This window comes from Zooshikella ganghwensis DSM 15267 (assembly GCF_000428585.1).
GTDB classification, from domain to species: Bacteria; Pseudomonadota; Gammaproteobacteria; order Pseudomonadales; family Zooshikellaceae; genus Zooshikella; species Zooshikella ganghwensis.
In genome coordinates this window covers 1-57,671 of sequence record NZ_AUAF01000011.1, presented here as the reverse complement: position 1 = coordinate 57,671, position 57,671 = coordinate 1, and the positions used below count along the sequence as shown (strand labels likewise).

Here is a 57,671-nt window from a genome sequence, read left to right as displayed (position 1 = left end):
AATGCAAATTTTTATATACTGGTGTGGGAACATAAGCCAATAACTCTTTACCTCCGTTAACAGAATCATCTGCTTGTATGATATGCAACATACCGTCATTTGCACCAAATGCGAGCATTTTAGTTCTTTTCTTATGGCTTGTGGAAAAACTGACATATGAAGTACTTCCACTATTCTCAGGATTTTCTTTAGTGGGATAAAGCTTATCCTTCCAAAATGAAGGGTAAACTCCTTTAGGTTTATCAATATACACTGGGTTAGAGTTAACAATATCACCTAAAAGCTTACTATTTCTATCTCTAAAGCCATCAACCTTATTACCACGAATATAATTAATTAGCTTTCTCACCCAAGCATCTTTATCAACCGATTTAATTTCACTACCTGGAATTTCACTTAGTAGCCTATTGACTATCTTATCTTCATTTAAAAAGAATAGACCTTTATCACCAATAATAGCATCTGGATCATAAGTTAGTATTTTTCTTCCAACCAGGTTAATTTTTTTTGCAGCTTCCCACTCAGGTTCTTTTTTTATCTTCCCATCATTGTCGAACTTAAACGCATTTATTTCACCTGTCCAATCTTTAGAATCATAAAGGCCTTGAAAAATTAATGTATTAGTAGATACATATCCTGAATTTACCGCAGCAGTACTTGATGCACCTTCAATTTTAGTAATATTATCTAATGCATTTTCCAGTTTATCTTTTAGTTCACCTGGATTAGTTACAAGTAGGTAATTTTCATCACTTTTTTTAGGATTACCATAACGTGCAGCTAGTTTAAGCGGTGTCTCAAGTTGACCTACAGATGTAGCATTAGGTTTAACTGTAAAAATACGCTTAGCTTCTAATGGCAAGTCCGTACTATGGCATCTATCATAATTTTTATAATTGTTGAACTCTCTCCTATTTGCTCCTTCAGGAGGTAACTTATCTCTCCACTGTTTATTATTTGTACAACCATATCCAATTGCATTATTTACTTTTTCTTCTTTATACCCACCTTTACCATCAGCCCACTTAATGGGTGGAGTATTATAAGTATAGTTATTCAGACTAAATACCTCACCGCCATGAGTAGTACTTGGTCCTCGACGAGATGTATCAAAGTCTCTAACTTCTAAATAAATACCATCATTTTCGGTACCGCTAATTATGTAGCCAATATGCTGATTAGCTCCACCACTAGCATACTGCGAACGTAAAGTAATTGTTAATTTATTACCTGCCAATTTATATTCATATTGAACAATTGCATCCATATCGTGGTCATTGCCTTGCTCAATATCTTCAAAGTTAATTCTAAACTTTCCACTTTTTCTATCAGCTGAAATTTCCTCAACATAAAAGTCAACAATTTGGTTTGTGGGTTTAAAACTACCAAATGTACCAAAAACTGTTTTTGCAAAAGGTACTATTTGTACTAAACCATTACCTGTTGGTATCTCTATTTTAGGCAATGGAGATGCTAGACCCACAGCATAAGTATGCATTTTTTTTCCATAAGCTTTCTTACTACCACCTTGTAACCACTCACCCGATGTAATTTCATGTAAACTTCCATAGTAAGAAACAGCTGCTGAGTAAAAGCTTCCTTGTCTAGTGGGGTCTTCAGGTGCAAGTCCAGTTGCGGTAGATAATGAGTTTATTACTTTGGCCGACGGAGCACCATCAAAATTATTTTCTGCTTCACCAATATAATATTTTTGACCTATTTTAAATAATGACTTTTTATCATCAAAAGTATTTTCAAAGTTTGAAACGCGATTAAGATAATCCTTACCGTTAAACCCTTTTAAATCATTTTTTCCAGATAGCGCATTTTTCTCGAATTCTGAACCAGGAATACCATCTGCGTCATAAGACGGATTAATATCACTTAAAACTAATTGAACAGGTACTGAGCAACGCTCAAACTCTCCTCCTTCCTGATCTTTGTATAAAGGAGGCCAAATAGTTTTTTCACCCTCTTTTATTGTATCACGAGGCAACCCAACCATATCATCAATTATATTATTGGTATTATAGTTAGGAGAAGGCTCTCTGGCTCCAGAGAAGTAACGCAATGATTCATACATAATTTCCGCGATTGGATTTCCCCAATCAGAACAATAGCCATCTATTAAAGCTTTTTTTTCTAATTTATTTTTCTTCAAGCTTGTATTACTAAAATCACTTTCTCTACATAATAGATTACCAGAATTCCTTGTGTAATCATGTGCACCACCAAACCCAATCACTTTAAAATTATCAATTGTATAAACAATTCCCTTCTTATAGTCTTTATCAATATTTTTTTTAAAACGCCCCCCACTAACAATTTCTTTACTAAAATTTTCCATAGCTTGTCTTAAAATACCGCCACTTGTATTTTGATCATAAGAACCAGTCATTAATCCAAAATACATATCTCCTTTTTCACCTTTCTCGTGCAATAAACCAACTGGTTTAAAAGAGTTACTTCCATCATCATTTGTATACTGTTTACAGTTTGACTCTTTCTGCGAGTAATCATCAGTACATGTAACTACTCTAACCGCAAAGTCATAAACATGATTTTTCACTAAGCTACTTAAATCTACAGAATCACTTTTAGTTAGTTTATAGTCTTTTTTCTCATTCCTTTTTGTTATTTTTTCTTTATCTACCCACTCACCTGCTACTGGTCTTTCTTTTGAAACCCAGTTCCAAATTCTACTTGGACTATTGGGTGCAACTCGTAACAGAGGCATACTGATTGAATAGTTTACTAAAAGTGAATTTCTTACCTTTCCTCTTCCAGAAAGCAATGTAGTACTTGCAAATAAATGCCTACCTTCTATCGGCTTTTTTAATGGAGAAACAAGTTCAATATCATACTTATTTTCATTTATGCTTTTATATTCTTTACCCCAGCTATGGGCATCTTGTGGAAGATAACTTCGTTCTAACACCGTTATATTTTTGCCATCAACTGCTCTATAGCCTCCATATAGCACCTTTCGAACAGCATCCATTCGTGATGTTGTTAAATAGTTGAGAAAGTCACCACTCCATTGATTTGCACCACCACACGTAAACTGGTGATGAATTTCATGAGATGTTTTTTCTTCTGTTTCTCCAACAGGTACAAAAAGTTCACTTTGTCCAGAGTCTCTCTTTTTATATTCATAACATAATTTTGAGCTAAAATACCCGTAATAACCTATTTGTTTCTTTTCACCATTTTCTATAATTAAGTTTGGATTATAACTTGTATCAAGAGCACCATCATTATTTAAATCACTTGCATCATTATAAGCTTCATAGTAAAGCTTATGATCTCGCCCCATCACCATCATTACCATAGGAGGTTGAGATTTTGCAAGATCGAATGGCTGACTTGCTATGCTTAAGTCTTCAGCACTGGTGAATCCACTAGATGCACACATCCCTATTAACAAAGGGCTAATTAATTTAACGTTATTCATTATTTACCCAATTAAAATCTCTTCATTACAACACTTTGTAAAATCACTTCACTATTACCAGGCCCTAACCCTCTACTTGTAATACGATAATAGGCCCTTTTTATAGCTTGATTTTCATCGCTTGTTTCAACTGTATCACCTTGCCTAGCTAAAAACTCTATAGCAAATTGCGGCTGTATGTTTCTACCTTCACCATAATTATAAAAACCATTTTCTAAACTATAGGTATTTTCCCAATGGTCATCTGATTTCCATACAGATTTATCGTTAATCTGTGGCCAAACTATAATTTTATCTTTTTCATAAGCAGTATCTATTGTAGATAAGGTTGGACTTTCATTACTGCTACTTAACCATTCTTCCGCATATCTTAAAGCAGCTTCTGCAGCTTCTAGAGCAATCTGTTTATCCCGTTGATTGGTGGTTATTTTAGTTGTAGTATTTAGTGAAGAAGTCATTCCTATACCTACAACTGAAAGTGCTAACATAATAATCAAGCAGTAAAGAAGTGATACCCCTTTTTCGTTTCTTATTAATCTATTCATTTATGATCTACCATTACGTAAAGAAACGGTTGTTGAAAATACTTGTCCATATAATCGTGAGTTACTAATACTTACATTGTTAACATCAAGTATTTTATACTTTTTATTTGTCCCATCTGCATTTTTATTATTTGCATTATGGGTAAAAATGCCAGAAGTTACTAGAATACCTATCTGCACAGAAGCAATATTACTCCATTTATTCACTGCACTTGCATTAACATACTTCTCAGCGTACCCTCTATTTTTATCATCTTCACCAATCAAAATTTGTAAATTTTCAACACCTTTAATTAATGGTATTTTTTTAGGATTAGCACCATCAGAAACAATTACACAAATTAATTCATTTTTTTCATTAACATAATATAACTCCGTAACTACATCATTATCACTTCGTGCTGTTCCACGACAATCAGTCATAGTTTGATCTGCTGGATTTCCGCTTCCTTGAAACCTGATAATAAGTAAGTCACTATTAGGCTTATTCCCTAGTTTTTTGTGTTTTTTTGAATTGTTTACCACTTTTAACAATGCATATCTATCCCAACTTACTTTATCTAAACTATTAATTTCCCCACCTTTTCTAAAAGGATTATCAGCGGCATGTGTGGGTTCTACCTTCCAGCCTGATTTCCAGACTGCTTTAGTCAAAAAAGACATAGCATAGCGTGCATTTTCTTGCATTCTACTATTGTCAGATACATTACTATAAGTATTTTTATTTGCTAAATATATCATGACAGCTGCACCACTTAATAATAACCCTAATGTTAAAGCTATCATTAACTCTATTAATGTAACACCTAGCTGCTTGTGTATTTTATTTTTCACCAAACATCCCCATCAAAAACAGTTAGTCTTTACATTACCTTTATTACGGCAAAAATTAACTGTTGTGCTATATTTTACTTCCTCTTCACAATCATTTTTATAACATCTTTTATTTTCTTTCCAAGATATTTCTATTTTATATATTCCTTTATTATCTTTTCTTTGCTTAATTTCTGCTTCTATTGGTGGCATAGGCGCTGTTGCATTTTCACCGTCAACCATTCCAACTTTTTTAGCCCACTCATACAAATCCGCTTTTGCTCGTTGCTCTTCATCACAATCTATTCTTGCTTCATTACAGTTGACTATTTTTTTATCTTTTATATTTTCTTCTAATGTATAGTGACCTTTCCAAACACCCTCAGGGTTTGCTCGCATTCGACCAATCAAGTCTTGAGTTAAAAACATTGCTTGCGTACTAAAATAATTACTATTACTGGTTTTAATACTAAACAACATCAACCCTGCAATACCTAAAAGCCCAATTCCCATAATCAACATGGTAATGAGCACTTCTATCATACTTATACCTGATTGTTTTTTTATCATTTTTATTCCCTTAAACACAGTCTGCCACTTTTTTCTTTATTAATGGATTTCCAATCATTTTCAAAATAAGTGCAGCTTTACTTTCATTTTTACAAAATGACATAATTGCTTCATTTTCAATTAAATTCACATTCCCATCCTTTTTTATATGCATCATTCCTTCTGAATTTATTACTAGCGCTTGAATATTTCTATTATCTTGGTAACTTATGTTAGGTACGCCATAAAACTCATTACTACTGACTTTCTTTAGTAACGTATCATCAGCACTGTTGTATACTTGGTTACTATTTTTATCTACAAAAACAAGAACCCCATTATTAAAACTTAAAGATCCACTACATCCATTACTTGCTGCGTTTAATCCACACATAACAACGTTCTTATTACGATTAACTGCTTCTGATCGTGCCATATTAATCGTGCTTATCAATACATCACGCGAACTATTAACCCTATTTTGATTTATAAACGACGTGAGTGATGGAACCGCAATGGTTGCAAGAATGCTTATCACGGCCACTGTCACCATCAACTCTATTAACGTAAACCCTTTAATTTTGCTCATTATTTAACCACTGCAGTACAATAACTGATGATGCTTTATACAACAGGTTTTGGCTACGTGTGACGAATTCGTGACAGGTGGGAGGTTTATATTGATAAAACGGGATACAACACTTCAATTGTAAAAATAAACAGGACTAATCAATCTACAACCCTATAAAGATTAATTTCTGTAGGTCGAAATGGAGAGAACAACGGCTGGGTAATGCTCGTCGAACTGTTCGCCGCAAGGAAGCGGCAACCAAGCCTCCAGGGATGGATTCACGGCGTGTTCGAGGGGCATTATGTAGACTTTGGATAAAGGTAAGCTCAGAATTTACTTTTAAAATATTCGATTACCCTGATATCTCAGGCGAGCACCTAGAGATAAATTTACAACGAGATTTGTATAATTTTTCTGGTTTTAGTGGACATATATTTGTATCTACCAGAGTGTATACCTTAAAAATAATTATTAAACGATAAGCTGTTTATTTTTTTAGATAAACTGTTGTTGTTGTTTGTTTATCCTTTGAAAGAATGTTTCCTACAATCGCAGCTTGCGGATAATCAACTTGTAACGCATTGAGACATTCATGCGCTACATCCTCACTTATTGCAATTAACAATCCCCCTGATGTTTGTGGGTCAAACAACAAAGGATAATAAGCCTCTTTTAGCCATTGATTAACTTCATACAAATAATGTCGGTTATTTTCATTTGCTGTTTGAAGTGTACTTTGCCAACCATAACGAAGTAAGTCTGTAACCCACGCTAAGACAGGTAACTGTGCCATATCCAGTTCAACACTGAGTTGCTCGGGTTTTAGCATTTCTAACAAATGCCCTAGAAACCCAAAGCCAGTGATATCAGTTACAGCATGAGGTTGAAATTTTTTAACTATAGGTACAGCTGCTTGATTACTGAGGAGCATCATTTCTAACATGTGTTCAACCCTGTCACCCTTGGCTTGAGCTACTTTGTTAGCCGCGAGTATCACTCCGGTACCGAGGGGTTTGGTAAGGATTAATACATCACCTGGCTTGGCTCCTGTTTTTTGCCATAATTTACCCAGCCCTCGTCGTCCATTTACGGTGACTGCTACACTTAACTCTGTCCCTTCTGCTGTATGCCCTCCAACCAACACGCACTCAGCTTGGTTTAACTCAGATTGAATGCCACTCATCAATAACAGCAACTCTCGTTTCAAACTGCTCGGCTGTTGATAAGGTAAGGTAATCGCAACCTGTACACTGTGGGGCTTACCACCCATGGCATAAATATCACTTAAAGCATGTATTACTGCTATCCGTCCAAATAACCAGGGATCATCAATAAAAGCTCTTAACTGATCTACCGTTTGTAGTAAATAGTTTGCTTCCCTCCAGGGAATAACTACAGCATCCTCTGCCTGATCATTAACGCCTATTGTTTGTAGTGTTTCAGCTAGGATATCCTGACTAATTTTTGCCCCACAACCATCACAACGCATCACTGGAGTTGTGTTTTCATGAAGATACCGATTGATCAGGCTTGGCATTTCATTAAAAGACAACTGCTGAAATTTTTTCATAAACTGGCGATCTAAGAAATCCTTCCATCGCCATACCCAAGTCCCAGAGAAAGAAAATGGTACTCGTTCACCAATAGCGTCTTTCTCTCCACAGGCTAACAGGCTTAAGAAATGCTTTTGGGGTTTAAATGGCTTTAGTGGTCTATCCACCAATAATGCACGGATATTATGAAATAATATTGGAGCCATACGTACTGCATATACGCCCGCTTTTGGGTTTGCCTCAGGCGTTAAGTGTGCAATATCTCCTGCGGCAAAAATGTTTTCAAACTTCAGCGTCTGCAATGTATTTTTCACAAGAACAAAGCCTTGTTCTGACAAATCAAGTGACGTGTTTTTTAACCAACTCACCCCTTTGCCATGGGTGCACCAAAAAATCTTATCTAGGTTTACTTCATTATTATTCTGATCATAAATCGAACTACTACAGACATTACTCACTTTAAAATTTTCATGGATACAGACCTGTTCCAGAAATAACTTATGCTTAACGTGTTGTCTCGTTTTAGGCAAATAGTTTGATAAAATATATGGACTTGCGGTAAAAAGATGTATCGTGAAGTGAGTAGTTACATACTTTAAACTATATGAAGTTGCAAAAGCCAGTTCTATACTTCCAGCGCCTCCACCCACAATACCTATTGTGTAGTGTGATTGTTGTCCAGCTTTTACTGTTTGTTTTAAAGACTGCCATTGTCTAAAAAAATCACCTATGGGCTTGACGGGTATTGCATACTCAGCGGCCCCAGGAATGCTCAAATCGGGTGTTAAGCCAATATCTAATGAGAGGATATCGTAATTGAGCTGAGGATAGCGCTCTAAAGATAAGTGCTGAGTATTAGGCTCTATATCTACCACTCGGTCCACAATAAAGCGCACACCAGCCCACTGGCACAATCTACGCAAATCTATATGTGTTTGCTCAAAGATATAATGTTCAGCAATAAGGCCTGGTAACATGCCTGAATAAGGGGTATAGACCTGTGGTGATATTAAGGTCAAACTGGTATTTGGTAGAGGTTTCATTTTCCAACGGCGGATAAACAACACATGACTGTGTCCTCCACCTACCAATACAATATCTTTTGCATAAACGGTTTGAGGTATATTCAAACTAATCGCAATTCCTTTCCTAAACGACTCAACGTTTTTGATTCCTTTTGTGAATGAGACATCAGCCAATCCCTAACTTCTCCAGCACTCCCTTGAAACAAAGGCTTTCTTTTATATTTTTGCTGATGGTAATAATACATAGGATCATAATATTCGGTTAGCATCATTTTTATGACACAACAAAGTAAAGACCCATCATTCATACGCTGATACTTTGCCATCCCCTCTTGAACCATTTGACTTAACGTTGAATAACGCACTCCACCCAAACGGCGTTTTATTTTAGTTAAAGCAGACTTTAAATGCTGTACGACTAATTCAAATGGATAAGTGCTGTTTTCAATATAGTCTCGAAAAGCATTTTCGATGCGCTCTTCGACTGGTGCTGTTAACTCAATATAAGGTGACTGACGCATAATACATTGCAATGTTTTAGGCAAAGCACAGCGACCAATTAAATGACTTTCATCTTCAACTAATATTGGATAGCGATACTTTTCTTTAAGCTGCATTAGCTTGATTGCCAGTGCATTCTCAAAGCAGGTCTGGGAAGGTTGTTCTACATTTAAAGCCCCAAAGGCAGAACCTTTGTGCTTTGCCAAATCCTCTAAATCCAGATGAGCTGAAAATTGTTGTAAAAGTGATGTTTTACCCACACAGCTCAAACCTGAGAGAACAATAAAAGATGGGTAACAGCTTTCTCTTTCCAAGCGCGTTAACAAATAGCTTCTAATCGCTTTGTAACCACCGACAATCCGAGGATAATCAACACCTGTCTCAGCTAACCACTGCTGAGTTATCTTAGAACGCAATCCACCCCGAGCACAATACAAAGCACCATGTGGATTTTGCTGAATAAACTGCAACCAGCTGTTTATTCTAGTTTGTTTAATGGCCGGCGTTGCGAGTTGATGACCTAAGGTAATGGCTGTATTTTGACCTTTCTCTTTATAACAGGTACCCACCAGCTTGCGCTGCTCATTATCCAGCAAGGGTAGATTGACTGAAGAGGGAAAGCTTCCTTTTCGAAACTCAATTGGAGCACGCACATCAAGTAGGGGAAAATCTTTTAATAACAGTGTTCGCCACTGTGCTTCATCCAGTAAAAACAAAATAGCCACTCCATGCTAATGAAGTGGCTATTGTATTGGTTAGGTTTTAGATTGTCTTGTATCTTACAACTGACTCATTATGGAGTAGTAGTTGGAGTACCTCCAGTACTTGAACTTGAACTTGAACTTGAACTTGAACTTGTGCCAGCGTCTTCCAGATTTTCACGCCAAAACACCTTTTGTAAAGGATTTTCACTTGGAGGTGTTAAACACTCACCAGGTCCACCACAAACCCGCTTAACAATACCACCTGATGAACCACCACTTGTACCACCAGGCTGTTGAAGAACTGCAGGACGTCCAGGAATACCCGTCGTCGAAAGTACTATATGCCTTTTAGACCTTTGGGTGGGATCACTAATCAAACTAGCAGGCGTTGCCGCATCTTTTATACTTATCGCATACATTCGAGCTTTACCTGTAGTTGGTTCACATGGGTTGGACGGAACAACTACATTTGGCTGATAAGTCGTGAAAAAGATAACCCCTGAAGTTATTGAAGCTTTTGCCAAAACTTTTTCGCCCTTAACATCAGCAGTATCATTTAAATCATGAACATTTATATACCATCCATACTTACTTAACGAATTATACTTCTGAACAGTTGTATTACTCGAATCTGCTTTATCAGAATCAGATAGCCCTTCATAACTAGAAACTAATGCAGCTACATTATTTGCTGTGGCATCATATAAGTTACTTTCTTTAATAACCTCAGAACCAACATATGAATAGTCAGGACTTGTTGAGGTACCAGAACTGCTCGCAGGAGGAGAAGAGTACACATTATAGTCTTTTATTAAAAAAAACTTATCTTGAATTACTTCATTCAAAGGATTTGATCTAACACCAGAACCAACAGCTATTGCCAAATACTCCTTTTGTCCTCTTTCTCTCATTAAAGCGACACTAGGCGCATTGAAAAAATGCCGTGAATTTGGAGAATCATCTCCTGAAAATTTAGCAATAATTCCACCTGTAGCAAAATCACTCACGCCCGAGTTTTCATGATTAAGATCAAAGCGCCATAGCTGACCTGCAATATCAACAACAAAAATCCGATCTGCAAGCTGATCACCATCAATATCAAAAGCGGTTAAATCAGCAGGTATACTATATTTCATTTCTGACAGTTGAAGTCCATTTGTAGCCGTTGCTGTACTTGACGCCCACCATAAACGATCTCCTGTTTTAGCGTCAACCATATAAATAGCTCTTCCCATTGAGCTTTTTGATGTCGAAGCCCCAGCTGAATCAACATTATTTAGCTTATGAGTGGCAGGATCTCCAACATCGTTTGCAGGGTCATATCCGCCAGCAAAAAATAGAACATCCTTGACGACTCCATTTAATTTAACTTTTGCTAAGCTTGGTTTTGACCAAGTTTGACCAAGCTCAGAAAAATCCCCTGTTGTTCCACCACCACTGATAGTCCATTTTAATGTTGGTGCCGAACGGTTTGTAACATCTAAAGCATAGTAGCTTCTTCCACCACGTCGTTCTCCCACATACAAATAAGCAAAGTCAGTGGTTGCAGGAGAAGTTGAAGAGTCAGTATCAGCAGTATTTCCATTAATAGTTGTAACAATTTTTCCATTTCCATTTCCATCATTAACCCATGGGGTAATTGGCCCATCTAAACCATATACTTTTCCTGACGTTGCATTTTTATAAGCTACAATATTTTTCAAGTGCTTACTTGGAATAAATGCAAACTTTTCGATACCTGTTTTCGTATCAACTGCATGTAAAAAGCCTTGATTTGTTCCAAAGAAAACAGTCGAGTCATAGTTTTTTATCGTTGTAGAGCCAGTTGTAGTTTCTTCCGTAAAATAAGTAATCACGGTTGGACTTGTATGTAGTGGGTCACCTATTTTCTTACTTGTATTTAACCAATTAACAACTTCATTAACTTGATCAATAGTGTCAATTCCTGGACCAAACTGACTCACCAAATTTGAGTTATCGGCAACTATTTTATTTGCACTTACATTTATTTCTGCAGTAGTGACATTGGTGTATAGTGTTCGGCTAGTTGGCAGTACACTAATCATCCCTCCTTTTGTTACATCATTTCCATCAGGATCACCACTTGTACTAGTCCAAAAGCTACGTGCTGTATCCTTTATTTTTCCATCTACAAGAATGGAGTTTGCTGCTGTGACACTTGACTCATCCCCAGTAAAAGTTTGATCTGTTAAAATACCATTTACTAGTTTGTATTTTTTTAAATTACCTCCCCAATCAGCATTTTTACTTGCTTTAAACATAACATAATACTGCTCATTATTATGTTGCAGAGGATTAAAATAATCTAAAGATACTGAGGGTGTTACAAATGTGGAAGTTTCTTCTTTAATAGAGACTAATGCCGAACTAAAAGCTGCTTCTATTTCGGATGTAGAACTCGCTAAAGCAAATGTTCCTTCAGAGTACTCTGCAGTACTTTTTAATAATCTTCCTTCAGTAGAAGTCTCTGTTATACCAAATGCAGCTATAGTATGTACAGGGATCTTTTGGACACCTTCAACAGAGGCGCTATTGTCTTGACGACCAAGGTACCAACCTAGCTCATCAAGGCACGATTTCTTACTACATTTTTTGGCTAATTTATTAAGCCCTGTCTTTTTAGCAGGGTAATCTGAATTAGGAATAGGTTTTATAAGCTTCTCAATCTCATCATTTGCTTCAGTATCCTGGGTTGGAGCACCATCAGTGAATAGTATAATACTGTTGGATACTCCACAAACACCTTTATGTTTGATTGGGCTGACATAGTTACCACTACTATTTAGTACGCCAGAAACACCCGTATAACTTCCACCAAACTCAGGTTTTTTTCCATTATAATATAAATATGCTTCGTATAAAGTTTCAGATAATGGTGTCCAAGTAGTAGCTCTTAACGCATTAACTGCATTCACTAGCTCAGTTTTATAACTAGCTGTTAATTCTTTTACTGGTTTATAAATTTTACCACCACTATCAGTATTAAAAATCATTAAACCAACATTTACACTACCATCTTTCTGCTTATTAATAATATTTGTAGTAGCCGTTTTAAGCTGAGTTAACCTACTACCTCTCATACTTCCAGAATTATCTAGCATAAATAGTACATTTGACTTACTTTCATCATCTGGAGTTTCAGCAGTATACGTAAATATTTCCGTATCATCAGCTATCACAAACAATGATAAAAAAAGTAAAGGGGTACATAATAACTTCTTCATAGTTAAAATCCTTTATGACTACTATCCACCAGTTCTAATTTCATACTGAAAACCCAGTGTTTGGTCAGTTTGTACATTTGCATTGATTACTTCAACTTCTGTATCAAGATGATAACGATAGGCTCTTGTTTCAGGTAAATCCTCTCCATCAGGAATACTTGCATCAGATATATAAGTTAATTCTGTATCAACCTCAGAAACTTTTTTATCTGTAGCACCCACTGTTACTTTATCCTCAACTTTTGCTGTTTGAGTTTGAGGGGTACCTTTACTCTTAATCGCTTTTACTAACTCACTAGGATCAGAGCGCATTCCTACAAATTGAGCATTAAGCTCAGAAATACCAAGCTGATAAACCTTAAGTTTGTTTTGTGAGTTTGAAGCCATTCTCTCTTCTAAAACTGTTGTTCTTGAAGCAGAAAACCCAATAACTGTTAAAATAATTAATATAATCAGACTAACAATTAATGCCGAGCCTTTTTGTTTTTCCATCACTTTATTACTCCTAAAGAAAGTCTGATGAAGAGTTATTAATCACCACCGTCGTTGTATAAATGTAACGAGGAATATTATCATTAATATCAATTTTTCCACTGTCTAATACTGTATAGCTTCTACTTTTCGATTCTATTGATCCTCGTAAAGCACCCGTGCTGACTAACAAACCGACACGCACTGCTCTTACTTTGGTCCAATCAGTGACATCATTTCTATTAACATATTGCTGAATAGCATTGCCTGCTGTATTAGTTACACCATAAAGAACTTGCATTCGTTCAATACCATCCACAAGTGGCTGAGGTGTACTGACCCATGCACTATCTGTTCTATTCCAACCTCGACAATATAGGCTCGCAATTCCATCTTCTTCATCAATATAATAGAGGTTAATAATTACATCATCGGCATCAACACCATTTCCTATACAATCTGCGTTATTGATTGGATCAAACACTACTGCTAGACGATCTGAGTTATTTACATCATCGGCATTCGTTGAGCAGTTATTATCGTCATTTTCAGGACAATCCGCTGAATCTACTGCAAAAAAAGGTAAAATTTCACCTTTATCCGGGTCACTGTAACCTGCCATGCGAATATCTCTCGCCAAAATATCTAATGCGAATCTGGCATTTTCTTGTACACGTGCAATATCACCCGTTAAGCGATAGGTTTGGGAGGTACCTAAAAATATCTGAATGACTCCTGCCACTAATAAAAGACCTAATACTAAAGCGATCATTAACTCGATTAGCGATAATCCTTTCTGTTTATTCGCAAACATATTAGAGTCTCACTTTTAAATTAACATTATTATCATCTTGCACAGGTGCATCAGCATCGGTTCCAAGACGCTGAGTAGAAAACCAACGAAGATTAATATTAATATCAGAACCAGCCGAACAAGGAAGAGTATCCCCAGTATCTGCATCAGCACATGTAATTGTCGCTGTTAACTCGGGTAACGTATCAATGACAGAAGAATTCACTGTTTTCTCAGTATAGGATTGACCACACATTAGTTCCCACGCATCGTAGCTTGCCATTTCTTCAGCAGAACAATCTGTTGCAGCAGCTGTCGTAGCAAAACCCGCTCCATTGTTAGAGTATGCGCTACACATTTTGGTTGGTTTTGTTCCACACTTTGTGGAGTTATTAGGTGTTCTAGCACCAAACTTATTTGTAGTGCCCGTAGTACTATAAAATCCAGCTTCTTTCCCTGCTGGATTTGCACGCATTCTTTCTGCTATTTCTTGCGCTAACCACATAGCCTGTGAACGTTGAGAAGCTTGATAAGTATTTTTCATGGATACAGACTGCAATCCTGCCAACCCGAGCAAACCAATGCCAATCACTAAAATAGTGATTAACACTTCTATTAGCGAAATTCCTCTAACGTTTATTTTCATGTTAATAATCCAATAACACTTGGTAACTTTTATCAGTCCAAATTAACTATTTAACGTACTCGCGTTTGCCCTGATAAATTCACATTTACAGTACGGTTTTCTGTGCCAACAGTTACTGTAAACGCAGCACCAGTATTCGGTGCACTTAATCTACCATTTCCTGCAAATGCTATTTCAGTAATATTTGTTGTAGTGGTTGAAGGTGTTCCAGATGTACCTGAAGTTGATGTCGTAGTTGTGGTTGCATTTACCGTAGCACCCGCAACCTCTTCGAAAACACGAACTTCCTCTGTGCCTCTACTTATTACCCAACCATTATTCCAGCTTTGATCGGTTCCAGTTCCTGAAGCCTCAATTGTTATTACTTGATTGCTACTAAGCGCAGTATTTCTGGCTAAATTAATGCTGTCGACTAGCTGACTCGTCGCACTTTGCAGTCTGTAATTCCTAATCATTGCATCAAAAGAAGGAACAGCAATAGCAAGGATGATACCTAGTACAGTGACAGTAACTAGCAACTCAATTAAGGTAAATCCATTATTTTTTTTGAACATATATTCTTACTTCTTTGCAGAACATCATCATTCACACAGTATAGATTGAAGCAGGAAATATGTTATAGAAAGGCTATCGATCGATAATCAATCAATTTTCAGGACTGAACTAACAATAAATAAAAGCAGAATCTAAGCAATTAATAATTTATATCAAAAAGAAATAATCACATTATCTATACAAATCATAAAGTTAATCAAAAATCATAGATAAAAGGCACAAAATAATTACCAAAAGGTTCCTCTTTATAAAATCTTATCTGAAGATAAGCGGCATTTTTTTTAACATTAACGGAAAACCAGTTTCATAAACTTAAAAGAAAGCTATTTTTTATTTAGTACAAATCTTATTTTTGAGAAATAGAGCAACAATCTAAATCCGATAGATCTTCTTCCACTATAAATGAAATGTTTTCTTAAACTTTTTTCTGTGCGAATGGCTTTTTGGCAGGGTAATCTAGCGATAAATGACCTTTTTCCATAGTATTTATAGTTCCCGTTTAATACGCGGTAAATTTTTCCTTGGGGACTTGGTTACCGTACCTTGGTAGCAAACAGTTTAACGCAGGTTATCCCTGCCTTTGACTTGTAATTGGGTAATTGCAAAAAGTGGGTTTGCTGTACTTGAGTGAGGTTGTAAAGGAAGTGTTGAGAAAACCATATGCAGCAGAGACCAAGGATGGTCTTCTGCAGCAAAAGTCATTAGGTATTTTCTATCGTTTTTACTCTAAGCTCTCTAGGCATTGAAAAAACTACATTTTCCTCTCTGCCTTTTAATTCATTGGGGGCTTCTTTTGCGCCAAGAGCTTGCAGTCGCTCAATAACATTTTTTACCAGTATTTCAGGGGCTGATGCCCCCGCAGTAATACCCACTGATGACTTACCCTTCAGCCAGTGCTCACTAATTTCATCTGCGGTATCAATAAGGTAGGCCTGAGCTCCCATTCGTTCTGCAAGTTCTCGTAGCCGATTAGAATTAGAGCTATTAGGTGAACCTACTACCAAAACTAAGTCGCAATCACTAGCAAGGCTTTTTACTGCATCTTGGCGATTTTGGGTGGCATAGCAAATATCATCTTTACGGGGACCTTTAATTGATGGGAACCGGTCTCGTAATGCATCAATAACCTTAGCAGTATCATCCATCGAAAGCGTTGTTTGGGTTACATAAGCTAGCTTTCCTGGATTATCAATCTGTAACTTTTCAACGTCTTTTTCGTTTTCAACTAAGTAAATACGGCCACCAAAACTGTGATCAAACTGGCCCATTGTCCCTTCAACTTCAGGATGCCCATTGTGTCCTATCAATACACACTCATAACCATCCCGACTATAACGAGCTACTTCCATGTGGACTTTTGTGACTAATGGACAAGTAGCATCAAAAACTTTTAAGCCTCTATCTTTTGCTTGTTGCTGAACAGCTTTGGATACACCGTGTGCACTAAAAATAACAATCATGCTATCAGGAACTTCATCCAGTTCATCAACAAAAACTGCTCCCCGGTTACGTAAATCATCTACCACAAACTTATTGTGTACAACTTCATGACGTACATAGATTGGTGGCTCAAACAACTCTAAGGCTCTGTTAACAATAGCTATAGCACGATCAACACCTGCACAAAAGCCGCGAGGATTGGCTAATTTCACTGAAAAAGTCATGGCTAGTCACTCACTTTGTCTGCTGGGTGCACAGCAATGATCTGCACATCAAAAGTAAGGGTTTTACCTGCTAACGGGTGATTAAAATCAACCCACACCCACTGCTCATCAAATGTCTTAATTACCCCAGGTAATTCAGCTTTATTGGCATCTGCAAATGACACCATCAGCCCTTCAGTTAATTCCATGTCTTGTGCAAACTGTTCTTTCTTTATTTTTTGCACATTATTAGGGTTAGGCATACCAAAACCTTGCTCAGGCTTTATGAGCAGCTCTTGTCGAACCCCTTCAGGCAAACCTAATAATGCCTGCTCAAACCCTGGTAGTAAGTTACCATCTCCCATTGTAAATTTGGCAGGTTGCTTTTCAAATGTGGAATCCACTACTGAGCCATCTTCTAGCTTAAGGGCAAAGTGCAGCTCAACAACGCTATGGCTACCGATTCGGTTTACCACACCACTGATAGCCGAGACCTCTTCATTTATTTCACGACCAGATGTTGTCATCTACACTTTTCCTTTCTTAGCGTGAGGGCTTACGAAATAAGTCAATAATCAACATAAATGCGCCAATAGTAATAGCACTATCTGCAATATTAAACGCAGGAAACATATGGTTTTCCCAATGCACAAGCAAAAAATCAACTACATGCCCTAGCACCAAACGATCATATAAATTCCCAAGCGCACCGCCTAACAAAAGCGCGAAAGCAACCGCTTGCCAACGATCATTTTTAGGTAACTGCTTAAGCCAAAAAACCAGAATTGCACTAACCCCCACAGCAATTAGACTAAAAAACCAACGCTGCCAGCCAGAAGCTTCACTCAAAAAGCTAAAGGCTGCACCTGTGTTATAGGCTAAGGTAAACCCAAATACAGGTAACACTGGGACAAACTCATGCATTTCCAGCTGACTCTGTACAAATACTTTTGATGCTTGGTCCAAAATGATGACCAAGACAGATAGCCACAACCAGTGCAGCATACCTTTTTCTACCTGTTCTGCTTTTTCTGGATTCAATGCTTGCTCCATTATTCGTCTAGTCCTAAGTCATCGTACTTAAGTAAAAAAGGGGCTCTCCTTTAGGAGAAAGCCCCATTTTATGCGTAAACAACTTATACAAAAAACCACGTCTCAATGCTGAGATCAACAGTACTGTCTATGTTCACCTCTGCCTGTGACATTGTCTACACATCGACCACAAAGCTCAGGGTGTTCATGATGATGGCCCACATCTTCTCGCTGATGCCAGCAGCGAACACACTTATTATGTGCTGAAGACTTAACAACAACAGATAAGCCATCAAACTCAGTGGCAACTGCATCTGCGGGAGCACTATCAATGTCTAGCAGTGTGGCTGATGATGTAATCAAGGCAAAGCGTAGCTCATCACCTAGTTTGCTCAATTCAGCCTTAAGGTCAGGTGAGCAGTAAAGCTCAACTTCAGCGGCTAAGCTTCCACCAATTAAGCCTTCGACACGCGCATTTTCCAGTGCTTTGTTAACAACTTGCTTAACGTCCTGAATGGTACGCCAATAGCTAGCACCCATTTCGCTACTTTCTGGTAAAGGTTGTAGCCCCTGATACCAGGTTGAAAACAATACTGACTCAGTATGTTCACCGGGTAAGGCTTCCCAAATCTCCTCTGCAGTGAAGCTCAGGATTGGTGCAACCCAACGCACAAAGGCTTCAGCAATATGGTACATCGCAGACTGGCAACTACGCCGAGGCAAACTATCCGCTTGCGTGGTGTATTGACGATCTTTGATAACATCCAGATAAAAGCTACCTAAGTCTAGGCTGCAAAAATGGTGAATCGCCTGATAAACCGCAATGAACTGATAGTTATCATAGGCCGCTTTGACTTCTTCCTGTAACTGCCAAGCACGATCAACAGCCCAACGGTCGAGGGCTAATAGCTCATCAACAGGCAGTAAATCTTTAGCAGGATCAAAGCCATTAAGGTTAGCCAATAAGAAACGTGCTGTATTTCGAATACGACGATAAGCATCAGCGGTACGCTTTAAGATTTCATCAGAAACTGTCATTTCGCCACTATAATCCGTCGCAGCTACCCATAGACGGAGAATATCTGCACCTAACGTATTCATCACTTGTTGAGGCGCGACCACATTGCCCAATGACTTAGACATCTTGCGGCCATGCGCATCAACCGTAAAACCATGGGTCAGTACTGCACGATAAGGTGGCTCATTACGAGTAGCGATAGCCGTCTTCAGTGATGATTGAAACCAGCCACGATGTTGATCTGAGCCTTCTAAATAAAGGTCCGCAGGAAAGCGAAGCTCATCTCTATGCTCTAACACAGCCGCATGAGTAACGCCAGAGTCGAACCAGACATCCAACGTATCCGTCACTTTGGTATATTGCTCTGCCTCAGCGCCCAAAAGTTCCTTAGGATCCAAGTCAAACCAAGCATCCATTCCTTGCTGCTCAACTTTCAGAGCAACTTGCTCAATGAGGGCTTCAGTATTTGGGTGCAATTCCTGTGTTTCTTTATGTACAAATAAAGTGATAGGCACGCCCCAAGTCCGTTGCCGAGAAATACACCAGTCGGGACTACTTTCCAGCATGACTTCCATGCGATTTTGTCCCCAGGCTGGGGTCCACTTCACCTGTTTTACTGCAGCTTTAGCTTTATCTAACAAGCCATTCTTATTCATACTGACAAACCACTGAGGTGTCGTACGATAAATCAATGGCGTTTTAGTTCGCCAGCAGTGGGGATAACTATGCTGCAACTTACTTTGACGCAGCAATGCGCCACGCACTTCAAGTTCAGCAACAATTTTTTCATCTACTTTATAAACGTGCTCACCTGCAAATTGCCCAGCCTTTTCGCTGAATACACCGTGATCATCCACCAGTTTAAGTGTGCCTAAACCATAACGCTGTCCCACTACGAAGTCATCAGGGCCATGATCTGGCGCAGTATGAACAGCACCTGTACCACTATCCGTAGTGACGTGATCAGCCATCATCAGCATAGAAACTCGATCGTAGAAAGGATGCTCAACCCTCAACTTATCGAGTTTGCCACCTTCAGCAGTACCAATGATTTGATAATCACTGACGTCATAACGTGCCATCACCGACTCAACCATTGGCTCAGCCAGCATGATCACTTCCTGCCCCAGACCAAAGTCGGCTTGAACCAAGGCATAGGTTAAGTCCGGATGAAGTGAAATACCTTGGTTAGAAGGTAATGTCCAAGGGGTTGTTGTCCAGATTACCGTTGACACCTTGCCTACTGGTGCTTGCTTGAGGTCAAAGGCAGACAAAAATGCTTCAATATCCTCTGGCGTAAAGCGCACATCGATTGAAAACGAAGTTTTATCCTGATATTCAACCTCTGCTTCAGCCAATGCCGAACCACCCACTACACTCCAGTAAACGGGCTTTTCACCTTTATGTAAGTGACCATTTTTAGCTACACGCCCCAGAGCACGAATAATATTCGCCTCAAACGTGTAATCCATTGTTAAGTAAGGGTTATCCCAGTCGCCCAAAACACCTAAGCGCTTGAAATCCTTACGCTGTCCTTCCACCTGTTTCATGGCATATTCACGACACTTTTGGCGAAATGCCTTGTGGTCTATCTTAGTACCGGCACGACCGACTTTACCTTCTACCTTGTGCTCAATAGGTAAGCCATGGCAGTCCCAACCAGGTATATAAGGTGCATCATAACCAGATAGGGTTTTTGACTTGATAATAATATCTTTGAGTATCTTGTTGACTGAGTGACCAATGTGAATATCACCGTTGGCGTAAGGTGGGCCATCATGCAAAATAAATTTATCTCGACCTTTGCTGACCTCACGAATTTTTTGATACAACCCTGTTTGGTACCAGCGCTTGAGCATTTGAGGCTCGCGTTGCGCCAGGTTCGCCTTCATAGGGAAGCTCGTTTTAGGTAGGTTCAGCGTCGATTTATAGTCAGTCATGATTGTTTATACCAAGTACTCAAGTTTGCTTTTACCTATTGATGATCATCGGTGGAACAATTGTTGAGCCATCACAATGTCCTTTTCGATTGCCTCGCGTAAGGCATTGATAGACGAGAACTTTTGTTCATCTCTCAGTTTGCTGACAAATTCTACCGCAAGCCGCTTACGATACAAGTCACCAGAAAAATCTAATAAATGTGTTTCCAGCATGGGCTGTTTACTGACAACAGTTGGTCGCCAACCGATATTCGCGACACCGTTTAAGGGGTGCCAGCTATACCCATGAACTTTTACCGCATACACGCCCTGAAGTGGTAACTGGCAACGCTTTAACGCAATATTGGCAGTAGGCACACCAAGCGTCCGCCCTAACTGTTGCCCTCGAATAACACGGCCTTGAATGGCATAGGGTCGCCCTAAAAGCTGTGCTGCAAGCTCAAAGTCCGCTTCCTGCAAAGCTTGCCTAACCCAGGTACTACTAATCCGTTTGCCCTGAAACAGCACACTACAGTTGCTTGCTACGCTAACACCATGCTGTTCACCATACTCTTTCAGGAGCTGGAAGTTACCTCTCCGATCACAGCCAAAACGGAAATCATCACCCACTACAAGGTGCTTCATCGCCAGCCCGCTCAATAAAATACGCTGGATAAACTCATCTGCAGTGAAGGCTCGGAGTTGACGATTAAAATGCAGGCAAAGCACTTTATCGACATCGTATCGCTTAAGGAGGTCAAGCTTTTCGGTTAAGGAGGTCAGTCGAGCGGGAGCATTTTGACCATCAAAAAACTCTCTAGGCTGTGGCTCAAACAATACGACAACAGATGGAAGTCCAAGCTGCTCAGCCTGATCTTTCAATTGATTTAGAATAGCCTGATGCCCTCGATGCACACCATCAAAGTTACCAATGGTGACAACACTGCCATACTGTTGTTTGAGGTTATGTAAACCACGGATGAGTTCCATTGTTTTACTCACTTACACTCCAGGGCCAGCCATTATATAGCAGGGTCCTAGTGCTGAACACCTGGAATTCAAAAGCACAACCATTGGAACTATCAATGCAAGCTTCAGTGGGCTAAATGTCGGGGTTTAAATCCGCTGAGAAACAATGCGGCAGCATACGCCAATACTCCAGCAGATACTAGCAAGGCAATCTGTAAAGCACGGTCAATCCACCCCCAGCTCAACCAAAGAGATACATCAGCCATTAACTTATAAACCACTAATACCATCAGGCTGTTTGCCATAAGCATACGCAAACTCAGTAGCCGCCAACCAGGCTGAAGCTTAAACACGCCTATACGATGCAATCCCCAATAGAGCATGCCAGCATTCAGCAGTGAAGAAAGCGAGGTTGCTAGCGCCAAACCTGCATGTTTAAGCGGAATAACCAAAATGACATTTAAAATCATACTGGCAAACATTGCTTTAATAGCTATACGAACAGGGGTTTTGGTGTCATGCCTCGAAAAGTAGCCAGTCGCCAGTACTTTAATCAACATAAAGGCAACTAACCCCAGAGTATAAGCACGAAGGCTTTTCGCGGCATTAAAGACATCACTGTCTTGCATTGCTCCATAGTGAAATAAGGTAGCAATGAGTGGCTCTGCCAAAATAAATAGCGCCAGGGCCGATGGAATTCCCACTAAACAGACTAGTTTCAAAGCCCAGTCAATGGTTCGTGAAAAGCTCTCTGAAGATTGCTCCGCATGTTTACGCGATAAGCTAGGCAGGATAACCGTGGCAATGGCAATACCAAAAATACCTTGAGGAAGCTGAGTCAAACGCTCAGAGTAATACAACCAAGAAATACTGCCCGTCTCCAGCAATGATGCTAAGACCGTATCAAACAGCACACTTATCTGATAAACCGATGCACCAAACAAAGCTGGAACCATCAGCTTCATAATCCGCTGAACGCCCTCATGGTGCCACCCCCAACGCGGCCATGAGAAGAGTTGCAGCCGTACTAAAAATGGTAGCTGAAAGCACAGTTGCGCAATACCAGCCAACATCACCCCATAAGCCAGCGCCATAACTGGCTCATCAAACCAGGGTGTCATAAACAATGTGGCCAAAATTAATGCTACATTAAGAAGAACAGGCGTAAACGCAGGAATAGCAAAACGGTTAAAGCTATTCAATACACTGCCACATAAAGCCGTTAGCGATATCAGCATCAAATAGGGAAAAGTGATTTGAAGCATTTCTGCTGTCAATGAGAGTTTCTCTGGCATTTGCCGAAACCCTGGTGCAAAAATGGTAATAATCAACGGAGCAGCCAAGACACCAATACTGGTTAGTATTAATAATGCTCCACCTAATGTCCCCATGGTCCGCCTTACAAGCTCTTGCACCTCACTAAATGAGCGCTTTGTGTGGTACTCAGTTAGCACAGGAACAAAGGCTTGGGAAAATGCACCTTCTGCAAATAGACGCCGAAAAAAATTAGGGATTTTAAAAGCTACAAAAAAAGCATCTGCTTCTGTTTTCGAGCCAAAATAGCTGGCAATTGCAATATCTCGTGCTAGCCCCATGACTCTTGATAACAAAGTCATCACGCCCACTATGGCACTGGAACGCAGCAGACCAAATGACTTAGTAGGCTTAGCAGGTTTTTCTTGACGTGAAGGTTCAGTTTCACTCATTGCATGGTATCCAAACAGGTAGTATCTATACCCTCTGCGAAGGGTATAAGCTAAAAAAGGGACTTATTATAACTTTTTCTTACATCACAAAAGTGACTTAGCCATCAACCCATAGCACTTTGTAAAAAAGGAGGGCTCTCACAAATGCACTGTATTTTATAAAAATCGTCTTTCTAAAACCCTATTGCCCAAAGTCTGCCCAGCTATGCTCAAGCACACAACAAACTCGCCAACTTTGTATTCAATAGACGCACATTGAAATACAGCAGCTGTTCTTTTAGCAAGACTTGACTGATGAGCTTGGGTAAATAGCGTGAGTCTCGTTTGTAGCAAGCCAAGGTTCTCAACCTTAAGCTCAGTGATAAAAGCGCGCGTTTTACTGGACAAATATTGACAATGACAGACCAAATGGGCATAGTTGCGCGTCTAATTTTATATGGTGATAGCATTCAAGGAGCAAGACGGTGGCAAATACCCCCTCTGCTAAAAAACGTGCACGTCAGAATGAGAAGCGCCGTCAGCATAACGCCAGCCTGCGCTCTCATGTACGTACAGTAATCAAGAAAGTCATTGCTGCAGTTGAAGCCAAAGATATCGAACAAGCTAAGGCTTCATTCACTGCTGCAGTACCTGTGATTGACCGAATGGCCGATAAAGGCATCATTCACAAAAACAAAGCAGCGCGTCATAAGAGTCGCTTGTCTGCTAAGGTCAAGGCTTTAGCTGAAGCTTAAGGCTAACTAGCCTGATAAAGCCGGCTGTCGCCGGTTTTTTTTTGCCTGCCAAATTTCACTCAGCTAAACAAACCTTGATCCTAACCACCTCACCTTACCCATCCGTTAGTAATACAAGGTTATCCCGATGAATCAACTCTGGCTCATCCACATACCCTAAAATCCCTTCTATCTGATGACTCGGCTTGCCAATAATCTGCCTTGCTTCATCTGCACTGTAGTTCACCAGGCCATTTGCAATAGGCACACCTTGCAAATCTACACAGGTCACCATCTCCCCTCGCTGAAAGCCTCCCTCTATAGCAGAGACGCCAACTGGTAGTAAGCTCCGCCCTTCTTCTAGCAATACTCTTACAGCACCAGCATCAATGACCAAACGTCCTCGAGTTTGCAGGTGTCCTGCCAGCCATTGCTTACGAGCAGCTAATCGTTCTTGCTCAGGTGTAAGCAGTGTGCCAATGTCTTCACCAGCCGCTACTCGCGTTAAAACATCGGACTGAGCACCACCCACTATAACGGTATGCGCCCCTGACCGGGCAGCTAGCCTTGCAGCACGCACCTTCGTCATCATGCCACCACGACCTAATGCACCGGCACTTCCAGCAGCCATATTATCCAGTGTTTTACTGGCAGCCGGTGCTGTACTTACTAGCTTGGCATCCTTATTAGTTCTGGGGTCTGCATCATAAAGACCTTGCTGATCTGTCAAAATGACTAAAAGATCTGCCTCAACTAGGTTAGCTACCAGTGCTCCTAAGGTGTCATTGTCGCCAAAGCGTATTTCATCTGTAGCAACCGTATCATTTTCGTTGATGATTGGAATAACACCTAGCTCCAACATAGTACGTAAAGCACTTCTGGCATTTAAATAACGCTGCCGATTAGATAGATCAGCATGGGTGAGAAGCACTTGTGCGGGAGAGATATTATGCTGCCGGAAAAAGCTTTCATAAGCCTGAATCAACCCCATCTGCCCTACTGCCGCAGCCACTTGTAGCTCATGAATGGCTCTCGGTCGAGAAGCCCAGCCCAGTCTAACCATTCCTTGAGCTACTGACCCAGAAGAAACCAGCACAACTTCTATGCCTTGCTTACGCAATGTAGCTATTTGCTCTACCCACTGCTGCATTGCTTCAGTGGCTAAGCCTTTACCATTTGCGGTGAGCAGGGCACTGCCTATCTTGACAACCCAGCGTTTCGCTTTAGTCAGTTTTTCTCTTTGATTATCTTGCTGCATGAAAGTTAACTACATGAGAACGTTAGCCTGAACTTGACAAATAAATCATTGCCTGACAGCCATTTAATTAGCCAAAAAAATTGTTAATTCGTGAAAGGCAGACAAACACGAAAACAGCCTTTATTGTTTAGGGTACATATAAAACTTCTACATCATCGTCATCATTATCATCATCGTCTTGCTGTTTAGCCGCTTGCTTACGCGCTCGCCGCTGCTCAACCAGAATGCGCATTTGCTCTCGAGCTTCAGCTTCCATTTGCGCTTTAAAGTCTGCTTCTTCAGCAGCTGCATCAGGGTTAGATGCTTCTTCTTCAGCTTTGGCTTCAATGTAATTCATAATGTCCTGACAAAGCTGCTCAGTACCTTTTCTAGCCAAAGCTGAGACAGTATAAACAGGCCCCTGCCAGCCCAGTGCATCCACAATATTTTGCTTTATTACAGCCAAATCTTCTGCAGACACAACATCAACCTTATTCAGCACCAACCATCGCTCACGCGCCGCTAAAGCTGGGCTAAATTTTTCCAGCTCCTGAATAATTGCACTGGCTACCTGCACAGGATCACTACCATCCATAGGTGCAATATCAACCAAGTGCAGCAAAATACGGCAACGCGCCAAATGCTTCAAAAAGCGTATACCAAGGCCAGCTCCCTCAGATGCACCTTCTATTAATCCTGGAATATCAGCAATCACAAAACCTCGGTGCTGCTCGATTTTTACCACTCCGAGGTTAGGCACCAGCGTTGTAAAAGGATAATCTGCAACCTTGGGCTTCGCATGAGATACTGAACGAATAAAAGTAGACTTGCCTGCATTAGGCATCCCAAGTAGGCCAACGTCAGCTATAACCTTTAGCTCTAAACGTAAATTACGCTTCTCGCCTGGCGTCCCTTTTGTTGTCCGCCGAGGAGCACGGTTAGTACTGGACTTAAAATGAGTATTACCTAAGCCATGATGACCACCTTTGGCGACTAACAGTTTGTCACCCACACTAGTCAGGTCACCAATAACCTCTCGCGTATCTTCATCAATAATTGTGGTCCCAACTGGAACTTTCAGGACAATATCACTGCCTTTTTTGCCAGAGCAGTTGCGACCACGGCCATTTTCTCCACGCTCAGCACGATATTTAGGCTGATAGCGATAATCTACAAGCGTGTTGAGGTCATTATCAGCTATTAAATAAACACTCCCCCCATTACCGCCATCTCCTCCATCTGGGCCACCTCTCTCGACAAACTTTTCACGCCGAAAACTCAAGCATCCATCACCACCGTTTCCAGCCTCAACATAAATGGAAGCTTCATCGACAAACTTCATGTTTTAACCACCTTTCACAGATCGCACCCAAATAGGAGACAGTCATCCTACTCGCGCCAAAAAATATTGCCACCATCTTTTCTATACCTAAAGCGAAGGATTTTTAGGGGCAGCCGTCAAGTGATGAAGCCCCAGAAGCTTATATAAATAAGTGACTGAGGTAAAAAACGAAGGCAACAAACCCTAAAGTTGATTCGCGAAGGGTATACTTGAGTTTAGGTGTTGAAATTAAAAAGCCCCGACAGAGCGGGGCTTTTCTTAAAAACTGGAAGGCGATTTTATGCCGCTTCAATCCGTACATATTTACGGTTTTTAGGGCCTTTAACCTCGAAAACCACTCGGCCTTCAGCTTTAGCAAACAAGGTGTGGTCTGTACCCATACCTACGTTTTCACCAGCATGAAAACGTGTGCCACGTTGACGCACGATAATGCTGCCTGCTGGTACCAGCTGTCCACCAAAGCGCTTAACACCTAAGCGTTTACTCTGGGAATCGCGTCCGTTACGGGTACTACCCCCGGCCTTCTTGTGAGCCATGCTTCAGTCTCCTATCGTAGATTACGCACTAATGCCAGTAATTTTAACTTGGGTGTACCACTGACGGTGACCCATTTGCTTGCGATGGTGCTTACGACGTCTGAACTTGACGATTTGCACTTTTTTACCGCGACCATGCGCAACCACTTCAGCAGAAACCTTGGCCCCTTCAACTTGAGGTGCACCGATTTTGATTTCTTCACCGTTAGCAACCAACAGCACTTTATCAAACTCGACAGCCTCACCTGTGGCTACTTCCAGCTTTTCTAACTTTAGGGTATCCCCTTCAGCGACTTTATACTGTTTGCCGCCACTTACGATTACCGCATACATGTATCTATCTCCGAAAATCCACAGCCGCCTTTTTGTTAAAGGCATCCAGTTAGATCTGGAATTTATAAAATCGAAAATACCTATGCGTAACACACACTGAAACAAGCGTAACGCATACTAAGATTACTTCCCATAAACAGCTACAACAGCACATTAGCAGTGGCATATATCTGCCTAAGCTTGATGTTTATAGCGTTTATAACAAAAAGAAGAAATCTAGGATTTTCGCGCGTGAGCGCGCAATTCTACGGAAATCACTTGAGTCAAGCAAGTATTACCTGCTTTCATTTTAGCCTATAACTTTAACTCGCCACTGCGTCTAACGAGCGCACTGTTAAGTCAGGCTAGAATAGAAAGCAGTTAGCAAACTATGTAAGATAAAGCGTACTGTAAGTAAAAATCATTCCCAGCGGGTATATCTCACAGGGTATCCGCGTTATCATTCTTGACAGAATGTTTATACCCCCCTAGCATGCGGGCGGTTTTCTTTAATCGTGCACATAAAATCTCATGCCTGAATCCAAGCTTGTTCAAGATATCTACGCAGTCGTCGCTGATGACTTTACTGCTGTTGATAAGTGCATCAACATCCAGCTCACATCACAAGTTCCTCTGGTCACTAAAATAGCTGAATATATTGTTCAAGCTGGTGGTAAACGACTCAGACCTTTGCTCGTCCTTCTTGCAGCCCGTGCATGTGGCTACCAGGGGGAGCAGCAAATCTCTTTGGCCGCTATTATAGAGTTTCTCCACACTGCCACACTTTTACATGATGATGTGGTAGACACTTCGGATCTAAGACGAGGCAAATCCACCGCAAATGCTAAGTGGGGTAATGCCCCCAGCGTCCTCGTTGGCGACTTTCTCTATTCCCGCGCTTTCCAGATGATGGTGCAGTTAGGGCATATGGGCATTATGGATACTTTATCTTCAGCGACCAATGTCATTGCTGAAGGTGAAGTCATGCAGCTAATGCGTATCAGAGATGCGAATACGTCAGAAACAGACTATATGCAAGTCATTCATGGCAAAACCGCCATGTTGTTTGAAGCGTCTACTCATACAGCTGCGCAATTAGCAGGAAGTGATCCCGAGGTATGTGAGTCACTACGTCGTTTTGGCTGCCACTTGGGTATGGCATTTCAGCTGGTTGATGATGTGCTGGATTATCAAGGTGATACCAAAGCCATGGGTAAAAACATTGGTGATGATTTGGCTGAAGGCAAACCCACACTGCCCTTGATTTATACTATTCAAACTGGCTCTCCTGAAGCAGCCCTGCGCGTTAGACAAGCTATCCAAAAACCTGCGCAAGTAAACATTGAAGAAATCATTGCAATCATCACTCAAAGTGGCGCGCTTGATTACACTCTCGAAAAAGCCTCTGAGCAGCAAAAGCTAGCAACAGATGCCTTAGCTATCCTTCCTCCTTCCCTTTATAAAACAGCCCTGCTTAACCTAGCTACGTTTGCCATTAAGCGGAGCTATTAAAGTCTGCAGCATAATACTATTGCCGCCTATTTTTTAAGGCGGCTACAGCCAGCATATTGCTGCTCATCACTAGGCAGAAAAATGATAAAGTTACACCATACAGAATGCCTTTTACCTTGCAGCCATACTGATTAATATACGTACTACCCTTATTAAGCCTTCATTAGAGCTAGTGATCTATTTTTGTGATCAGCGAGCGTGACAGAACAACAGTTTTCGTATAATTATTCCAATCCTTTTGCTTTTTATCACTTTTTTTCAAAAGAGCAGTGTCAACCCCTACCAACATAAAACTTCCTCTGTATAATTTCGCTCTTTTTTTGGGGTCTATTCAGTAACGAAGGTGTCACCTTGTTAATCTTCACGGTAACAAACAAGATCACTGGTCAGGTTTATGTTGGTACAACACGTAACCAACTTGAGGTGCAATGGGCAAAAATTATTGCCGCGGCCGAAATGGATCTTGATTTTCCTCTATACAAAGAGATTCTTCGCTACGGCACTGATGAGTTTAGTGTTGAAGAATGGGATTACGCGGAAAACAGAGATGAGCTTGCTGAGCTAGAGCAAGAAGCCATCAACACGTACAGCGCATTGAGCTTGAAAGGTTACAAACTTGGCTCATCCAGTACGATTTCTCGCCCTATACGGAGAAAAGCACCCGCAAAAGCTAAACCCACCACGAGTGAGCAAGCAGTAACAGCAAAGCAACAGCCAGCACCTGCTGCGCCAGCTCAACCGCCATCGCCCTCAGCCGAGACATTGGCTAAAATAGAAGCTCATGAAGGACCTTCTATTTTACAACGGCTAACAGCTATGGCTAAGTCTTATGATGCTTACACACATCATAACGGTCGCAATACCGCAGAAACGGCTGTACCGCCAAGTAAAGAGAACACTGCTACATGCAGTCTCGCGCCATCTTTTGAAGAAGCGCCTGCAACACCAAAGAAAGCGAAAGAAAAAACTGCTTCAGCACGGACACAAACAACTCCAGCTGAAGATAATGAAAGCACATCTACGGTGGGATCAATCCTTAAGCAGCTAACAGAGCACGCGAAAGCTTATAATAGTAGTGCAAAAGCAAAGGATGATAATCAAGTAACTCAGTCACTATCAGAGATAGAGCAATCTTATGACCCAGTGGCAGCAGTTACACCTCCTGAACCTGAGCCAAAACCATTAACAGAAAAAGAGTTACGTATGGTTGCTGCAATTGAGGCTCAACGTGAATTGACCAAGCAACGTACACCCACTGAAATTGAAAGCGAAAAGCAGTCTCAGTTAGCAATAATCGAAAACCTAAATGAGATGGCTGAACAACTTAAAGCTCAGTATTTACGTCCTCAGAACTGCTGGCAGCCTTTAAAGCAGACCGCTTAATTTGAGCGCATTTAGCCTGTTTTTTTTAATTTGGCTACTGACTATCACTTCAAGCATATCACTAGACGTTAACAATCCCCCCAGAGCAGGATTTACCTGCTTCTGGGGGACACTAATTTCTATCTTTTCATCAAACGAACTATTCAGCTGGTCTTCTAGTCAAAGCTCTTATAGAGCCAAGAGTAGGCAAGCAATGTCCATTCTCACAGACTCATCATTGAAGCAACTGCAACAGGCTGTCGCTGAGATGCAGCAGATGGAAGCAGCATTAGCCCTCAGCCACTACCAGTGCAGTGAGGTCATCAAGCAAATGCAGCAGGTTCGAAAAGCCTTTACCTTTAGAGTTCCCTTCACCGCGGCGTCTTATCTTGCTCCTCCTGCCCCTTCAATCTTCGATACAGCATTACTAAAGAGTGATTGCAGCCACCCATCCAAAAACAAGTAGTGGCAAGTTATAGTGAAGAAAAGTCGGTACTACAGTATCCCAAATATGATTGTGCTGCCCGTCTGCATTCAAACCTGCTGTTGGACCCAGTGTTGAGTCAGAAGTAGGCGAACCTGCATCACCAAGGGCTGCAGCTGTACCAACTAACGCTACAATAGCCAATGGCGAAAATCCTAACTGCATGGCAAGTGGCACATAAATGGCGCTGATAATTGGAATTGTTGAAAATGATGAACCTATCCCCATGGTAATCAGTAGCCCTACCGCTAACATGACCAATGCCGCTAGACTTTTGTTACTACCAATCAATGCCGCGGAATTATTCACCAGGTTAGCTATGTCCCCTGTCTGCCTAAGAACTTCTGCAAAGCCTGCGGCAGCGATCATAATAAAGCCCACCATTGACATCATTTTCATACCATCAACAAAAACCCCATCAGAGGCTTTCCAGTTAATGACACCACTCAACGAAAAGACAAGAAAACCAATCATCGCACCAAGAATCATTGAGTCAGTTAGTAGCTGAACAACAAATGCAGCAGCAATGGCAACAACAGACATACCTAAGCTTTTTGGTGAATATGAAACAGAAATACTCTCAGCTTCCTGAAGTTTTTCAATATCGTACTCACGTTTACCACGATACGTGACAAAAACAGCAACCAATAATCCAGCCAACATTCCCAGAGCCGGAATCAGCATAGCTTGTGTGGCATTAATTCCTTCAATGGCTAACCCATTATCAGCCAAATTTGCCAGTAGTATTTCATTAAGAAAAATACCGCCAAAGCCTACAGGTAAAAACATATAAGGGGTAATCAAACCAAATGCCAGCACACAGGCAATTAAACGGCGATCAAGATGCAGCTTCGCCATAACCATAAGCAGTGGAGGAATTAGCAAAGGGATAAATGCAATGTGGATAGGAATAATATTTTGAGAGCTGATGGCAACCAGTACCAAAACACCAATCAACCCATACTTCAAGTGTTTTACTTTTTGTGGATGGTCTCCATTATTCCCTAACGTAGCTACGGCTTTATCAGCAATCAAATGAGGTAAGCCTGATTTGGCAATTGCCACCGCAAAAGCACCTAACAGCGCATAACTAAGTGCAACCTGGGCTCCTCCTCCTAATCCTTTACTAAATGCATTAATTGTCTCTTCTAGTCCTAGCCCCCCTAGTAGCCCTCCGGCAATAGCCCCAACAATAAGTGAAATTACCACATTAGTGCGCAGTAAACTGAGCACTAACATAACCAACACTGCAACCACCACTGAATTCATAGTTCGTTAACCACTTCATTAAGTCTGTTGTTTGTCAAAAGAGCAAGATCATAACCGATCAGCATTTGATCACCAAGACTGAAAACCCGCTAAAATACAGACTATTGATCTCTGAACAGAAAATGAAATGTGTATACAAAGTTTCTTTCTAAACGTTAAATACAGGCTATGTATAGCCTCCAACCAAAGAAAGACAGAAAAAGCTAAGCCGTCTGCGATTAACTTATAACAATAATTTTTTGAAATAATTTCATTTTGCCGGGAAACTTTTTATCACTACCCCTGTCTTACTAATTACCATGATGCAACCAGATAGGGAGTTATCTGGTTTTCATTGAGTCTCCCCGGATACAGGCAGCTTGCATGAAAATGCAACTGTCTGTTTTTTTATGGCAAGAAATGAGTTGAAACGACTGAACCAGCATCACTATACAGTTTCAGTAGGCGTATTTGCACAAGTGTGCTCACGCACCTCATCCACAAGCTGTTGGAAGTCAACCAGTTTTACAGGTTTCGTTAAATAGTGATCCATTCCCGCTTGCAAGCACTTCTCGCGCTCTCCTTCCAAAGCATTAGCGGTTAAAGCCACAATATAGATATGTTGTTGACCAGACTCTTGCATTCGAATTTGTCGAGTAGCTTCATAACCATCCATCACGGGCATATTGCAATCCATAACAATAAGATCAAAGTCCTGACTCTGCCAGGTATTGACTGCTTCGTGCCCATTATTTGCCACACTTACCTCACACTGTAACTTACTCAGCATTCTTGCAGCCACTTTTTGGTTAACGGGATTATCTTCAACCACTAATACTTTGAGCTGACCAACGCTTGCATTTGTTATTTGGCTATTGCCAAGTCCCTCGGGCAAGTCTATATCAGACTGAATGTGACGGGTAATAAACCCATGAGACTTACTCATTAAGGCATGCCGGAGCGTTATAAAGTCTTTATACTTAGTTGGGTGTGATAAATACCCCCTAAAACCCGCCACTTTAAACTGGCTCGCTTCGCCACAACGTGGAAACAGGCTGTACCAAATAGTTATTAACTGACGTATAGCAGGATGAACCGCGTGAATATTCTGCAGTAGTTTAGGATAACTCTCACTCATCAGCTCACTACTGACAAGCAAACACTGATACTCCTGTACATTATTTTTACCGACCCAATTCGCTAGCTCTGTTAATGAAGCTAAGTGGACTAAATACAAATTTACCTTTTTAGCTAAGCACGCAATATAATTATAAATAATAGGGCTTTCACCCAACCAAATACCTCTAAATACGGTTTGCAAACTTTGCTCTGGCTTATTAATAACAGCCCCAGTAGCACATACGGTGGGTAAAGATAGCGTTAATGTAAATCGGGCAGGATTATCAACGGTTGCGTTTTCCAGTTTCCCCCACATTAATTCCGCTAACTGTCGTGCTATAGCAACGCCTGTTGAGTCTGTACTTTCATTTTTTTGAGTCACTGACGTATAGCGCTCATCAAAAAGATCCCAAGTGATTAATTGCCCACTATCATGAATAATAAATTTAACCACGGCTTCATCAACACTGGTGTGACCTTTTATATCTAGCGCAATATAACCTTGATCTGTGTGCTGAATAGTATGACTGATTAAGTTAAGTAATACCTGACGAATTCTAGCAACATCCCCATCTAACTGTTCAGGTAAATAATTCGCAACATCATAAAGTAGAACTATCTGCTTTTGTGCCGCTCGAAAAGCACTTAAAAAAATGACTTCTTCAACAAGCGAGTGCAAACTAAAGGGTTTCCGCTGAATAGATATACGCCCTGTTTCAAGGGTCGTGTAATCCAGCATATTATGAATCATTGCTAAGGTGGCATCTCCTGACTTAAACGCGTAGTCAATATATTCTTTCTGTTCAAGTGTTAATCGTGTTGCGTCCAGTAGGCTTAACATGCCTAAAATACCGCTTATGGGTGTTTTGAGTTCATGTGCGACATTAGTAACAAACAAACTTTTTTGATAGTTTGCTAGCTCAGCAGCTTCTCTGGCTTTTACCAAGTCATACTCTACTTGCTGTCTTTGCTCTATTTCTCGCGTTAGTGCTTTATTGGTTGCTTCCTGCTCAGCTACTAATCGTTTTGTGTTTTCCAATAACGTGACTGTTTGTTTACTTTTTTCAATTAGAACATTTGCAGCAAACGCTAAATCTCCTATTTCATCTGTACGATGCTTACCCGGAATATCTATATCAAGCTCACCAGCAGTTAATTGCTTAAAAGCATGAGTTATTTTTTTGAGCGGAATAACAATAGTCAAAATAAGTAAAGTCGCTATTAATACACTGAGTAAGCTGACTACAATGACCACAAGCCATTTACTCATTATGACTTCACGAAATTTATTGTCATACGTTAAATTTAACTGTTCAATCTGAAGTAACGATTGTCTCAATTGATCTCGATAGTTGCTTTCAATAAGGTATAAATCATTTGTTAATTGCTGCCAAGTTGACTGTACCTTAAGCTGTACTTGGATTAATGTATCTATATCATTTGCTAAACCAATTACAGGTAATTGATCCGACTTATTTTGCAGTCTAAATCGCTCTAATTCCTGTATATATTTACCAGCATTTACTAACCACAAGTTACTCACACTATTGGACTGGTAAACTACAGTTTCAGATATGAGCCATTGTTTTAAAGCTAAGAGGGTTTGTTTTTCTTCAGCACTTGATAACGGCAGTAAAGGTCGGCTCATTAAGCTATTAACATCAATGAGTAGTTCTGAGCGAAGTTGCTGAAAGCGCTCATTTATAGTTTGTAATTTATAAACATGCTGAAGGATTGAGTTAAATAACGCAGCTTGTTTAGTCAGACTATTGGCTATAAAGGGAGGATTTACTAACTCTATATTTTCACGGCTTATGTACTTATTACGAATGTCCAAAACAATTTTTCTTAGCTGCTCCAAAGTGACCTGATGAGTATAATTTTCTGTTTGCAAAAGAGCTCGAAGATTACGAACTTCTTCATCAACACTCTGTAACATTTTTATACTAGCTTGACTCTTTCTAACCTCATGCAATAACTCACTCACGCCATTCACACTTTTTAAGCCATTTGTAACCAACAAGCCTACAGATAGCAACAAACATAAAAAGAGTGCATATATTTTCCCTTTAATCGTTAAACCATTTCGCATAAGGTCCATTTGCTGTGTGTGCACCCCCAACAATAGGTATTCCTTGCTTTATTATCTTTTATATTTCTCTATGATTATCGGTTTTCAAAAAACTTTAAAGTCATTGATAACGTTTATATACCCAAAACAAAGGTTTTTTAGGAGCGGCCGTTAAATGCTCCTCGGCAATAGCTCCTGCATTGCTCTTGACTATATGACATCCATGTCATTATGCATAAACTGCATTCCCACCATCCTTGGAGCGCTGACAACAAGCCCTAAAAATGATTCGTGAAGGGTATATTAAGCCGGGAGTTTATGTCCTTTATACTATAGTAGTCTACTTCAATGACACTGAGTTCTATATGTAATATAAAATTAATACAATATAAACTCCGCTTAATCATTATTAGACCATTTCAACTATCTCAAAACACTTTATAGCATTGTTAGGGTCTGTTATTTTGCTCCTATAATTTAGCTTTCAACTACAGGTTCACGCATGGTGACAAACTCTTCTGCTGCAGTTGGGTGTATGCCTATTGTTCTATCAAAAACTGCTTTTGTCGCACCAGCTTGGATTGCGACAGCCAGTCCTTGCATTATTTCTCCAGCTTCCGCACCCACCATATGACAACCAATGACTTTATCAGTCACTTTATCCACAATAAGCTTCATCAGCGTTTTTTCATCGCTACCGCTAAGTGTATGCTTTAAATGACGAAAACTGGTTCGATAGATATCCAGCTTACTGTAACGATCCCTTGCTTGCGCTTCTGTTAGCCCGACGGAGGCAATATTAGGGTGAGAAAACACAGCAGAAGGTACCAATGAGTAATCTAACGGCTCATAGCTGCCTTGGTACCAGTGACGAACCAAGCTCATGGCTTCAGCCAGTGCCACAGGCGTTAGCTGCACTCGATTAATAACATCCCCCAACGCATATATTGAAGGAACAGAGGTTTGAAAGTGCTCGTTAACAACAATTGCACCTTGTTGGTCAGTTTCAACGCCTACCTGCGCTAAATTCAAGCCCAATGTATTTGGTACACGACCTGTAGCGTATAGCACCAAATCAGTGTTAATTTCACCACCTGTTTTTAAATGACACTGGAGAGTGCCATCCTGCTGTTTATCTAAACGAGAAATATCTTCACTAAAGCGTAACTGAATACCTTTTTTCTCAATTTCATCACGCATGAAATGACGTACATCGTCATCAAATCCCCGCAAAAAAAGCTCTCTTCTATAAATTAGTGTGGTTTCAACACCCAATCCGTTAAATATACTCGCAAACTCCAGTGCTATATAACCGCCTCCAACAACGACTGCACGCTTTGGTAACGAGTCTAAATAAAAGGCTTCATTTGACGTAATCGCATGCTCATGCCCAGGAAACTCAGGAACAAAAGGCTGCCCACCTGTCGCAATTAAAATTCGCTCAGCAGAGTAATGACCATCACCCACTTCAACAGTATGTTCATCGATAAAACGTGCTTGACCATTAATGATGGTAACACCAGCATTTTCCAGTAAGCGCTGATATATGCCATTCAGCCGTTGAATTTCCTTATCTTTATTCTGCCTTAACACTGACCAGTCAAAGTCTTTTTCACCAATAGACCAGCCGAATCCCCTGGCATCATGAAAGTCTTCAGCAAAATGTGCTGCATAAGAAAACAGCTTTTTGGGTACACAGCCTACGTTGACACAGGTTCCTCCCAAAAAAGTTGACTCAACAACTGCTACTTTTGCACCCTGCGATGCAGCCATACGACTGGCTCGAACCCCACCAGATCCTGCACCAATAACCAGTAAGTCATAATCATAATTCGAGTTCGCCATAAATAGCATCTCTTTTAATTGCGCAGATAAAAACAAACTTCAGTATAATGCCGCCATTATAGGTCAGCCACCAAATGCAGCAACTCCCTATATGCATGAGCTGAATCTGTTCAAATATATTTATTGACCGGCAACATGATGAAAACATTTAGTAATGCCATAACTAACTTACAGCTTACCCGCTACCCAATAAGCTCCCAAGATACTTTGCAAGCTTGGGATGCTGCCGATGAATACTTGATTGAATTTATTGCACAGTCAGCTAAAAGCTGGCAAAACCCCATCATCCTTAATGATCAGTGGGGCGCACTTTCACTCACGCTTCACCAGAAACATCCGACGGTTATCAGCGATTCTTTTCTCAGTCATCAAGGCATCATTCACAATGCTCAAGTCAACCAGATTGCCAGTGCAGATGTCTCAGTGCTCACACCATTATCAGAACTATCTGAAAGTTATGACCTTGTCATACTTAAAGTCCCTAAAAATAATTCATTGCTCATTGAACAGCTAACACGTTTATATTCCTATCTTTCTCCTAATACCACATTTGTTTCAGGAGGAATGATAAAGCATCTCCCCCCAACGCTTATCGAAACATTAGAGCAGTTTATAGGTCCAACCCAGGCATCGTTAGCACAAAAAAAAGCACGCCTTTTCCACACTGAAGTCAATACTGGCTCAGCTATAAAAAAGTCTGCCCTAAGTTCTTACAAGTTTACTTTTCTTAATCAAACACTCACCGCTTATGGTCATGCCAATGTCTTTGCTCGACAGAAGTTAGATATCGGTACTCGATTACTTTTACAGCACTTACCGTCTTTAGCCCTAGAAAAAGCCCAACACATTGTTGACCTAGGCTGTGGTAATGGTGTGCTTGGTGTCTGTGCAGGCATCATAAATACTGACGCCAGTATCAGTTTTACTGATGAATCATTTATGGCCGTTGATTCAGCTAAACGGACGTGGCAGAACAGGTTTGCTAATAGGCAAAATGTGCAGTTTATTGTCAATGACTGTTTACAAGGTATAACAACGAAAGCTGACGAAATTCTGTGTAATCCACCCTTTCACCAACAGCATACGGTCGGAGACCAAATTGCCTGGCGCATGTTTAAACAAGCAAAACAGAAGTTAGTAGCAGGTGGTGCTTTGACAGTCATAGGTAATAGGCATTTGAATTACCATATGAAGCTAAAACGGCTTTTTGGAAATTGTACATTGATCGCCAACGATAGAAAATTTGTAATTCTTCGCGCTACAAAATCACTTTAACTAAAAAGGACCTGCGCCAAGGTCCTTTTTTGTAAAAGCAAGTATAGCTCATGTGCAGGGTATCATTTTGTTATCGACTTGCCACTTTCATTGTCTTGGCTTCAGCTAATACTTCTTGTAATTGTTTTGGTAATTGCTCTTGAAAATACCTTTTCATGCTTGATGTTAAAGCAGGCAAGTTATGACTGGCTACCACTTGTGGCAATGGATCAATGCCTAAGGAATTTACTACAAGACCAAATTGTGTTTGCATCTGAGCATACTGAAAGTGCTGATCTAACGATGCTAGCAGCATATCCGCTTTTGCCTGAGTAAGCTCTAACCGAGCAGCCATACCAGTATCTCCTTGCGCTCGGTATTGGCGATAACGCTGGTTTTCAATATCTGTAGCCGCTAAAGATAACTCATAATCTTTTTTTGCAATTAAATAACTACGCACAGCCAGCTCCATTTGAGCTAAAATAGCAGAACTTAATGCCCTACGTTGTAAATTAACTAATTTATTACGTGAGTTTTGTAGTGCATTAACATCGGGTATCGTTGCTAGCTTAACTAAATCATAGGAAACCTGTATACCCGCCTCTGCCCAACTTTGATTTAATAAGAAACTGTTGTCATCATAGTAGCCGCCCAGGGTAAATGATAAACCAGGCAGTAATTCCAGCTTAGCAATCGTACCCTCTTTCTCAACTATACGGGCATTATAATCCATTTCTCTTAGTTCAGGCCGGTAACGTAATGCGGCTAACTGCAACGATGCCAATTGCTGTACATTAAACGCAAAAGGGCTTTCATTTTTAGGCATCGACATAACCCGGTAATATGTACCTGGGGGCAAGTTCATCAGTCGTGCCAAGTCAGCCTTAGCCAAAGCTAATTCATCGGTTTTCTTCAACAAGCCGCGATAAGTTTTTAATAAATCACGCCGGAACTCAAGGGTTTTTATTGGCCGCTGTAATCCATCAGCCTTCATTCGCCTGGCTGTATTAAGTGAGTTTTCAATGTCACGAATGGCTGTATGTAGATTTTGTTCAATCGCTTGTGCAGCAACCACCCGCCAATAGGCTTGCCGAACCTCTTGCACAATATTCTGCACAACTTTGCGACGTTGCTCTTCAGCTATAAGTACTTTATCTGCATGCTGTTGCTGTCGGAGGTAACTAACACCAAAATCCAGAACGTTCCAAACAACCTGAGCTTGAGCTGTCCAGAGTTCTTTATCCTGTGATGTTGAAGTTTCCAACGACTCCACGCCTCTACTCACGGAAAAGCTATTTGAGGCATTTTCATTATCCCGATGTTTATAGCCTGCGGAAGCCGCTAATCTTGGAAGCAAGTCGTACTTAGATAGATCAAGCTCTCTATTTTTGACTACTTGAGAAAGCATTTTCAGTCGATGATCAATATTATATTTTACTGCTCGGGCCATTGCTTCATAAAGGCTAATTTCCCCCGACACAGGTATCTGCTCTCTAAACATCTGATCAATGTCGTTCATTACTCGTTGTGCTGTTTTTTCTGGGTTTATAGGTTCTGGTGTCACTACGCACCCCCCCAATGTTAATAACCCCAAAAAAAGCATCCATCCGTGGATAATTTTCATGGCGCAACTGTCCCCGCGAATATAACCAATTAAATGTTATTCAATTTATACCCTGCATTATGAGTATTATTACAGAAAAACTAGCATTGGCATCGTCCACCCCAAATCATTTCAGATACCAAAATGCAGGTAATAAGAACATTTTTGTCTTATTACCTACATATAACAACTATAGCTAACTCACTGTTTTTTTTAGATAGAAATATAATTTATTTTTGTAACGATTTACTAACTCACTTTTTTATGATCATTTTTTAAATCGATAACTTGCTCACTTTCTTGTGCCTTTTCATTTAATGGTGTACCAAGCAGTGCTGCCAACAATGCTTGTTTTTGATTTGCATTATTCGCAAGTTGTAACTGCTCAGTAAAGTTAGGTCTAAATGTCGTATCATTTGCAGAAGCATCATCACGGCTGCTATCAGGGGTATCACTATCACCAGGGGTTCCACTATTTGCAGGCTCTTCATCTCCCTGATTATTAACATCATTACTGTCAGTATCTGCTGGCCCATTATCTTGATTAAAACCAGGCGGAGTGCCAAAGTCAGTTGGTGAAACAAATGGTGTTGAACTACTCACTCCAAACCCACGACCGATAGCAGTATAAAAATTATAGGTCGGTGAAAATGTTAAAGGAGGTGCTACCTGTGTACTGGTTACAATATGGCTCAGCGTTGTATTATAGGTACGCTGATTTGCATCGATAACATTATTTACCGCAATCGCTTCCCTTGGTAAAACCACATTGACTGTCGGTGGTTCTGGCAGTAGAGGGTTATCTGGCTCAAAAGCCGGTTCACCAGCTCCAATAGGCTCATTATTTACCCTCGGTCTATCAGCGCCAATGTTATTACCATTTTGCTGGGTATAGTTTAAGGATGCATCATCAGTAACCGTTATGGTAAAGGATCGTTCGTAGGTTCCTCCTGCACGATCAATCGCTTGCACTCGAATGGTATACACACCACCAGACAAATTAGCAGTATTTGCCGCTTTAATTACATTATTTTCAACCACAAATAAGCCATTATGGTCACCACCTACACCACTGACTAATGCATAAGTATGTATATCGCCAATATCAGCATCTGTCGCTGATAATGAACCCACAATGCCTGTTGTTGAGGACAAGTTTAAATCTGCATTCGATAAACTCATGGCAGTCGGTACATCATTTACTGATGTAATACTTACCGTAGAAACAACCGAAATATTCTTCGTATCACTACCACCATCTGCAGTACCTCCATCATCAGTAATTTGTTTCAAAGTCACTACACGAGATGTTGTGTTGGGGGATTGACTATTATTTTGATAGGTTATGCCATCAACCAACGTCTGAGTTTGTGCAGTTGTTAAACTGCCTCCAGTTAATACAACTGTTGCGGTAGAACCAGAAAAAGTCACTGCATAACTTAGTCCATTAATAGTAGTGGAACCGGAAGCACCATTAACCAGTAAAATCGAAGCACCATCAATATTGATTATTTCTTGAGAAATATTCGTGATGTTGGTGATTGTTAGGGTTAAGCCTGTGATATTTTGGCCAGCTTCGACTGTGCTAACTGTTGTGCCATTAAATACATTAACCGCACTGCCATCTTCAACAAAGTTGGGATTATTCGCATTAGCGCTTAATGTGGGGGCATCATTATTACTAACAACAGTTACTGTAGATGCAATAGCCAATGATGCCGTATTATCACCACCATTTGCAGTACCACCACTGTCTTGAATACTGGTTAACGTCACCACCCGATTGCTGGTACTGGGGGAGTTACTGTTGTTCTGGTAACTCATGTTGTCGATCATGGTTTCTGCCGCCGCGACCGATAGATTACCCCCGGTCATGGTCACGGTGGCGGTGGTGCCGATCACCATCACACTGTAATTCAGACTATTGCCGGCCGTACTGCCGTTAGTGCCGTGGGTGAGGACAATGGTGGTACCATCGATATTAATGCGTTCATTACTGCCATTGGTCACGTTGGTGATGGTAAAGCTCAGCCCAGTAATATTCTGCCCCGATTCCACGGTATTGATATTGGTACCGGTAAACAGGCTGGCGGCGGCCCCCCCTTCGGTAAAGGTCGGGTTGCTGGCATTGGCGGTTAAGGTAGGCTCATCATTGACGCCCACCATGGTCACCGTCAAGGCCACGGAAATAGACGCCGTATCATCCCCACCATTGGCAGTGCCACCGCTGTCTTGAATACTGGTTAAGGTCACCACCCGGTTGCTGGTGCTAGGGGTATTGCTGTTGTTCTGATAACTCATGTTATCAATCAGGGTTTGCGTGGTGGCGGTGGACATCGTGCCACCGGTCAATGCCACGGTGGCCGTCGTACCCACCACGGTCACGCTATAACTCAAGCTATTGCCCGCCGTGCTGCCGCTGGTGCCGTGGGTCAGCACGATGGCCGTGCCGTCAATATTGATCACTTCATTAATACCATTCGCTACATTGGAAATGGTAAAGGTAAAGCCTTTGATGGTTTGCCCTGCTTCCACGGTACTGATATTAGTGCCACTGAACAGACTAGCGGCGGCGCCACCCTCGGTAAAGGTCGGGTTGCTACCATTAGCGGTTAAGGTGGGCTCATCATTGTTTTGTACGACAGTGACAGTAGATGCCACCGCTAGTGAGCCGGTGTTATCCCCACCATTAGCCGTACCGCCACTGTCCTGAATACTGGTTAAGGTCACTACCCGGTTGCTAGTGCTGGGCGAGTTACTGTTGTTCTGGTAACTCATGTTATCGATCATGGTTTCGGCTGCGGCTACTGACAGGTTACCCCCGGTCATGGTCACTGTCGCCGTAGTACCGATCACCATTACGCTGTAATTCAAACTATTCCCCGCGGTGCTGCCATTGATGCCATGGGTCAGCACAATGGTGGTGCCATCAATATTGATCCGCTCATTGCTGCCATTGGTGACATTGGTGATGGTAAAGCTCAGCCCCGTGATATTTTGCCCCGATTCCACCGTATTGATATTGGTACCGGTAAACAGGCTGGCTACCGCGCCCCCTTCGGTAAAGGTCGGGTTACTGGCATTGGCGGTTAAGGTCGGCTCATCATTTACCCCCACCACCGTCACAGTCGAGGCCACGGAAATAGACGCGGTATCATCCCCACCATTGGCTGTACCACCACTGTCTTGAATACTGGTTAAGGTCACCACCCGGTTGCTGGTGCTGGGGGTATTACTGTTGTTCTGATAACTCATGTTATCGATCAAGGTTTGCGTGGTGGCGGTGGACATCGTGCCCCCGGTCAATGCCACGGTGGCCGTCGTACCCACCACGGTCACGCTATAACTCAAGCTATTGCCCGCCGTGCTGCCTCTGGTGCCATGAGTCAGCACAATCGCCGTGCCGTCTATATTGATCACTTCATTAATGCCGTTGGCCACATTGGACACCGTAAAAGTAAAGCCCTTGATGGTTTGCCCTGCTTCGACGGTACTGATATTAGTGCCACTGAACAGACTGGCAGCAGCCCCCCCCTCGGTAAAGGTCGGGTTGCTACCATTAGCGGTTAAGGTGGGCTCATCGTTGTTCTGTACCACGGTCACGGTGGAAGCCACTGCCAGAGAGCCCGTATTATCTCCACCATTGGCGGTGCCGCCACTGTCTTGAATACTGGTTAAGGTCACCACCCGATTGCTGGTACTGGGGGAGTTACTGTTGTTCTGGTAACTCATGTTATCGATCATAGTCTGTGCTGCTGCGGTAGACATATTGCCACCCGTCATGGTGACTGTGGCAGTGGTGCCGATCACCATTACACTGTAATTCAAGCTATTGCCCGCGGTACTACCGTTAGTGCCATAGGTCAGCACAATAGTCGTGCCATCGATATTGATCCGTTCATTACTACCATTGGTGACATTGGTAATGGTAAAGCTCAGCCCCGTGATATTTTGCCCCGATTCCACCGTATTGATATTGGTACCGGTAAACAGGCTGGCGGCTGCACCACCTTCAGTAAAGGTCGGGTTACTGGCATTGGCCGTTAAGGTCGGTTCATCATTAACCCCAACCACCGTTACCGTCGAAGCAATAGCCACAGAAGCCGTATCATCTCCACCATTCGCGGTACCACCACTGTCTTGAATACTGGTTAACGTCACCACTCGGTTACTTGTATTCGGCGTGTTACTGTTATTTTGATAGCTCATATTGTCTATCATGGTTTGCGTCGCTGCAGTTGACAGTGTGCCTCCCGTCAAGGACACAGTGGCAGTCGTGCCAATCACCATCACACTGTAATTCAGACTATTAGTCGCGGTACTGCCACTCGTGCCATGGGTCAGTACAATTGCGGTACCATCAATATTGATAATCTCACTGCTGCCATTAGTCACGTTAGTGATGGTAAAAGTCAGCCCTTTAATGGTTTGGCCTGCTTCGACGGTACTGATACTGGTACCACTATATAGACTGGCCGCAGCGCCACCTTCGGTAAAAGTGGGGTTACTGCCATTACTGGTTAAGGTAGGCTCATCATTGTTTTGCACCACCGTGATGGTTGAAGCAATGGCTAATGAGCCCGTATTATCCCCACCATTGGCGGTGCCGCCACTGTCTTGAATACTGGTTAAGGTGACCACTCGGTTACTGGTATTGGGCGAGTTACTGTTATTCTGGTAGCTCATGTTATCCACCAGAGTCTGAGTAGCTGCCGCCGATAAAGTGCCACCAGTCAATGATATGGTTGCCGTGGTACCTATGACACTGACACTGTAATTCAAGCTATTACTCGCGGTTGTACCATTTGTGCCATGAGTCAGTACAATGGTGGTGCCATCCACATTGATACGCTCATTACTACCATTAGTGACATTGGTGATAGTAAAAGTTAAACCACTCACTGTTTGCCCTGACTCAATAGTGCTGACACTCGTTCCACTAAACAAGCTAGCCGCAGTCCCTCCTTCTGTATAAGTGGGGTTGCTGGCATTGGCCGTTAAGGTAGGCTCATCGTTGACAGCCGTCATCACAACAGTTCGAGTATCTGAACCACTGGCTGCATTTTTGTCCGTAGCGGTAAACGTAATGGTGCGATTAGAAGTGCCTGGATCTTGAGTCGTAGAGTCATAACGAATGGACTGCAACACTTCCTGGACATTGGCATTGGTAGCATCGCTGTCAAAGGTAATAGTTAGCTTGGTACCACCAGTGACAATACCGCCACTGGCGCTGAGGTCACCAATATCAATACCATTAGCAAAAATATTGGTACCACCAATGGTAATTGCGGTACCGTCACCATCACTGTCAACAATACTGATTCGATCACCCGCTTCTGCATTACCAGTAATTTGCACTGATAAAGAGCCACCATTCCACTCTGCATCGCCATCTGAGTCACTGACAGTTCCCGCACTGTCTATTTGGGTCGCAGCATTGCCTTCGGTATAAGCTAAATTGGTATTATTAATGGAAACTGCGGGTGTCGCATTCGCAGGAATTTCAGCACCAACTTTTAAATTATCCATGAAGATCCAGTGAGTATTTGCAGTAACCTTCACCTCATCAACGGAACCCCAGTTTAATGTCCAGGTACCAGAACTGGTATCTGCCGCATTAAAGCCTTGAGACTCTACTTGTACTCCATTACGAAAACCATAAAAGGTTATGGTGGCATTGGCAGGGTTACCTGCTGTATCAATGACATAATCAATACTGGTGAATTTAAAGTTGGAGCTGTCACTGGTATAAAAGCGCGTACCAGTAGTATTCACATCATTAGTTAAACTACCTTCATGGGCATAAATTCCCGTTTCGCCTCCAAAACCATTAAACCGCCAACCATCATAAGAAATATCATCAATCACTGTGCCATTGGCGATTACTGCAGTATCAGACAGTCCCAATCCGTCATAATTAGTTGTTTGGTCACTGGAAATAGGGAGTGCCATTAAATAATCATATGACGCAAGTACTTCTGCATCAAAAGGTGAGTCTGTTGACACATCACCTGTTGTATACTCAAAATGCCAGTTTCCACCTAATTCATCACCACCAGTATCATCCGTAGAGGCTGCAATATCAGCATCTGTGAAACCTGCCAAAGCTTGAACAAAAGCTTCACCTATAGAGCCTTTCCCTACGTCACAGCCATACAATAAAATGTCGCCTTGCTGGCTAAGTGCAGCACCAATATCTGACAAGTGCTGTGTATAATCAGCAATATTATCTGACGAAACAGTTATATTGCCTAATTGCAGCTGTCCATCATCACCATGCGAAACAACATGAATAGCATCCAGGTTACTATATTCAGCCAGCGCGTTAGCCATTTGCTCCAGACCATTTTGTTGCGCCTGAATAATGACAACATCAACAGACTCATCTAACCCTTCCACTAAGGACTGATAATCTGAAACTCGACTGTCAATGAAGATAACTGTTTTACTTTTATCTGACGCTTCTTCGCTATTTTCTGTTTCATTATTAGTTGTTACAGGCTGCATCAATGCCTGAGCCAAGTCTTCTGATGAAGTATCCTCTCCAGTTGAGTTTGTGGAACCTTCATTAGCACTCGCAGTATCTGCAGCTGTTGCGGCAGCAGCACCATCAAATAAAAACCGCTTTTCTAGTGCAATTAAACATGAGGCCGATGAGACACTATGCAACAATGAATCTTGAAAAGGCGAAGAGTAAGTCTTTTTTTTGCGCAAGAGCGTATTTACTCTGCCACGTAAACCATGTTTGAAGTATTTATGAAGAAGAGAACGATAGGGAAAACGATGCTGACTTTTAAGTTGCATGGTTTCGTGCTCCTGCAAATTTCGCGAATTAACTAGACAATCCAGTCTATAAAAGTTTCGTGCATAAAAAGGTGTAACATGCACATTGAAAAACTTTCTATTTTTTTAGAGCCTCTATTTTAAGAGCATTGCAATCTCATCATTATGAGCAACAATAATATAAAATAGAACAAAAGCACCAAATGTTATATATTAACCATCGGTTTTACAGAAGCATCCATGCAAAAAATCAAGGTTACATTGAAACCTCTCCTAAATAATAGATAGCAAGTAACACCAAAACTATTAGCCAAGGCCAGTGCGCAAACCAGAAAACTTTTTTCGGCGTGTTAATGTTAAAACTCAGTCTAAATATTAGACCAATAAAACACTACAAACAATCACCAAAAAAGCGTATAGCTTTATGACGCTAAGACAAAGCGGTGATATTTTTCATTAAAACTTAATACGCTCAACCAAAACTCATTCCCAAAATATAAACTCAAGTAAAAATAGCTTCATATAAGTAAAACGCCTGACCACCTTGATCTTCTGGGCACTCATGACCAATTGGCACCAAAAAAATATCAAGCCGCCCCATTTTTTCATGTTCCAAATGATATGTTTTTTGTGGCAACAGTATTTCGTCTCTGGCTTTAAAGAGTAAGGAAAACTGATCTCGTCCGTCTTTTTTAATTGCTCTATATAACTGTTTAACTTCAATAAGTTCTATAGAGAAATCAACACCAACATCCTTAACAATAAACTTCTCTTTAATGTGCTTACCAAAATCATCATGCTTTAGCTGGGCAAGTGTATCAACCTGCATAGTACTCTCTCGTCCCTTCGTCAAAGGCATACCCTATATGTTAGGTATACATGCTGTTATGTGTAGTTTTTAAGACCGAAATATGAGTAAAAAATTGTCAAGTTTAAATAGGTTAAACCGGGGAAAAGCCTGGATTACACCTTTCGAGCACACCGAGAACCTTTCCCTGTGAGCCTGGTTGCCGCTCCAAACCCCATAAAGTTTATAAGGAATAACTGTACGTTTTTATGACACCCAGTGTTCAATAACACCTAACGTTAAAAAAAACAATACTCATAACAAAGGGTTTAAAAATGCATCATAAAGGATATAACACGGCATATAAATTATTATATTTTTTTAACTTCGGTTTGGATAAATCCCCATTAATGCGATACAAAAGTTGACCGCTAAAAATGGCTGTCTGTTTTCATGAGCTTGCCCTAAGCCTGTTTCAGTTAAAGCTGAAGAGGACAATGGCATTAAGTTATCAGGGTTATTATAGGTATCTATAGGATAAAAACGCCCTCCTCGCCCTGGAACACCTCCTTTTGCTAAATAGGCTGCTGTGGTTTGGGTTTCCTCTGCATCAGCATCCTCCGCGTACATTTGGTGTGTATGGGCAGGTATAGTGGCTTGAGTCAACACGACTTGTTCCGTCCCTCCTCGTTCAGCCAATAATCTGGGTGTCAGCCCTGGACCATTTCCGGGATGCATTGGCGCCCTACCTTGTAAATTAGGTAATCCCATCGTAGTACGACCATCCCCACCATATGTAGTACCTATTAAAGAGAATAATGCCGTATTTTCTGCTATTGATAACAACCCACCATCACAATATGCCCAGCCTCGTGGTGCATAATTACAGCCCCATAATTGAATTTGTGCAATAAATGGTTCTGACATAGTTTTAAGCTCCTGCCTTTATAAATTAAGGTGACTCTAAAAATAGTAATTTTGTAGAGCTGCCTTTAGTTGCGCTGGGGGTAAATACCTTGTAATGCAATAATAAAATTGACGCAAAGAAAGGGCATAACATTATTATGTGGCTGGCTGCCTCCAGTATTGCCAACCTGACTTGCTGACATGGCAACTAAATTGGCATTTGTTGCTGAATAAATGGGTTGACCATTAGCCAAAACCCGACTTTGAGGTTCTATACTATCTGCCGTATTATTACTTGCTTGCAGCTGGTGAGCATGTGCAGGCATCTGGGGAACAGTTAGGGTCACTTCCTCTACCCCCATTCTCTCTCCAATACTGCGCGGCGTCAGCCCTGGTCCCGTTCCTTGATTAACGGGTAGTCGGCCACGCATATCGGGTAATGCAAAAGTACTTCTGCCATCCCCACCATAACGACTCCCTAGTAGAGAAAATAACGCACCATTTTCAGTTACAGGAATCAGGTTATTATCACAGAATGCCCAGTGAACAGGAGCAAAGTTACCAGCAAAAATTCTGATTTCACCAATAAAGGGCTCAGCCATTATTTTTATCCTCTGTTAATTATTGGTCCTAGAGCGTTAATTTCTAGGAGGAAATAATCCGGTTAACGCAATACAAAAACTTATCACCTGAGATGGCTGCATATTAAAGTGAGCTTCACCACCTCCAGTAGCCATTAAAGAATTTCCCATCTCTACTAAGTTGGTTGCAGGACCATAAATATTTTTACCTGATGGCTCCATGGCTAATACTTGATTACTTGGCTCGTTCGTTGCGCCCGGCTGGCTGTTGGCTTGCATTTGGTGAGTATGCTTAGGTAAGTTTTCAACCATTAACCTGACAGTTTCATTACCTCCACTTTCCCCTATTCGATAGCCATTTCCCATATGAATGGGGACACGACCCTGTAAGTTAGGCAAACCAAAGGTGGTGCGGCCATCCCCACCAAAAGCAATACCTAGTAATGAAAACAAGCTTGGGTTATTCGCTATTGGTAAATTTTGTCCATCACATTTGGCCCATGTTCTGGGGGCAAAATCAAACCCAAACATATTTATTTGGCTAATAAACGGTTCAGACATAAAATGACTTCCTTATTTGTGTTGTTTTAGTTTATCCATGAACTGGATATAAACTCTTCACGAATGTATTAAGCCATCATCTCCTTTGTGGTTGGATACCATACCATTCGTTCATACGGTGGGTAAAAACCATCAATTTTAAATCCTAATTTTTTATACAGTTTTTTTGCAGTCCAGTTTGCTTGATGAACACTTAATATCAACGAGGAACAACTTTTAGCCGCGGCAAGCTGCAGTGCTCGTAATACACTCTCCCCATAACCTTTATTCCTTGCTTCTGGGATAAAAGCTATATCAATGAGATGAACTGCATCATCAGAAAAATCAAGCGTTACTCGACCAATAGATTGCTGTTGTTTTTCAACAATAAAATAGAAAGCATGTGGAAACATATTTTCATATCCAAGGGTTTGAGCATGGCATTGCTGCTCAATAAGTGTTTCCACAAAGTCTTCATCTCCATCAATGAGTCTTAGATCATCACGTGTAGAGCGATAAAGTGTATTAATGAAGTATTTATCAGAAGAAGTCGCAGGACGAAGTGATATTCCTCTCGCGAGTCCATTCAGGTCCATTGAGTTAACCATTACTACTCCATTTAGCATTCTTATTTTGGAGGTTACGTAGTATACGTAAGTATAGTGCGAATATTTTTTTTGCCTATGCGCTGTTGAAGAAGAGGAGATTATCTCAGAGTAATCGCAGAAATTGTTTGTAAGAAATAATGATTGCGCTAGGGCCTGTTGCACCTAGCCTTGTGCCAATAGCTACCAAAGACAGGATAATGCTCATTGATTTTTTAAAAAAAGTGTCAAAATCAAAAGCTAGTCTCTCTGATAAAAACTTGTAAAACATGATTAATAAATGATTCCATCATGCTATATGAATTTACATCTACGGATACTTGCCCTTTGATGATGTGCGCTAACTTGGTCTGCAATTGCTGTTTTGGTTTCAATGTTATTAGAAAAAGTGCCTCTTCATTGATAAGTGCACCGTTACTTTCAACCCTTACAGGAATATCACCTCCATGAATAGAAGCAAGATACGGGTTATCAAGAGAGTGGCTATGCATCATGCTGACTGATGCTATCTCACAATCAATAGGCTCAAGCTCAGGAATATCTGGATAAAATCTTGCTGAAGCGCCAGTAACGACTTTATTAAGATCCTTCTCGGGTACATAGGCTTCAATCATTCCACTTTGAGGGTCAACTACTAATGCCATCTGCTGTTTTGAGTTAATCCAAGTACCTTCCATTAAACCATCTTTTAACTGTAATATTTCTCCAGCAATTGTAGCCTGTATTGACAGTTTATTTTGCTTTTCTATCAACCCCTGAAGTTTACTTTCTGCTTCTGCTAACTGCTGAGCAATGACGGGAGTCGCATCCAACATTTCTGGCGTTGAGCCACTCCGCTTCAATAAAAGCTGTAGCATATTATGACGAGCTTTTACCCGTTTTATCTCATAAAACAAACCAGGCGTTGATAAATTAAATAACTCATCACCGACTTTAACTTGCTGGCCATGCTTAATAGCAACCTGACGTATTTGTGCATCAACAGGGGGGTAAATACGCTGAAATACGGTAGATGTATATATACCAGGCAGCTCAACAGACGAAAACCAGGGAAAGCAAGCTACAAATAGTCCCAAGCTAACCAACAAAGGTAAAATCACTTTACGACGTCTAGGCAATTGTTCTCTAAGCTTCCACCAAACTTTCATTTCATTCACAATAGGCTTAATCAACAAAACAGCAACTTCAACAATAAAAAGAATGATACCTAATAGTTTAAACGCAATATGATAAAGAAGAAGTGCTATACCTAAAAAAAGGAAAAAACGATAAATCCATGTCAAAAACGCATAAACTATCAAAGTGTAGTGCCGAACTTTAGGAAAGATTTCTGGAGGCTCGGCATTTATTCCAAAGAGCCATTCTCGAAGCCACCACTGTGCTAATGCAAATGACCTAGGCTGCAAATTAGGCGTATCCAGCACATCAACTAAAACATAGTACCCATCAAAACGCATAAATGGGTTCAAATTAATCAATAAACTGAAAACCCAGGTCGTCGTTGCTACAATAAACATAACAGACTTTAGCCCCCCTTCAGGAAGGAAGCTCCACAAAAATGTGGCGACACCTGCAATGGCCAGTTCTGTAGCAACACCGGCAATACCAATTTTAATTCTTTGATTTCTTTTTCCTAGCTTCCATGCCTCTGTTGCATCCGTATATAACACAGGCCAAAGTACCATGAATGCAACGCCCATTGAGGGTACTTTTAAGCCAAAGTGTTTACAGGCATAGGCATGCCCAAATTCATGGGCTACTTTAATACAGCTTAGGGTAATAAAAAAAGTTAGCGCACCAGAAAGACTGTATAAGTGACTAAAACTATGAAAAAAATAGTCCAACTGACGTAATACTAACAAAATACCCAGCAGTGTCAGTATTAAAAAAAACATAAGCACTTTAGTTGTAAATAAGTGACGAATATAAGGGTATGTCGCTATCAAAAAGCGATCAGGCCTTATAAGTGGAACTCTAAAAAACAAATAATTTCGCAGGAACCAGCTTTTCCAGCCTCTATTGGCTGTCAAGTGTCGATCAATAAGTATTTGATTTGCTTTCTTATCTACAACTTTAAGCAATTCATTTTTAAATAAAAATAAGAGCAGTTTTTCGACATCTTCCAGTTCAAAAAATTTTTTACTATTTTTATTACAATATATTAAAACGTCTGCCACTCGCAGACGTTGCCAATAAGTCAGTAAGATAAACTCTCGCTCACCGATATAATAAAACCGTTGACTAACAGGATCGTGTAAGGTCCAGGAAGGCTCGCCAGTTGGTGCTCGTGGCCCAGGTAGTAGTTGAAGTTCCTGACGTAGTTCGGGCAAGAGGCTGTTTGAGTCTAATAATTTTTCACTCATTATAAGCCAAACCAGCGTCTGGCTTCAGAAAGAGGTCTTCTAAAAATGTAATAAATTAAAGGGACATGATCAGCATAAATTTTCACAACACCTTTCAGACCAAGCCTGGGTAACTGTTCCTCTGCTAAAAAACTTGCTTTTAAGCGATAAGCCAATATATCCCTCGGCGATAATTCAGCCTCATAACTCGTTTGTTCCAGTTTTGCCGGAATTGAGTTTAATGGGTCAATATTTAAAAATAACCTTACTTCTGCCCCTGACTCCAAATTAACCGCATCATCAACAGGTAACCAAATGTCCAACCATGTGTCATGGATATCTGCAATAGTCATAACTTTCTCACCTACAACAACTGGCTTACCAATCCAGTCATTCGGGTCACTAAAAACGACAACACCACTATGTTGAGCCACAATTTTTATTCGCTCCATAAGTGCTTGTTGATAATCCACTTCTGCTTTTTTCTCTGCTAATATTGCCTTTAAGACTGCCAGTTCAGCTTTACTTTGCATATTGGCAAATGCCTGTTGACTGGCTCGCATATAGTTTGCCTGCGCAACATCATATGCTTTTACTGCCAAACTATGTTGATTACGAATGACCGTGTCATCTAATGTGAAAAGCAAATCACCTTTTGCCACACTCTGATTAGGTTTTACTTTTATTTCTTTTACCACACCTTCCAGAGGTGCAGTGACTAATAATGGTTGACGTGCAACCACTTGGGCAGAGGCTAATACGCTTAAACGTACAGGTATTACACTCATCATTAATAGAGTCAGAGCAACCCACTTTTTCCGCCCCGCAAAAATATGCTTAACCTGTTGCTTAAAAGTGCGTTTGGGGGTTAATACTTGCCAGGTATATGCATATGCTTCCATTAACCTCATCAGTATAACTTTATCATTTTGCTCCCATAACTCCCTTCTAATCAGCCACACGCCACCTAATAACTGTCTGTCCTTGCCAAGTAAAGGGCACCACAAAACATGCCCTGGACACCAATGACACCACTCACTTCTTAACTCATCAGTTAACATACCTGCTTTTATTTCCAGAATCTCTGTTAAAGAATGGTGATCTGCAATATGTTTAAGAGCAGCTTGTAACCAAATAATAAACGGTGACTCTTTATCAACTGTTGACAATGATGAAGCTGTTACCGCAAGCAATGACTGGGCAGTATTAACTTTGCTTTTTTTTCGGGAATTAGTTTGCTGACACGCAAATAAAACAGACTGATCATAAGGAATAATGCGAATGGTTTCATTGCTAATGGTGAAAAATAGTTCAACTTCTTTTTCTAAGAGTTTCAACTCACTCTCTAAAGAAAGTAGTTCTAAGAGACGTTGAAACTTAGGGTCATTGTTAACGTCATTGTTCTGCTTTAACCGTTGACTCTGCTTACTCAATTGAGCTTGCGGGGTATCCATACACTATCCTTGTAAAAACCCATTGAAAGCTACAAAATCCCCTAAACTTGATTTGCGAAGGGTATATACTTATTGTGAAGTGCGTCTTTTCACCAATAAACCTTCGCTATAAGAGTATAAGACGACATTAAAGCCCTTGTTTAGTGAAATCAGCTGTACCACTCATACCTGCAATAAGTTCTGGAGGCTGATTAGCAATATATGCCTTGACTGCGACAGTCTGACTGGCAGAATCAACTTTAGGTATAATTTTTTTTATTACACCTTGATAGCTTTTTCTTGTCTCATCAATTGTAAGTTGAAAGTATTTTCCTACACTAAGCCAGCTTAACCATTCAGAAGGAACAAATAAGTCAAGTTTCAACGGTTCATTATCTATAATCGAAATAAGCGGTGTCCCATAAGTCACATTTTCATACTCATTTGCAATTCGTTCTACCACCCAACCATTAAATGGTGCATAAATAGTACAGTGCTTCACCATCACCTGGTTGTAATCGTACATCGCTTTTGTTTTCTCAACATCCGCCTCAGCAATAGCCAAATCTAAACGACTACCTGCTGATAAATTATTTAATTTTCTTTGTATTTGGTAAGTTGTTTTTGCTATTTCATATTGGGCTTTACTAGACTTTAAATTTGCTAGCGGTTCGTCACAATCAAATGTCACTAAAATATCATTTTTTTTAAAGGACTCACCTTCTTTAATATTTAACGATGCAATACGGCCATTCATTTGACTGGAGATCTTAGCTTCTTTATTAGGGACAAGCAGCGCCCTCACTTGTTGATTGGTATCCGTTCCATCATTGACACCTTCGGTCGTTTCATAAGCCATACTCTTTTGTAAGAAACTGACTTGCAACAATAGTGTGATAACCAGCAAAGAAACACCGTAAACTTGTATGTCCATCTTTTTATTAATAAATATCCTTGCAGTATAAGTTTTAGTACTCACTTTCCTTGGAGGGTGTCACAACACAACAACCTCTTTGATTTATATCACACTCGTCTTATAACTTTGTCACTATCGTTTATCATATGTAATGCCTTTTTTTTAATATGATGACTTATTCAAAGAATATCTGACATAACATATTCATAATTAGACAAAATTTATTACATATACCCTTCACTATGGGTATATTTTGTGACTCACTACGGAATATTTTATATGCCTATAATGACTTATTAGCATAAATGTCAAGTTAGTCGCCTAGTATTATATTTATTAACCTGACAACGTGAACGCAACCCCTTCTTAACTCTTAGTTTTTAAAAGTGAACGCAACTTTTTTCGCAGCAAATATTAAGTCAAAAGCAAAACTATATCTATAACGAAGGGTTTTTAGGGGCAGTGGTCAAGAGCGTTGACAACAAACCCTAAAAATGATTCGTGAAGGGTATATTTTCTTTAGTTAAGCACATGTGACTTTCGTTTTGCTGTTTTGTAAATAAAAAAATGAGACTTTCCTTATGATCAAGCAACATTCTCTTTTATCGCCACAATTAACGAAAATCGCACTAATCAGTTCACTCTTTATTGCCCAGGGTGTCATGGCACATGGTTATGTTTCCTCTCCTGAATCCAGATCTTACAAGTGTAAACTAGGGCATAATACAAATTGCGGCCCTGTTCAATGGGAGCCCCAAAGTGTAGAAGGCCTTGATCGTTATCCAGAGTCAGGCCCTGCTGATGGAAAAATAGCCAGTGCCGGACTAAGTCAATTTTCCCAGTTAGATGAGCAAACAGCTACTCGTTGGCATAAAAGCAGCATAAAGCCAGGACCCAATAAGTTCTCCTGGCACTTTACTGCAAACCATGCAACACGTGACTGGCGATACTTCATTACCAAAAGTGACTGGAACCCTAATCAGGCTTTAACCAGAAGTTCATTTGAAGCAACACCTTTTTGTGCAATTGATGGTAACCAGTCCCGTCCACCCGTTGATGTTACACATGACTGTAATGTGCCTGAACGTAGTGGCTATCATGTTATTCTTGCTGTTTGGGATGTTGGGGATACTGTGAATAGTTTTTATCAAGCCATAGATGTCAATATATCTGGGAAAGGAAATCCTGATCCAGATATTCCTGACGCTCAATGGCAAGATATTGGTGATATTAACCCAACAATGAATCTTCAATCAGGCGACATGGTTAAAGCGCGCTTTTTTAATAAAGATGGAGAGCAAGCCAACTTAACAACATCTATTACCATAAACTCGCCACAAGAAGGACAAAAAAATAACTGGCCTCATTTGCTTGCTACAGAAATCAATAATCAACATAAATCCCTTGCGGCTGGTCAACTGGGTAAAGATGGTAAAGTCGTTCCTGCCATGGGACAAAATAATATTTACGCACTAAAAACAAGTGATATCCGTCGCGCAGAAGTACAAATCGTTAAAGACCAAAAGCCCGATCCACAGGTTAATGTTGGCGGATTAAAAGATAGCTATATTATTCAAAGCAATGAAGCAAATGTAGACTTCACCCTAACCAGCACAGAAAAACTGACTGTTGACAATATTGTATTTGATAAAAATAATGCACAAGTTGCATTTGGCTCAACTGCTGTTAACAACAGCACAGAAAGCGTCACCATTAATATTAAAAATGCCAAACCCGGTAACTACACCCTTGTTCTCAAAACAAAAGCCTTTTCTTTAGTACAACAAACCTACCAGTTTAAGCTGGTTAATGACTCAACTGATCCAGGCGATGATGGAAAAGATGGTCAATATGATTACTCATTTCCAGAAGGCGTGAGCAACTACAAAGCAGGTACTAAGGTAATTCAGCCTAAAAATGGCAAGATATACCAATGTAAACCTTTTCCCTATAGTGGTTACTGCAAACAATGGACTAGCACCTCAAATAATTTTGAACCGGGGGTTGGTTCTCACTGGAAAATGGCTTGGGATGAAAAATAAACAGCCTTAGCTATTATATGTCTACAACTAATGGTAAAAAAATGGGGTAGCTAATACCCCATTTTATTTCGTAAAACTTTCAGTTACAATACTCTAGACACTTTTACGCAGCCATAGCCCCCCATAGTCACTCATCTGTTTATACACTTGAGCGACTTTTTGAATACTTAAGCTTAACCCTAACTTGTCAAAAAGTTTTTCCATTAAGTGTTGATTAAATTTTTTACGTTTCCATGAGACAATTGAAATTACTGTTCTATCATTACTTCCTTTTAATAGCTGATCCTCTAACTTCAAGACATTAAGTGCTGATAATGAAGCATTTAAATGAGTATGTGTGGCTTCTTTTTTACGTGACTGACAGTGGGTGAATCCTGTATATTGTT

Annotated in this window: 42 protein-coding genes and 1 pseudogene (1 of these 43 running past the window's edge); 6 read left to right on the top strand and 37 right to left on the bottom strand. The window is 40.7% G+C overall.

Going from position 1 to position 57,671, the window contains the following annotated elements; genetic code table 11:
- The 19 genes from F607_RS0104410 to murJ all read right to left on the bottom strand — a co-directional run.
- A protein-coding gene (locus F607_RS0104410) for a pilus assembly protein (RefSeq protein ID WP_027707099.1) crosses the window boundary here: on the bottom strand, nucleotides 1-3,454 show its 5' portion. Its footprint begins 1,529 nt before the window's first position; 3,454 of the gene's 4,983 nt are visible here — the first part of the coding sequence; the start codon lies at nucleotides 3,452-3,454; its stop codon lies off the left edge, out of view.
- An 11-nt stretch (nucleotides 3,455-3,465) separates the two neighbouring features.
- On the bottom strand, nucleotides 3,466-3,999 hold the full coding sequence (locus tag F607_RS0104405) for a pilus assembly PilX family protein (protein ID WP_084611097.1): 534 nt from the start codon (nucleotides 3,997-3,999) through the stop codon (nucleotides 3,466-3,468).
- On the bottom strand, nucleotides 4,000-4,833 hold the full coding sequence (locus F607_RS0104400; RefSeq protein WP_027707097.1) for a PilW family protein: 834 nt from the start codon (nucleotides 4,831-4,833) through the stop codon (nucleotides 4,000-4,002).
- Nucleotides 4,834-4,845: 12 nt separating this feature from the next.
- Nucleotides 4,846-5,382, bottom strand: a complete 537-nt coding sequence (pilV, locus tag F607_RS32540; RefSeq protein ID WP_051310883.1) for a type IV pilus modification protein PilV — start codon at nucleotides 5,380-5,382, stop codon at nucleotides 4,846-4,848.
- Nucleotides 5,383-5,392: 10 nt separating this feature from the next.
- Nucleotides 5,393-5,950: a GspH/FimT family pseudopilin gene (locus tag F607_RS32535; RefSeq protein ID WP_051310881.1), complete on the bottom strand. Its 558-nt coding sequence runs from the start codon at nucleotides 5,948-5,950 to the stop codon at nucleotides 5,393-5,395.
- Nucleotides 5,951-6,419: 469 nt separating this feature from the next.
- Nucleotides 6,420-8,615 (bottom strand): selenide, water dikinase SelD, encoded by a 2,196-nt coding sequence (gene selD / locus F607_RS28110; RefSeq protein WP_038290006.1) that lies wholly within the window; start codon nucleotides 8,613-8,615, stop codon nucleotides 6,420-6,422.
- Nucleotides 8,612-9,727: a tRNA 2-selenouridine(34) synthase MnmH gene (gene mnmH / locus F607_RS28105; RefSeq protein ID WP_051310879.1), complete on the bottom strand. Its 1,116-nt coding sequence runs from the start codon at nucleotides 9,725-9,727 to the stop codon at nucleotides 8,612-8,614. The genes selD and mnmH overlap by 4 nt, the downstream gene beginning before the upstream one ends.
- A 77-nt stretch (nucleotides 9,728-9,804) precedes the next feature.
- Nucleotides 9,805-12,960, bottom strand: a complete 3,156-nt coding sequence (locus F607_RS0104375; protein ID WP_027707096.1) for a VWA domain-containing protein — start codon at nucleotides 12,958-12,960, stop codon at nucleotides 9,805-9,807.
- 21 nt (nucleotides 12,961-12,981) lie between these two features.
- Nucleotides 12,982-13,452, bottom strand: a complete 471-nt coding sequence (locus F607_RS0104370) for a PilX N-terminal domain-containing pilus assembly protein (RefSeq protein ID WP_027707095.1) — start codon at nucleotides 13,450-13,452, stop codon at nucleotides 12,982-12,984.
- Between the two features lie 13 nt (nucleotides 13,453-13,465).
- The gene (locus F607_RS34540) at nucleotides 13,466-14,245 is read right to left on the bottom strand and encodes a PilW family protein (RefSeq protein ID WP_027707094.1); all 780 of its coding nucleotides are present in this window, start codon (nucleotides 14,243-14,245) and stop codon (nucleotides 13,466-13,468) included.
- Between the two features lies 1 nt (nucleotide 14,246).
- Nucleotides 14,247-14,870 (bottom strand): type IV pilus modification protein PilV, encoded by a 624-nt coding sequence (gene pilV, locus F607_RS32530; RefSeq protein WP_084611095.1) that lies wholly within the window; start codon nucleotides 14,868-14,870, stop codon nucleotides 14,247-14,249.
- Between the two features lie 50 nt (nucleotides 14,871-14,920).
- Nucleotides 14,921-15,424, bottom strand: coding sequence for a GspH/FimT family pseudopilin (locus F607_RS32525; RefSeq protein ID WP_051310875.1), 504 nt, complete (start codon nucleotides 15,422-15,424; stop codon nucleotides 14,921-14,923).
- 559 nt (nucleotides 15,425-15,983) lie between these two features.
- A complete protein-coding gene (locus tag F607_RS33970; protein WP_157365377.1) occupies nucleotides 15,984-16,127 on the bottom strand; it encodes a hypothetical protein in 144 nt (47 codons plus the stop codon).
- Nucleotides 16,127-17,089, bottom strand: coding sequence for a 4-hydroxy-3-methylbut-2-enyl diphosphate reductase (gene ispH, locus F607_RS0104345; protein WP_027707093.1), 963 nt, complete (start codon nucleotides 17,087-17,089; stop codon nucleotides 16,127-16,129). Before ispH ends, F607_RS33970 begins: the two co-directional genes overlap by 1 nt.
- A 2-nt stretch (nucleotides 17,090-17,091) precedes the next feature.
- Complete coding sequence (gene fkpB / locus F607_RS0104340; RefSeq protein ID WP_051310874.1) at nucleotides 17,092-17,595, bottom strand: FKBP-type peptidyl-prolyl cis-trans isomerase; 504 nt, start codon at nucleotides 17,593-17,595, stop codon at nucleotides 17,092-17,094.
- A 16-nt stretch (nucleotides 17,596-17,611) separates the two neighbouring features.
- Nucleotides 17,612-18,121 carry a signal peptidase II gene (gene lspA, locus F607_RS0104335; RefSeq protein WP_051310872.1) on the bottom strand — a complete coding sequence of 170 codons (510 nt, stop codon included), beginning with the start codon at nucleotides 18,119-18,121 and terminating at the stop codon, nucleotides 17,612-17,614.
- Between the two features lie 114 nt (nucleotides 18,122-18,235).
- The gene (gene ileS, locus F607_RS0104330; protein ID WP_027707090.1) at nucleotides 18,236-21,058 is read right to left on the bottom strand and encodes an isoleucine--tRNA ligase; all 2,823 of its coding nucleotides are present in this window, start codon (nucleotides 21,056-21,058) and stop codon (nucleotides 18,236-18,238) included.
- A gap of 45 nt (nucleotides 21,059-21,103) precedes the next feature.
- Entirely contained in the window at nucleotides 21,104-22,039 is a 936-nt protein-coding gene (gene ribF / locus F607_RS0104325; protein WP_230400363.1) for a bifunctional riboflavin kinase/FAD synthetase, read from the bottom strand.
- 92 nt (nucleotides 22,040-22,131) lie between these two features.
- Nucleotides 22,132-23,712 carry a murein biosynthesis integral membrane protein MurJ gene (gene murJ, locus F607_RS0104320; protein ID WP_051310870.1) on the bottom strand — a complete coding sequence of 527 codons (1,581 nt, stop codon included), beginning with the start codon at nucleotides 23,710-23,712 and terminating at the stop codon, nucleotides 22,132-22,134.
- A 464-nt stretch (nucleotides 23,713-24,176) separates the two neighbouring features.
- Between murJ and rpsT the strand changes: the two genes are divergently transcribed.
- A complete protein-coding gene (gene rpsT / locus F607_RS0104315) occupies nucleotides 24,177-24,446 on the top strand; it encodes a 30S ribosomal protein S20 (RefSeq protein WP_027707087.1) in 270 nt (89 codons plus the stop codon).
- Nucleotides 24,447-24,540: 94 nt separating this feature from the next.
- On the opposite strand, the gene proB is transcribed toward rpsT, so the two are convergent.
- The 4 genes from proB to rplU form a co-directional block, all read right to left on the bottom strand.
- Nucleotides 24,541-25,683 (bottom strand): glutamate 5-kinase, encoded by a 1,143-nt coding sequence (gene proB / locus F607_RS0104310; protein WP_027707086.1) that lies wholly within the window; start codon nucleotides 25,681-25,683, stop codon nucleotides 24,541-24,543.
- 127 nt (nucleotides 25,684-25,810) lie between these two features.
- Nucleotides 25,811-27,004 carry an Obg family GTPase CgtA gene (cgtA, locus tag F607_RS0104305; RefSeq protein ID WP_027707085.1) on the bottom strand — a complete coding sequence of 398 codons (1,194 nt, stop codon included), beginning with the start codon at nucleotides 27,002-27,004 and terminating at the stop codon, nucleotides 25,811-25,813.
- Between the two features lie 278 nt (nucleotides 27,005-27,282).
- Nucleotides 27,283-27,540 carry a 50S ribosomal protein L27 gene (rpmA, locus tag F607_RS0104300; protein ID WP_027707084.1) on the bottom strand — a complete coding sequence of 86 codons (258 nt, stop codon included), beginning with the start codon at nucleotides 27,538-27,540 and terminating at the stop codon, nucleotides 27,283-27,285.
- Nucleotides 27,541-27,561: 21 nt separating this feature from the next.
- Nucleotides 27,562-27,873: a 50S ribosomal protein L21 gene (rplU, locus tag F607_RS0104295; RefSeq protein ID WP_027707083.1), complete on the bottom strand. Its 312-nt coding sequence runs from the start codon at nucleotides 27,871-27,873 to the stop codon at nucleotides 27,562-27,564.
- Between the two features lie 510 nt (nucleotides 27,874-28,383).
- Between rplU and F607_RS0104290 the strand changes: the two genes are divergently transcribed.
- The 3 genes from F607_RS0104290 to F607_RS33965 all read left to right on the top strand — a co-directional run bounded on the left by F607_RS0104290 (nucleotide 28,384) and on the right by F607_RS33965 (nucleotide 31,192).
- The gene (locus F607_RS0104290) at nucleotides 28,384-29,364 is read left to right on the top strand and encodes a polyprenyl synthetase family protein (RefSeq protein WP_038290002.1); all 981 of its coding nucleotides are present in this window, start codon (nucleotides 28,384-28,386) and stop codon (nucleotides 29,362-29,364) included.
- Between the two features lie 351 nt (nucleotides 29,365-29,715).
- Complete coding sequence (locus F607_RS32520) at nucleotides 29,716-30,747, top strand: GIY-YIG nuclease family protein (RefSeq protein WP_027707081.1); 1,032 nt, start codon at nucleotides 29,716-29,718, stop codon at nucleotides 30,745-30,747.
- 193 nt (nucleotides 30,748-30,940) lie between these two features.
- Complete coding sequence (locus F607_RS33965) at nucleotides 30,941-31,192, top strand: hypothetical protein (protein ID WP_027707080.1); 252 nt, start codon at nucleotides 30,941-30,943, stop codon at nucleotides 31,190-31,192.
- On the opposite strand, the gene F607_RS0104270 is transcribed toward F607_RS33965, so the two are convergent.
- From F607_RS0104270 to gorA, 3 genes are all read right to left on the bottom strand, one after another.
- Nucleotides 31,154-32,479 (bottom strand): Na+/H+ antiporter family protein, encoded by a 1,326-nt coding sequence (locus F607_RS0104270; protein WP_027707079.1) that lies wholly within the window; start codon nucleotides 32,477-32,479, stop codon nucleotides 31,154-31,156. The two genes, F607_RS33965 and F607_RS0104270, sit on opposite strands and share 39 nt — an antisense overlap.
- Before the next feature lie 427 nt (nucleotides 32,480-32,906).
- The gene (locus F607_RS0104265; RefSeq protein ID WP_027707078.1) at nucleotides 32,907-35,678 is read right to left on the bottom strand and encodes a hybrid sensor histidine kinase/response regulator; all 2,772 of its coding nucleotides are present in this window, start codon (nucleotides 35,676-35,678) and stop codon (nucleotides 32,907-32,909) included.
- A gap of 447 nt (nucleotides 35,679-36,125) precedes the next feature.
- Complete coding sequence (gene gorA / locus F607_RS0104260; protein ID WP_038289999.1) at nucleotides 36,126-37,493, bottom strand: glutathione-disulfide reductase; 1,368 nt, start codon at nucleotides 37,491-37,493, stop codon at nucleotides 36,126-36,128.
- Between the two features lie 135 nt (nucleotides 37,494-37,628).
- On the opposite strand from gorA, the gene F607_RS0104255 reads away from it, so the two are divergent.
- The gene (locus F607_RS0104255) at nucleotides 37,629-38,768 is read left to right on the top strand and encodes a methyltransferase (RefSeq protein WP_038289996.1); all 1,140 of its coding nucleotides are present in this window, start codon (nucleotides 37,629-37,631) and stop codon (nucleotides 38,766-38,768) included.
- Between the two features lie 70 nt (nucleotides 38,769-38,838).
- Here the strand turns inward: F607_RS0104255 and F607_RS28085 are convergent, their stop codons facing one another.
- The 10 genes from F607_RS28085 to F607_RS28075 all read right to left on the bottom strand — a co-directional run bounded on the left by F607_RS28085 (nucleotide 38,839) and on the right by F607_RS28075 (nucleotide 55,306).
- Complete coding sequence (locus F607_RS28085) at nucleotides 38,839-40,371, bottom strand: TolC family protein (protein ID WP_084611094.1); 1,533 nt, start codon at nucleotides 40,369-40,371, stop codon at nucleotides 38,839-38,841.
- Between the two features lie 228 nt (nucleotides 40,372-40,599).
- Nucleotides 40,600-47,154 carry a DUF4347 domain-containing protein gene (locus F607_RS0104245; RefSeq protein WP_027707075.1) on the bottom strand — a complete coding sequence of 2,185 codons (6,555 nt, stop codon included), beginning with the start codon at nucleotides 47,152-47,154 and terminating at the stop codon, nucleotides 40,600-40,602.
- Nucleotides 47,155-47,635: 481 nt separating this feature from the next.
- The gene (locus F607_RS28080; protein WP_169719763.1) at nucleotides 47,636-47,986 is read right to left on the bottom strand and encodes a DUF6916 family protein; all 351 of its coding nucleotides are present in this window, start codon (nucleotides 47,984-47,986) and stop codon (nucleotides 47,636-47,638) included.
- A gap of 315 nt (nucleotides 47,987-48,301) precedes the next feature.
- Entirely contained in the window at nucleotides 48,302-48,847 is a 546-nt protein-coding gene (locus tag F607_RS0104235) for a phage tail protein (RefSeq protein ID WP_027707074.1), read from the bottom strand.
- 65 nt (nucleotides 48,848-48,912) lie between these two features.
- Entirely contained in the window at nucleotides 48,913-49,428 is a 516-nt protein-coding gene (locus F607_RS0104230) for a phage tail protein (RefSeq protein ID WP_027707073.1), read from the bottom strand.
- 36 nt (nucleotides 49,429-49,464) lie between these two features.
- Nucleotides 49,465-49,968 carry a phage tail protein gene (locus F607_RS0104225; RefSeq protein WP_027707072.1) on the bottom strand — a complete coding sequence of 168 codons (504 nt, stop codon included), beginning with the start codon at nucleotides 49,966-49,968 and terminating at the stop codon, nucleotides 49,465-49,467.
- A gap of 68 nt (nucleotides 49,969-50,036) precedes the next feature.
- Nucleotides 50,037-50,555 (bottom strand): GNAT family N-acetyltransferase, encoded by a 519-nt coding sequence (locus tag F607_RS0104220; RefSeq protein WP_230400362.1) that lies wholly within the window; start codon nucleotides 50,553-50,555, stop codon nucleotides 50,037-50,039.
- A 230-nt stretch (nucleotides 50,556-50,785) separates the two neighbouring features.
- Nucleotides 50,786-52,915 (bottom strand): site-2 protease family protein, encoded by a 2,130-nt coding sequence (locus F607_RS0104215; RefSeq protein WP_051310867.1) that lies wholly within the window; start codon nucleotides 52,913-52,915, stop codon nucleotides 50,786-50,788.
- Complete coding sequence (locus F607_RS0104210) at nucleotides 52,915-54,348, bottom strand: efflux RND transporter periplasmic adaptor subunit (RefSeq protein ID WP_027707069.1); 1,434 nt, start codon at nucleotides 54,346-54,348, stop codon at nucleotides 52,915-52,917. The genes F607_RS0104215 and F607_RS0104210 overlap by 1 nt, the downstream gene beginning before the upstream one ends.
- A 127-nt stretch (nucleotides 54,349-54,475) precedes the next feature.
- Nucleotides 54,476-55,306: an efflux RND transporter periplasmic adaptor subunit gene (locus tag F607_RS28075; protein WP_157365376.1), complete on the bottom strand. Its 831-nt coding sequence runs from the start codon at nucleotides 55,304-55,306 to the stop codon at nucleotides 54,476-54,478.
- Nucleotides 55,307-55,824: 518 nt separating this feature from the next.
- Between F607_RS28075 and gbpA the strand changes: the two genes are divergently transcribed.
- Nucleotides 55,825-57,285 (top strand): N-acetylglucosamine-binding protein GbpA, encoded by a 1,461-nt coding sequence (gbpA, locus tag F607_RS0104200; RefSeq protein ID WP_027707068.1) that lies wholly within the window; start codon nucleotides 55,825-55,827, stop codon nucleotides 57,283-57,285.
- A 93-nt stretch (nucleotides 57,286-57,378) separates the two neighbouring features.
- On the opposite strand, the pseudogene F607_RS34535 reads toward gbpA, so the two are convergent.
- Nucleotides 57,379-57,671: pseudogene (locus F607_RS34535) on the bottom strand (hypothetical protein); the annotation flags it as partial.

Bases quoted from the DNA above. Each gene is read 5' to 3' on its own strand.
- rpmA (WP_027707084.1), bottom strand. From the start codon at position 27,540: ATGGCTCACAAGAAGGCCGGGGGTAGTACCCGTAACGGACGCGATTCC.
- gorA (WP_038289999.1), bottom strand. From the start codon at position 37,493: ATGGCGAACTCGAATTATGATTATGACTTACTGGTTATTGGTGCAGGA.
- pilV (WP_084611095.1), bottom strand. From the start codon at position 14,870: ATGAAAATAAACGTTAGAGGAATTTCGCTAATAGAAGTGTTAATCACT.
- F607_RS32525 (WP_051310875.1), bottom strand. From the start codon at position 15,424: ATGTTCAAAAAAAATAATGGATTTACCTTAATTGAGTTGCTAGTTACT.
- F607_RS33965 (WP_027707080.1), top strand. From the start codon at position 30,941: ATGTCCATTCTCACAGACTCATCATTGAAGCAACTGCAACAGGCTGTC.
- F607_RS34540 (WP_027707094.1), bottom strand. From the start codon at position 14,245: ATGTTTGCGAATAAACAGAAAGGATTATCGCTAATCGAGTTAATGATC.
- F607_RS0104270 (WP_027707079.1), bottom strand. From the start codon at position 32,479: ATGAATTCAGTGGTGGTTGCAGTGTTGGTTATGTTAGTGCTCAGTTTA.
- F607_RS0104255 (WP_038289996.1), top strand. From the start codon at position 37,629: ATGATGAAAACATTTAGTAATGCCATAACTAACTTACAGCTTACCCGC.
- F607_RS0104265 (WP_027707078.1), bottom strand. From the start codon at position 35,678: ATGGACCTTATGCGAAATGGTTTAACGATTAAAGGGAAAATATATGCA.
- proB (WP_027707086.1), bottom strand. From the start codon at position 25,683: ATGCAGCAAGATAATCAAAGAGAAAAACTGACTAAAGCGAAACGCTGG.
- F607_RS0104405 (WP_084611097.1), bottom strand. From the start codon at position 3,999: ATGAATAGATTAATAAGAAACGAAAAAGGGGTATCACTTCTTTACTGC.
- F607_RS0104235 (WP_027707074.1), bottom strand. From the start codon at position 48,847: ATGTCAGAACCATTTATTGCACAAATTCAATTATGGGGCTGTAATTAT.
- F607_RS0104370 (WP_027707095.1), bottom strand. From the start codon at position 13,452: ATGGAAAAACAAAAAGGCTCGGCATTAATTGTTAGTCTGATTATATTA.
- gbpA (WP_027707068.1), top strand. From the start codon at position 55,825: ATGATCAAGCAACATTCTCTTTTATCGCCACAATTAACGAAAATCGCA.
- F607_RS0104210 (WP_027707069.1), bottom strand. From the start codon at position 54,348: ATGGATACCCCGCAAGCTCAATTGAGTAAGCAGAGTCAACGGTTAAAG.
- fkpB (WP_051310874.1), bottom strand. From the start codon at position 17,595: ATGACAACATCTGGTCGTGAAATAAATGAAGAGGTCTCGGCTATCAGT.
- F607_RS32535 (WP_051310881.1), bottom strand. From the start codon at position 5,950: ATGAGCAAAATTAAAGGGTTTACGTTAATAGAGTTGATGGTGACAGTG.
- F607_RS0104220 (WP_230400362.1), bottom strand. From the start codon at position 50,555: ATGGTTAACTCAATGGACCTGAATGGACTCGCGAGAGGAATATCACTT.
- F607_RS33970 (WP_157365377.1), bottom strand. From the start codon at position 16,127: ATGACTTTTGCTGCAGAAGACCATCCTTGGTCTCTGCTGCATATGGTT.
- cgtA (WP_027707085.1), bottom strand. From the start codon at position 27,004: ATGAAGTTTGTCGATGAAGCTTCCATTTATGTTGAGGCTGGAAACGGT.
- F607_RS0104245 (WP_027707075.1), bottom strand. From the start codon at position 47,154: ATGCAACTTAAAAGTCAGCATCGTTTTCCCTATCGTTCTCTTCTTCAT.
- F607_RS0104290 (WP_038290002.1), top strand. From the start codon at position 28,384: ATGCCTGAATCCAAGCTTGTTCAAGATATCTACGCAGTCGTCGCTGAT.
- F607_RS0104230 (WP_027707073.1), bottom strand. From the start codon at position 49,428: ATGGCTGAGCCCTTTATTGGTGAAATCAGAATTTTTGCTGGTAACTTT.
- murJ (WP_051310870.1), bottom strand. From the start codon at position 23,712: ATGAGTGAAACTGAACCTTCACGTCAAGAAAAACCTGCTAAGCCTACT.
- rplU (WP_027707083.1), bottom strand. From the start codon at position 27,873: ATGTATGCGGTAATCGTAAGTGGCGGCAAACAGTATAAAGTCGCTGAA.
- F607_RS28085 (WP_084611094.1), bottom strand. From the start codon at position 40,371: ATGAAAATTATCCACGGATGGATGCTTTTTTTGGGGTTATTAACATTG.
- F607_RS0104225 (WP_027707072.1), bottom strand. From the start codon at position 49,968: ATGTCTGAACCGTTTATTAGCCAAATAAATATGTTTGGGTTTGATTTT.
- ispH (WP_027707093.1), bottom strand. From the start codon at position 17,089: ATGACTTTTTCAGTGAAATTAGCCAATCCTCGCGGCTTTTGTGCAGGT.
- F607_RS0104375 (WP_027707096.1), bottom strand. From the start codon at position 12,960: ATGAAGAAGTTATTATGTACCCCTTTACTTTTTTTATCATTGTTTGTG.
- lspA (WP_051310872.1), bottom strand. From the start codon at position 18,121: ATGGAGCAAGCATTGAATCCAGAAAAAGCAGAACAGGTAGAAAAAGGT.
- pilV (WP_051310883.1), bottom strand. From the start codon at position 5,382: ATGATAAAAAAACAATCAGGTATAAGTATGATAGAAGTGCTCATTACC.
- ileS (WP_027707090.1), bottom strand. From the start codon at position 21,058: ATGACTGACTATAAATCGACGCTGAACCTACCTAAAACGAGCTTCCCT.
- F607_RS0104215 (WP_051310867.1), bottom strand. From the start codon at position 52,915: ATGAGTGAAAAATTATTAGACTCAAACAGCCTCTTGCCCGAACTACGT.